General features: G+C 69.9%; 48 protein-coding genes (2 of these 48 cut by a window edge). 30 read left to right on the top strand and 18 right to left on the bottom strand.

The window, feature by feature from the left end:
- The 3 genes in view from ACQEU1_RS09655 to ACQEU1_RS09645 are tightly spaced (at most 5 nt apart) and all read left to right on the top strand, a layout consistent with a single transcriptional unit that may run on beyond the window.
- Positions 1-901, top strand: partial view of a DUF6493 family protein gene (locus ACQEU1_RS09655; protein WP_433198477.1) — the final stretch only. The gene continues 1,556 nt to the left of window position 1, outside the view; only the last 901 of its 2,457 coding nucleotides appear in the window; its start codon lies off the left edge, out of view; the stop codon is at positions 899-901.
- Positions 898-3,342, top strand: a complete 2,445-nt coding sequence (locus tag ACQEU1_RS09650) for a hypothetical protein (protein ID WP_433198475.1) — start codon at positions 898-900, stop codon at positions 3,340-3,342. The genes ACQEU1_RS09655 and ACQEU1_RS09650 overlap by 4 nt, the downstream gene beginning before the upstream one ends.
- A gap of 5 nt (positions 3,343-3,347) precedes the next feature.
- Entirely contained in the window at positions 3,348-3,650 is a 303-nt protein-coding gene (locus ACQEU1_RS09645) for a DUF6968 family protein (protein WP_433198473.1), read from the top strand.
- Here the strand turns inward: ACQEU1_RS09645 and sph are convergent.
- Entirely contained in the window at positions 3,643-4,563 is a 921-nt protein-coding gene (sph, locus tag ACQEU1_RS09640) for a sphingomyelin phosphodiesterase (protein WP_433198471.1), read from the bottom strand. The two genes, ACQEU1_RS09645 and sph, sit on opposite strands and share 8 nt — an antisense overlap.
- A 77-nt stretch (positions 4,564-4,640) precedes the next feature.
- On the bottom strand, positions 4,641-5,327 hold the full coding sequence (locus ACQEU1_RS09635; RefSeq protein ID WP_433198469.1) for a FadR/GntR family transcriptional regulator: 687 nt from the start codon (positions 5,325-5,327) through the stop codon (positions 4,641-4,643).
- A 76-nt stretch (positions 5,328-5,403) separates the two neighbouring features.
- Between ACQEU1_RS09635 and ACQEU1_RS09630 the strand changes: the two genes are divergently transcribed.
- Genes ACQEU1_RS09630 through ACQEU1_RS09615 form a run of 4 tightly spaced genes read left to right on the top strand, consistent with a single transcriptional unit; the run spans position 5,404 to position 10,285 of the window.
- The gene (locus ACQEU1_RS09630) at positions 5,404-6,666 is read left to right on the top strand and encodes an ABC transporter substrate-binding protein (RefSeq protein WP_382444841.1); all 1,263 of its coding nucleotides are present in this window, start codon (positions 5,404-5,406) and stop codon (positions 6,664-6,666) included.
- Between the two features lies 1 nt (position 6,667).
- Positions 6,668-7,504: a carbohydrate ABC transporter permease gene (locus tag ACQEU1_RS09625; RefSeq protein ID WP_433198466.1), complete on the top strand. Its 837-nt coding sequence runs from the start codon at positions 6,668-6,670 to the stop codon at positions 7,502-7,504.
- A gap of 1 nt (position 7,505) precedes the next feature.
- Positions 7,506-8,327, top strand: coding sequence for a carbohydrate ABC transporter permease (locus ACQEU1_RS09620; RefSeq protein WP_433198464.1), 822 nt, complete (start codon positions 7,506-7,508; stop codon positions 8,325-8,327).
- On the top strand, positions 8,324-10,285 hold the full coding sequence (locus ACQEU1_RS09615; RefSeq protein ID WP_433198462.1) for an alpha-galactosidase: 1,962 nt from the start codon (positions 8,324-8,326) through the stop codon (positions 10,283-10,285). Before ACQEU1_RS09620 ends, ACQEU1_RS09615 begins: the two co-directional genes overlap by 4 nt.
- On the opposite strand, the gene ACQEU1_RS09610 is transcribed toward ACQEU1_RS09615, so the two are convergent.
- Positions 10,272-10,865, bottom strand: a complete 594-nt coding sequence (locus ACQEU1_RS09610; RefSeq protein WP_433198460.1) for a bifunctional 4-hydroxy-2-oxoglutarate aldolase/2-dehydro-3-deoxy-phosphogluconate aldolase — start codon at positions 10,863-10,865, stop codon at positions 10,272-10,274. The genes ACQEU1_RS09615 and ACQEU1_RS09610 overlap by 14 nt on opposite strands.
- A 73-nt stretch (positions 10,866-10,938) precedes the next feature.
- On the opposite strand from ACQEU1_RS09610, the gene ACQEU1_RS09605 reads away from it, so the two are divergent.
- The 6 genes from ACQEU1_RS09605 (at position 10,939) to ACQEU1_RS09580 (ending at position 17,470) form a co-directional block, all read left to right on the top strand.
- Positions 10,939-12,951: a hypothetical protein gene (locus ACQEU1_RS09605; RefSeq protein WP_433198458.1), complete on the top strand. Its 2,013-nt coding sequence runs from the start codon at positions 10,939-10,941 to the stop codon at positions 12,949-12,951.
- 10 nt (positions 12,952-12,961) lie between these two features.
- A complete protein-coding gene (locus tag ACQEU1_RS09600; protein WP_433198456.1) occupies positions 12,962-13,642 on the top strand; it encodes an SDR family NAD(P)-dependent oxidoreductase in 681 nt (226 codons plus the stop codon).
- Positions 13,639-14,781, top strand: coding sequence for a galactonate dehydratase (dgoD, locus tag ACQEU1_RS09595; RefSeq protein ID WP_433198454.1), 1,143 nt, complete (start codon positions 13,639-13,641; stop codon positions 14,779-14,781). Before ACQEU1_RS09600 ends, dgoD begins: the two co-directional genes overlap by 4 nt.
- Before the next feature lie 105 nt (positions 14,782-14,886).
- Positions 14,887-15,942, top strand: coding sequence for an FAD-dependent oxidoreductase (locus ACQEU1_RS09590; protein ID WP_433198452.1), 1,056 nt, complete (start codon positions 14,887-14,889; stop codon positions 15,940-15,942).
- A gap of 70 nt (positions 15,943-16,012) precedes the next feature.
- Positions 16,013-16,594 (top strand): helix-turn-helix domain-containing protein, encoded by a 582-nt coding sequence (locus tag ACQEU1_RS09585; RefSeq protein WP_433198450.1) that lies wholly within the window; start codon positions 16,013-16,015, stop codon positions 16,592-16,594.
- 90 nt (positions 16,595-16,684) lie between these two features.
- The gene (locus ACQEU1_RS09580) at positions 16,685-17,470 is read left to right on the top strand and encodes a class I SAM-dependent methyltransferase (RefSeq protein ID WP_433198448.1); all 786 of its coding nucleotides are present in this window, start codon (positions 16,685-16,687) and stop codon (positions 17,468-17,470) included.
- Here the strand turns inward: ACQEU1_RS09580 and ACQEU1_RS09575 are convergent, their stop codons facing one another.
- Positions 17,471-18,532 (bottom strand): ROK family transcriptional regulator, encoded by a 1,062-nt coding sequence (locus ACQEU1_RS09575; RefSeq protein ID WP_433198446.1) that lies wholly within the window; start codon positions 18,530-18,532, stop codon positions 17,471-17,473.
- Between the two features lie 88 nt (positions 18,533-18,620).
- Here ACQEU1_RS09575 and ACQEU1_RS09570 point away from each other — a divergent pair, with 88 nt between their 5' ends.
- Positions 18,621-19,835 (top strand): YbiU family protein, encoded by a 1,215-nt coding sequence (locus ACQEU1_RS09570; protein WP_433198444.1) that lies wholly within the window; start codon positions 18,621-18,623, stop codon positions 19,833-19,835.
- Here ACQEU1_RS09570 and ACQEU1_RS09565 read toward each other — a convergent pair.
- The 6 genes from ACQEU1_RS09565 to ACQEU1_RS09540 are packed head-to-tail and all read right to left on the bottom strand — an operon-like array spanning position 19,791 to position 25,786.
- Entirely contained in the window at positions 19,791-21,596 is a 1,806-nt protein-coding gene (locus tag ACQEU1_RS09565) for an ATP-binding protein (RefSeq protein WP_433198442.1), read from the bottom strand. The two genes, ACQEU1_RS09570 and ACQEU1_RS09565, sit on opposite strands and share 45 nt — an antisense overlap.
- Positions 21,593-22,282 carry a response regulator transcription factor gene (locus ACQEU1_RS09560; RefSeq protein WP_433198440.1) on the bottom strand — a complete coding sequence of 230 codons (690 nt, stop codon included), beginning with the start codon at positions 22,280-22,282 and terminating at the stop codon, positions 21,593-21,595. Before ACQEU1_RS09560 ends, ACQEU1_RS09565 begins: the two co-directional genes overlap by 4 nt.
- Positions 22,282-22,767 (bottom strand): hypothetical protein, encoded by a 486-nt coding sequence (locus tag ACQEU1_RS09555; RefSeq protein WP_433198438.1) that lies wholly within the window; start codon positions 22,765-22,767, stop codon positions 22,282-22,284. Before ACQEU1_RS09555 ends, ACQEU1_RS09560 begins: the two co-directional genes overlap by 1 nt.
- 12 nt (positions 22,768-22,779) lie before the next feature.
- Positions 22,780-23,970 carry an ABC transporter permease gene (locus tag ACQEU1_RS09550; protein ID WP_433198436.1) on the bottom strand — a complete coding sequence of 397 codons (1,191 nt, stop codon included), beginning with the start codon at positions 23,968-23,970 and terminating at the stop codon, positions 22,780-22,782.
- Positions 23,967-24,647, bottom strand: a complete 681-nt coding sequence (locus ACQEU1_RS09545; protein WP_433198434.1) for an ABC transporter ATP-binding protein — start codon at positions 24,645-24,647, stop codon at positions 23,967-23,969. The genes ACQEU1_RS09550 and ACQEU1_RS09545 overlap by 4 nt, the downstream gene beginning before the upstream one ends.
- Positions 24,644-25,786 (bottom strand): efflux RND transporter periplasmic adaptor subunit, encoded by a 1,143-nt coding sequence (locus tag ACQEU1_RS09540; protein WP_433198432.1) that lies wholly within the window; start codon positions 25,784-25,786, stop codon positions 24,644-24,646. Before ACQEU1_RS09540 ends, ACQEU1_RS09545 begins: the two co-directional genes overlap by 4 nt.
- Positions 25,787-25,916: 130 nt before the next feature.
- Here ACQEU1_RS09540 and ACQEU1_RS09535 point away from each other — a divergent pair, with 130 nt between their 5' ends.
- From ACQEU1_RS09535 to ACQEU1_RS09525, 3 genes are read left to right on the top strand one after another with little or no spacing between them, the layout of a single operon-like run.
- On the top strand, positions 25,917-26,765 hold the full coding sequence (locus ACQEU1_RS09535) for a helix-turn-helix domain-containing protein (protein ID WP_433198430.1): 849 nt from the start codon (positions 25,917-25,919) through the stop codon (positions 26,763-26,765).
- Complete coding sequence (locus ACQEU1_RS09530) at positions 26,680-26,913, top strand: DUF397 domain-containing protein (RefSeq protein WP_433198428.1); 234 nt, start codon at positions 26,680-26,682, stop codon at positions 26,911-26,913. The genes ACQEU1_RS09535 and ACQEU1_RS09530 overlap by 86 nt, the downstream gene beginning before the upstream one ends.
- A gap of 59 nt (positions 26,914-26,972) precedes the next feature.
- A complete protein-coding gene (locus tag ACQEU1_RS09525) occupies positions 26,973-28,550 on the top strand; it encodes a hypothetical protein (protein ID WP_433198426.1) in 1,578 nt (525 codons plus the stop codon).
- On the opposite strand, the gene ACQEU1_RS09520 is transcribed toward ACQEU1_RS09525, so the two are convergent.
- From ACQEU1_RS09520 to ACQEU1_RS09495, 6 genes are all read right to left on the bottom strand, one after another.
- A complete protein-coding gene (locus ACQEU1_RS09520) occupies positions 28,543-29,109 on the bottom strand; it encodes a dihydrofolate reductase family protein (RefSeq protein WP_433198424.1) in 567 nt (188 codons plus the stop codon). The two genes, ACQEU1_RS09525 and ACQEU1_RS09520, sit on opposite strands and share 8 nt — an antisense overlap.
- 68 nt (positions 29,110-29,177) lie before the next feature.
- Entirely contained in the window at positions 29,178-30,761 is a 1,584-nt protein-coding gene (locus ACQEU1_RS09515; protein WP_433198422.1) for a Na+/H+ antiporter, read from the bottom strand.
- A gap of 19 nt (positions 30,762-30,780) precedes the next feature.
- Positions 30,781-31,089, bottom strand: coding sequence for a thioredoxin (trxA, locus tag ACQEU1_RS09510; protein ID WP_433198420.1), 309 nt, complete (start codon positions 31,087-31,089; stop codon positions 30,781-30,783).
- Positions 31,080-31,460 carry a MerR family transcriptional regulator gene (locus ACQEU1_RS09505; RefSeq protein WP_433198418.1) on the bottom strand — a complete coding sequence of 127 codons (381 nt, stop codon included), beginning with the start codon at positions 31,458-31,460 and terminating at the stop codon, positions 31,080-31,082. Before ACQEU1_RS09505 ends, trxA begins: the two co-directional genes overlap by 10 nt.
- A 41-nt stretch (positions 31,461-31,501) precedes the next feature.
- Entirely contained in the window at positions 31,502-31,894 is a 393-nt protein-coding gene (locus ACQEU1_RS09500) for a hypothetical protein (RefSeq protein WP_433198416.1), read from the bottom strand.
- Between the two features lie 5 nt (positions 31,895-31,899).
- On the bottom strand, positions 31,900-32,901 hold the full coding sequence (locus tag ACQEU1_RS09495) for a DUF6745 domain-containing protein (RefSeq protein WP_433198414.1): 1,002 nt from the start codon (positions 32,899-32,901) through the stop codon (positions 31,900-31,902).
- Positions 32,902-33,078: 177 nt separating this feature from the next.
- Between ACQEU1_RS09495 and ACQEU1_RS09490 the strand changes: the two genes are divergently transcribed.
- The 11 genes from ACQEU1_RS09490 (at position 33,079) to ACQEU1_RS09440 (ending at position 45,005) form a co-directional block, all read left to right on the top strand.
- A complete protein-coding gene (locus ACQEU1_RS09490; protein ID WP_433198412.1) occupies positions 33,079-33,930 on the top strand; it encodes an LLM class flavin-dependent oxidoreductase in 852 nt (283 codons plus the stop codon).
- 12 nt (positions 33,931-33,942) lie between these two features.
- Positions 33,943-35,214 carry an LLM class flavin-dependent oxidoreductase gene (locus tag ACQEU1_RS09485; RefSeq protein ID WP_433198410.1) on the top strand — a complete coding sequence of 424 codons (1,272 nt, stop codon included), beginning with the start codon at positions 33,943-33,945 and terminating at the stop codon, positions 35,212-35,214.
- Positions 35,215-35,272: 58 nt separating this feature from the next.
- Positions 35,273-36,145 (top strand): amino acid ABC transporter permease, encoded by an 873-nt coding sequence (locus tag ACQEU1_RS09480; RefSeq protein ID WP_433198408.1) that lies wholly within the window; start codon positions 35,273-35,275, stop codon positions 36,143-36,145.
- Positions 36,142-36,864 carry an amino acid ABC transporter ATP-binding protein gene (locus ACQEU1_RS09475; RefSeq protein ID WP_433198406.1) on the top strand — a complete coding sequence of 241 codons (723 nt, stop codon included), beginning with the start codon at positions 36,142-36,144 and terminating at the stop codon, positions 36,862-36,864. Before ACQEU1_RS09480 ends, ACQEU1_RS09475 begins: the two co-directional genes overlap by 4 nt.
- A gap of 15 nt (positions 36,865-36,879) precedes the next feature.
- Positions 36,880-37,812 carry an ABC transporter substrate-binding protein gene (locus tag ACQEU1_RS09470; RefSeq protein WP_433198404.1) on the top strand — a complete coding sequence of 311 codons (933 nt, stop codon included), beginning with the start codon at positions 36,880-36,882 and terminating at the stop codon, positions 37,810-37,812.
- An 11-nt stretch (positions 37,813-37,823) separates the two neighbouring features.
- A complete protein-coding gene (locus ACQEU1_RS09465; protein WP_433198402.1) occupies positions 37,824-38,276 on the top strand; it encodes a winged helix-turn-helix domain-containing protein in 453 nt (150 codons plus the stop codon).
- A gap of 189 nt (positions 38,277-38,465) precedes the next feature.
- Positions 38,466-40,649, top strand: a complete 2,184-nt coding sequence (locus ACQEU1_RS09460) for an MMPL family transporter (protein WP_433198400.1) — start codon at positions 38,466-38,468, stop codon at positions 40,647-40,649.
- Between the two features lie 239 nt (positions 40,650-40,888).
- Positions 40,889-41,800, top strand: coding sequence for an ABC transporter ATP-binding protein (locus ACQEU1_RS09455; RefSeq protein WP_433198398.1), 912 nt, complete (start codon positions 40,889-40,891; stop codon positions 41,798-41,800).
- 73 nt (positions 41,801-41,873) lie between these two features.
- Complete coding sequence (locus ACQEU1_RS09450) at positions 41,874-42,917, top strand: ABC transporter permease (protein ID WP_433198396.1); 1,044 nt, start codon at positions 41,874-41,876, stop codon at positions 42,915-42,917.
- Positions 42,914-43,561 carry a UbiX family flavin prenyltransferase gene (locus ACQEU1_RS09445; protein WP_433198394.1) on the top strand — a complete coding sequence of 216 codons (648 nt, stop codon included), beginning with the start codon at positions 42,914-42,916 and terminating at the stop codon, positions 43,559-43,561. The genes ACQEU1_RS09450 and ACQEU1_RS09445 overlap by 4 nt, the downstream gene beginning before the upstream one ends.
- Positions 43,545-45,005, top strand: a complete 1,461-nt coding sequence (locus ACQEU1_RS09440) for a UbiD family decarboxylase (RefSeq protein ID WP_433198392.1) — start codon at positions 43,545-43,547, stop codon at positions 45,003-45,005. Before ACQEU1_RS09445 ends, ACQEU1_RS09440 begins: the two co-directional genes overlap by 17 nt.
- A 251-nt stretch (positions 45,006-45,256) precedes the next feature.
- On the opposite strand, the gene ACQEU1_RS09435 is transcribed toward ACQEU1_RS09440, so the two are convergent.
- Complete coding sequence (locus tag ACQEU1_RS09435) at positions 45,257-46,945, bottom strand: flavin monoamine oxidase family protein (protein ID WP_433198390.1); 1,689 nt, start codon at positions 46,943-46,945, stop codon at positions 45,257-45,259.
- Positions 46,946-46,978: 33 nt separating this feature from the next.
- Positions 46,979-47,719, bottom strand: a complete 741-nt coding sequence (locus tag ACQEU1_RS09430) for a carbon-nitrogen hydrolase family protein (protein ID WP_433198388.1) — start codon at positions 47,717-47,719, stop codon at positions 46,979-46,981.
- Positions 47,720-48,460: 741 nt separating this feature from the next.
- On the opposite strand from ACQEU1_RS09430, the gene ACQEU1_RS09425 reads away from it, so the two are divergent.
- Both ACQEU1_RS09425 and ACQEU1_RS09420 read left to right on the top strand, forming a co-directional pair.
- Positions 48,461-51,196 (top strand): AAA family ATPase, encoded by a 2,736-nt coding sequence (locus ACQEU1_RS09425; protein ID WP_433198386.1) that lies wholly within the window; start codon positions 48,461-48,463, stop codon positions 51,194-51,196.
- A gap of 226 nt (positions 51,197-51,422) precedes the next feature.
- Positions 51,423-57,671: the start of a type I polyketide synthase gene (locus tag ACQEU1_RS09420; protein WP_433198384.1), read on the top strand. Its footprint extends 20,703 nt past the window's final position; the window shows 6,249 of its 26,952 coding nt (coding positions 1-6,249); it begins with the start codon at positions 51,423-51,425; its stop codon lies beyond the right edge, outside the window.

The following is a 57,671-nucleotide window of genomic DNA, read 5'->3' as shown; positions in this document are numbered from 1 at the left end:
GCAGCTCGACCCGGCGACCCTGCTGGAACGTCTCGCGAAGGCCGAGGCGGAGGGCTGGGAACCGTGGCCGGGCGACCTCCAGCAGGCCTGCCGCCGCCTGCCCCGCGACACCGCTCCCGAGTACTTCGCGTCGCTGGGCGGCGCCACGGGTGCCTGGCTGCGCGACTGGCTCACCGACCTCGCCGACCCGGTGGCCGAGCTGGTCGTCCGCACCCGTGCCACGCGGTACGGCTACATCGGTCAGTCGCGCGAGAGCACGCGGCTGCTGGCGACGCTGCCGGACCTCACCGAGCCGGAGCAGTTCTGGTACGGCTACAGCGACTGGGAGGTCATGGCCGCGTGCTGGCCCGCCGTCCTGCCACGGCAACGCGAGGTCGTCGCCGCCCACCTCGTTCCCCAGCTCGCGCACCGCTGCGAGTCGAAGGGCGACGACGGCCCGCTGCTGCCGTTGCTCGTGCAGGCGCACGGCCCGATCGGCCCCGCCACGTACCTCGCGCTCAGCTACGGCCTGGGCGCCGAGGCGACGGTCGCCCGCGCCCACGCGGTGGACGCCCTGCTGATCCTCGCCGCCCGCGACGAGCTCGACGGCAGGGCACTGGGCGAGGTCCTCCGCCGGTCGCTCGACGAGGGCGGTGTGTCGCTGAGCCGCGTCGTGCCCGGTCTGCGGGACGTGGCGCGGTCCGGTGCCGCGGCCCAGATCTGGGCCCTGCTCGTGGCCGTGCTGCCGGAGGTGTGGGCGCACAACCGGGTCGCGGACGTCGTCGAACTGGCCGTCGAACTGGCCCAGCAGCTCCAGCCGGGTGGCAGGATCGAGGGACTCGCGGAGGTGGCCGCGCGCAAGGGTTCGAGCAAGACCGTCGTGCAGGCGAGGCGCCTGGCGGGGGCGCTGGGGGAGTCGTGAAGATCGCCAGGCTCGACGAGCTGATCGAGGCGAAGAGGTACGCCGCGTTCGGGGAGGAGCTGAACGCCCTCACGCCGGTCGAACGCAGGGCGCTCGCACCCGAACTGCTGGCTTTCGGGAAGCGGCACCGAGCGAGCGACCGGCCGCGGTGGCAGCAGGAAGGCCTCGCGATCGCCGGTGCGGCGGTGTTGCCGAGCGCCGCGACGCTGGCGCCGTGGCTGACGCGGTACCCGATCTGGTCCCACCACTGGACGCCCAACGGCACGCCGGAGGACGCGAGCCCGGTGCTGTTCGACGTGCTGCGGCGGCGCGACCTGCCGTGGCTGCCGGACCTGGTCGCGCGGCTCGCCGTCAGGATGCCGACCGGCAGGCTCTCCCGGCCGGATCTGATGCGCCTGGTGCTGGAGTTCTGCGGCGACACCCCGCCCGACTCCGACGGGTTCCTGCTGCACCTGCTCGCCCACAACGGTGTGCGGGACTGGCGGCCGGGACTCGACGTGCTGCTGCCGCGTCTGCTGGAGGTGCCCGGCGCGGGTGCGTACTTCGGTGACGCCAGGCCGGTGCAGGCGTTGCTGTGCGCGCGCACGGACCGCGGCCGGCTCCTCGACGGCTGCCTGGCGGGCCTGCGGCAGGGCGGGCAGGGCGAGGTGCTCGGGTTCCTCGACCTGCACCGGGCCATAGGGGTCACTGTTGAAGAGGCCGCCGCGCACGTCCGCGACTACGTGGCGCTGTTGCCCGACTCGCGCTCGACCGTCGCCACCGCCGCGCAGGACCAGCTCAAACGGGTGGACGACGCGGGCAGGCTCGACTTCGGGCTGCTGACCGAGGCGAGCCGGTGGGTGTTCGCCCGCACCGAGAAGAAGCTCGTCCGGGCCCAGTTGGCGTGGCTCGCGAACCACGCCAGGGCACGACCGGACGAGGTCGTGCTGACCGCCGCGGCGCTCTTCTCGCACGAGTCGGACGACCTGCGCGGCCAGGCGGTCGACCTGGTGGCCAGGACGCCGGTCAGCGACGCGACCAGGGCCGAGCTCACGGCGCCGGCCGCGCGGTTGCCCGCCGATCTGGCCGCGCGGCTAGGCGTCGAGGCGGTCGCGGAGGAGACGGCGGCGCTCGTGCCGTACGCGCCGGCGCCGTGGCCCGGCCCGATCGCCACCCTCGACGAGCTGACGGGCGAGGTGCGGTCGGCGTTCGGCCGCAACACCGGCGACATCGGCCCCGTCGCGACCGAACGGATCATCGAGGCCGTCGTCCGGTTCGCCTGGCAGAACAGGGACGCGGTCGCGCGGGCGTTCGCGCCGCTCTACGAGCAGCACCCGTGGATCCTGAGGTCGCACGCCGCCCTCGGCCGGGCCTCCTGCTGGACGGTGTTCGCCGCGATCATCGCCGCACCGGCCCTGCCCCTCGTGCCGGCCGAGGTGCCCGCCGCGCACTTCGCGGACGAACCACCGGTGACGATGCTGGGCAAGCGGTTGCTGGAGATCGCTCAGGGACTCGTCCGCTCACCCCGGCCCGCCCTCGTGTCCACCCCGGAGTGGACGTCCGGCCTGCTCGACCCCGCGACGTTGCTCGACCGGCTCGGCAAGGCCGAGGCGGAGGGCTGGGAACCGTGGCCGCGCGACCTCTTCCAGGCCTGCCGGCGGCTGCCGCGCGGCACCCGGCCCGACGACTTCACCGCGGTGCGCGGCGGGTCCGGCGAACTGTTGCGCGGCTGGCTCGCGAACGTCCGCGAACCGGTCGCCGAGCTGGTCGAACGGGCCCAGGAGCACCGCGCGACCTCCCACTCCGAGCCGGTCACGACGAGCCGGTTGCTCGTGACGCTCACCCCGGGCCTGCCTGCCCCCGAGCGCGTGTGGCACCACTACAACACCTCGGGTTCCCTGTTCAGCTGCTGGCCCGCGGTCCTGCCGTCGCAGCGGGAGACCGTGGCCGCGCACACCGTGCCGATCTTCGCGATCAGGAGGGACGGCGGCGACGACGCGGGCCCTGCCCTGTCCGCACTGGCCGAGGCGGACGGTCCGGTGGGCGTCGCCACGCACCTCGCCCTCGCCTACGGCCTGGGTGCCGCGCAGACCGTGAGCAGGGCCTGCGCCGTCGACGCCCTGCTGATCCTCGCCGCTCGCGACCAGTTCGACGGGAAGGCGTTCGGCGACGTGGTCGGCACGCTGCTGGCCCGCGGTGATCTCTCGCTGAACCGCCTGGTGCCGTGCCTGCGCGACGCCGCCCGTTCCGGTGCGGCAGGGCAGATCTGGGACGTGCTCGCCGCCGCGTTGCCGAAGTCGTGGTCCCACACCAGGATCGCGGACCTGATCGAGCTCGCCGTCGAGCTCGCCCAGCTGGTCGAGCCGACCGCGAGCATCGACGGACTGACCGGGGTCGCCGCGCGCAAGGGCTCCAGCAAGGCGGTCGTCCAGGCGAAGAGGCTGGTGGCCGCACTAGGCTGAGTCGCATGGACCTGGGCACCGTGATCGCGGAACGCACGATCGAGGGCAAGGCTGCCGACGGATCACCGCTGGAGGTGGTGATCCGCTTCGGCACCCCGCGCCCCGATCCGTTGAGCGGCAACGGGGACTGGGAGTGTCCACATCAGATCGGCGCCGAGCCCGTGGACGCCGCGTACGGCGTGGACTCGGTCCAGGCGTTGCTGCTGAGCATCTACGCCGTCCGGATCAAGCTCTCCGAGAGCGGCGCCGGCACGGACTGGATGGGCATGCGCGACTTCGGCCTGACCGTCGCCCCGGTGATCAGCTAGCGAACACGGGGTAGTGGTCGGAGAAATCGGTGAAGGTGTACTTGCGCCCCCACGACCAGATCGACCACTCGGGACTCTTCACCCGCCGGGTCTCGTTGCGCAGCAACGGCCCCTGGACCGTCAGCACGTAGTCGAGGTGCTCTGAGGCGTACTCCGGCCCGTACTGGTCGCGGCAGACGCTGTTGTCCGCGCAGTCCCAGGAGAACGGGTGCCCGCCCACCTCGGGCGTCCGCGCCCCGAGCTCCGACACCATCCGCGGGAACTCGGCACCGGCCTTGATCACGTTCATGTCCCCGGCCACGTACACCGGCTCGGAGGCGGGGATGTTCCGCGCGGTCAGGAAAGCCCTGATCTCGGCCCGCTGCTTGACCCGGTAGCCCTCGGGCGCGCTGGTGCACGTCGAGTCCTCGGCCTGCATGTGGGTCCCGATGACGTGCACGGGCCCACCGGGAGACTCGATCCGCACGTACGCGAACCCCTTGTTGGAGAACCAGTCCGCGCCACAGGCGTCGCGGTACACGTGCTGCACGCGCGTGGTGATCGGCCACCGGCTGAGCACCGCCACCCCGCCGTCCTCCGGCGTCGAGTCGCTGTACGCGCCGGACGTCACGTCCCAGCCGGCCTTGGAGCGGCCCAGCACCGGCGTCTGGTGCGGGTAGGTGTCGCGCAGGTTCGCGAGCAGCCGGTCGGAGGCGGCGTTGTCGAATGCCTCCTGCACCACGACGACGTCCTGCCCGTTCAGCACCCCGGTGCTGTCGATCAGGTCGGCGCGGGCGACCTGGCCCCAGTTCGGGTACAGGTTCCGCGACAGCATGAACACGTTGTAGGTGGCGATCTTCAGTCCGGGTGCCGCGACCGCGGGTGCGGCCGAGATCGCGAGCACGACGGCGACGGCGAGCGTGATCAGGCGCATGAGGCCCGATGCTGACGGACGTGAATGTCTTTCACAACCGTCGAAACGGTACCCGATGGTGTCGTATCGATTAAGACTCAGCGCAGGCGGTCGAGGTCCGCGCCCGACTTGTCGACCAACGCGCGCATCGCCTCGTAGGCCGCTTCCGGTTCGCGTTGCCTGATCGCGTCCAGCACTTCGCGGTGCGACGGCACCGGGTCGTCCTCGACCGTGCCGTGCACGAGCTTGTCCCGTTCGGCCAGGCCGATCGCGATGATCCGCTCGACCTGGGTCAGGAACGTGTTGTGCGTGGCCGCCATGAGCAGCCGGTGGAACTCGAGGTCCGCCCGGACGGTCGCGGCGAGGTCGCGGGCCGACGCCATCCGGTCCAGCGCGCCGGCCAGTGCCTCGATGTCGGCGTCCGAGGCTCGTTCGGCGGCCAGGCGGGCGGCGGCGGGTTCGACGATCACGCGCATCTCGGTGAGTTCGCCGAAGAGGTTCTGGTCGGGGCCCGCCTGGGTCTGCCAGCGCATCACGTCGGTGTCGAGGAGGTTCCAGGACGAGCGCGGCTGCACGAACGTGCCGCGCTTCTGCCTGGCGTCGATCATGCCCTTGGCGGACAGGACCTTCAGGGCCTCGCGCAGCGCGGTCAGCGACACGTCCAGCTCCTCGCGCAGCGCCGGGAGGTCGAGGGTGTCGCCCTCGCCGATCTCGCCGGCGAGGATCCGGCCCGCCAGCGCCTCGACGGTCTGGCCGTGCACGCCACGAAGCCGCTTCTCGCTCATGCCCGCGATCATACGGCACATCATAAATTATGAATTATTCTTGACATGATCATGACCTGCGCGCAATCTGTCCGCCATGGACAGGCGTCACTTCCTCCGCGTCACCGCCGCCGCGGGAGCCGGGTTGCTGGTCAGCGGCACGGCTTCCTGCGCCACCTCGGCGTCCTCCGGCCCGGTCACCCAGGCCGCGGGCACGGCCACGATCCAGTCGAACCTCTCGGCGCCTGCTGCCAAAGCGGCGATCGACGCACTGGTGAAGGCGTTCAACGACAAGAAAGGCGCGCAGGCCTCGGTCAACACCGTCGCCTCCGAGACCTTCCGGACCCAGCTGCCGAGCTACCTCACCTCGGCCAACCCGCCCGACCTCTACACCTGGTACCCCGGAGCGCTGCTCAAGGGCTACGAGGAGAAGGGGCTGCTGCTCGACGTCAGCGACGTCTGGCAGACCATGGGCGACTACCCCCAGTCGTTCAAGACGTTGAGCGGCAAGGTGTTCGTGCCGACGACGTACTACTGGTGGGGCTTCTTCTACCGCAAGTCCAACTTCGCCAAGTGGGGCGTCACCCCGCCGAAGACGTGGACCGAGTTCGTCGACCTCTGCAAGGTGCTCCAGGGCAAGGGCGTGATCCCGCTCGGCATGGGCGCGGGCTCCGACTCGCCGTGGACGGCGTCGAGCTGGTTCGACTACTTCAACATCCGCATCAACGGCGCGCCGTTCCACCGGGAACTGCTGGCGGGCAAGCAGAAGTTCGACGACCCCAAGGTCAAGGCGATCTTCACGCCGTGGCGCGAGGTGCTGCCCTACACCGACCCCAACGGCACCGCGATCGGCTTCCAGGACGCCACCACGGCGATGTTGCAGGGCCGCACGGGCATGCTGCTCACCGGCGCGTTCTTCGCCGACGCGGCACCGAAGGACGCGATCGACGACATCGACTTCTTCCGGTTCCCGATCATCGACCCGAACGTGCCGCTGGCCGAGGAGGGCCCGACCGACGGGTTCTTCGCGAGCGCCAAGTCCCCGCACGTCAAGGAGCTCAAGGAGTTCCTGACGTACGCGGCGACGGCCGAGGGGCAGGAGGTCTACATCAAGGCCTCGTCCGGCACCGTGCTGCCGACGCACCCGAACGCCAAGGACTCCGGCACGCCCCTGGTCACGAAGGGCCGCCAGCACCTCAAGGAGGCCGCGGAGATCACCCAGTTCTTCAACCGCGACTCCAGCGACGCGCTGCAGCCCACCGCGGACGCGGCGCTGGTCAAGTTCCTCCAGCAGCCCGACCAGCTGGACTCCATCCTGACGACGTGGCAGAAGGCCGCCGAGCAGGTGTGGTCGAGCTGACATGACCAGGAGCTCCACCAGGGTCCCTCCGATCCTGCTGCTGTTCGTGCTCATCCCGTTGGTGGTGGAGGGGTTCTGGGTCTTCTGGCCCGCGATCCAGGGCTTCTGGCTCGCGCTGACGAACTGGGACGGCGTCTCGCCGCCCCAGTTCGTCGGGCTCGACAACTACGCCAGGATGATCGACGACCCGGTCTTCCACACCGCCGTCACGAACACCGCGATCTGGCTCGTGCTCTTCGGCGGCCTGTCCGCGGTCGGCGGCCTCGGGATGGCCGTGCTGCTGCAGAAGGAACGCCGCGGCGTCGGGATCTACCGCGCCGCGCTGTTCATCCCCGTCGTCTTCTCGCTCGTCGCGACGTCGTTGATCTGGCAGGTGCTCTACCAGCCGGGCGGGATCTTCGACAGCAGCCCCCTCGCCGACCCGGACACGGCGATCTACGCGGTCCTCGTGCCGGCGCTGTGGCGGCAGGTCGGGTACGTCATGGTGCTGTACTTGGCCGGTTTGAAGGGGATCGACCCCGGGCTGTACGAAGCGGCCACTTTGGACGGTGCCACGGCGTGGCAGAAGTTCCGGCACATCACCTGGCCGCAGCTGTCGAGCGTCAACTCGGTGGTGCTGTCGGTGATCGTGATCGACTCGCTGCGGTCGTTCGACGTGGTGTGGTCGATGACGCGCGGCGGCCCCTACCACTCGTCCGAGCTGCTCAGCACGTACATGTACTCGACCGCGTTCCAGTCGCTCAAGCTCGGCTACGCCTCCGCGCTCGCCGTGGTCATCTTCGTGCTGGCGTTCGGCGTGATCGTGACCTACCTCGTCCGCGCGTTCCGGGAGAACTGACATGTCCAGTCGCACTTCTGGCCGCGTCTTCCACGCCGTGGCGGGCACGATCTCCGTGCTCTGGTTGCTGCCGATCGTCGCCGTGCTCGTCACGGCGGTCCGCAGTTTCGACGACATCGCCGCCAACGGCCTGGCGTCCGTTCCCCAGTCGTTCACGCTCGCCGGGTTCGCCGACGCGTGGACGAACGGCGGCGCGGGCGCGATGTGGAACAGCGTCATCGTCACGATCCCGACGGTGTTCCTGTCGCTCGCGCTCGCCTCGGCGGCGGCGTACGCGCTCAGCCGCTTCGCGATCCCCGGCCGGCGCACGATCATCCTGCTGATGCTCGCGGGCAACCTGCTGCCGCCGCAGATCCTGCTGGTGCCGGTGTCGAAGCTGACCGAGGTGCTCGGCATCTACGACACGCTGTTCGCGTTGATCGTGGTGCAGGTCGGCTTCGGGCTCGGGTTCTACACGTTCGTGCTGCAGGGCTTCATGCGCGCGATGCCGAACGAGGTGCAGGAGGCCGCCACCATCGACGGCGCCGGTCCCGTGCAGATCTTCTGGCGGATCGTGCTGCCGATGACCAGGCCCGCGCTGGCGGCCCTCGCGGCGCTGGCGTTCACCTGGATCTTCAACGACCTGCTGTGGGCGATCACCGTGCTGCGGTCCTCGGCCGTGATGCCGGTGACCCCGGCGCTGCTCGCGTTGCAGGGTCAATATGTGTCCAACTGGAACGTGATCGCGGCCGGGTCGGTGATCGCGGCGGTCCCGACCGTGGCGGTGTTCCTGCGGTTCCAGCGGCACTTCATCTCCGGACTCGCGGTGGGAGCGGTGAAATGACCCGGTGGACCCAGGACCAATGGACACTGCGGATGGCCACCACGTCCTACACGGTGGCGATCGAACCTGGTGGACGCTGGGCCGAGCTGGTGGCGTGGGGGCCGCACGGGGTGGAGGTCGGTCCTTCGCCGTTGCAGAACCGCGGCGACATCCACTTCATCACCGAGGCCGACGCGGCGCCGATCGAGTACGCGCCGCGCGGCGAGCGGCCGTTCACCGGCGCCGACCTGGAGATCGACGGCGACTCGTGGCTGACGTTCGAGAGTGGGGCTGAAGCAGACGGCGTGCTGCGGCTTTCGTTCGTCGACGAGGTCGCCGGTCTGCGCGTTGTGCTCTGCTACCGGCCAGAAGCGGCGGTGGACGTGCTGTCGCGGTGGGTCGAGGTCACCAACCTGCGGGACGAGCCGCTTCGTCTCGCCAGGATCGGCTCGGCGGGTGTGTGCCTGCCCGTGCGGGAACCGCGGCTGTCGTTCCTGCACGGCGAGTGGGCTCGCGAGTTCCAGCTGGATCACGTGTCCCTGCCCGCGGGCGGGTTCCGAATCAGCAGCTCCTACGGCGTTCCCGGGCACAATCACGCGCCCTGGCTGTCCGTGGACGACACGTGGGGTGTCTCGCTGGCGTGGTCCGGTTCCTGGGAGATCACGGCCGAGGTCGAGCCTTCCGGGCTCACGCGCGTGCGTGCCGGGATGCTCGGCCCGGTCGTGGTCGGGCCGGGGGAGACGTTCGTGACGCCCGAACTGGCGTTGGCGTACTCGACCGATGATCTGTCGCGGGTCTGGCACGCCTACGACCGGCTGCGGTCCCGTCCGGCCCGCAAGCCCGTCCTCTACAACTCGTGGGAGGCCACGGGGTTCGAGGTCGACCTGCCCAAGCAGCTGGAGCTGGCGCGGATCGCCGCCGACCTGGGCGTCGAGCTGTTCGTGGTGGACGACGGCTGGTTCGTCGGCCGGCACGACGACACCGGCGGCCTTGGCGACTGGTACCCGGAGTCGCCGGACTTCGGCGCGTTCGTCGAGGAGGTCCGTTCTTCCGGCCTGGAGTTCGGGCTGTGGGTCGAACCGGAGTCGGTCAGCCCGAAGTCGCGGCTCTACGCCGAACACCCGGACTGGGTGTACAAGATGGACGGTCGCGAGCCCACGCTGATCCGCAACCAGATGCTGCTGAACCTGGGGCTGCCCGAGGTCTACGAGTTCGTGACCTCCACTTTGGACAGGCTGCTGACCGAGCACCGGATCAGCTACCTCAAGTGGGACATGAACCGCCCGGCCACGGAACGGTCCGGCGAGCTCGACGACGCGCACGTCCGCAACTACTGGCGGGTGCTGGAGCACCTGCGGTCACAGCACCCGCACGTGCTGGTCGAGGGCTGTGCGGGCGGTGGAGGCAGGACAGACCTCGCCACGACGGGCATGGTCGACGTGGTCTGGCCCAGCGACAACACCGCACCGCTCGACCGGTTGAAGATCCAGCAGGGGTTCCTGCACATGCACGCGCCGCACCTGATGTCGTCGTGGGTGACGGACGCGCCGGGCTTCTTCGACGCGCGCCCGCGTTCGCTGAAGTTCCGGTTCGTGCTCGCGATGGCCGGGGTGCTCGGCATCGGCGCGGACGTGCGGCACTGGTCGGCCGAGGAACGTTCGGAGGCCGCCGCGTTGATCGCCCGGTACAAGGACATCCGGGACGTGGTGCACGGCGGCGAGGTGCGGTTGCTCAACGACGCTGTGCAGTACAGCGCTCAGGACCAGGTCGTCGTGCTGGCGTGGAACACGGGATCGCTGACCGGGGTGCCGATGGTGCCCGGCCAGTCGTCACGGGTGCGGTTGCGCGACCTGACCGCCGAGTCCTACGTGGACGAGGACGGCCAGGTCTACTCGGCGGCGCACCTGACCCACGTCGGCGTCCCGTTCGACTGGACCGCCTCGAACGACGCCGACGTGGTGGTGCTCAGGCCTGCCTGATGAGGGCCTTGATCTCCTCGATGGGCGTGCGGGCGAGGGCCGACCCGACCCCGCACGCCACGGCTCCGGCGGCGAGCCAGTCCGGCACGTCTGCCGGGGCGACGCCGCCGGTGGGCACGAGCGGCGCGTGCGGCAGCACGGCCAGCACGTCCCTGACCCACTGCGGGGTGGGCGCGGGGAAGACCTTCACCGCGTCCGCACCGGCTTCGAGCGCCTGCACGACCTCGGAGACGGAGCCCGCACCCGGCAGCACCGCGGCGCCGTACCGGTGCCCGGCCCGGATCACGGCGGCGTCGAGGTTGGGCGCCACCAGGAACTGGGCCCCGGCGCGGACGGCGGCGACGGCGGAGGCCTCGTCGAGCACGGACCCGGCGCCGATGGTGGCGTCCGGGTAGTCGCTGCGGAGCTGCCGGATCGCCTCCAGCGCGCCGGGGTTCGTCAGCGGCAGCTCGAGCGACGTGATGCCCGCGTCCAGCAACGGAACGGCGGCCTGAACAGCGGAGGAGGTGTCGGCGGTGCGAATGATCGCGATGATGCCCTGCCGCACGACTGCCTGGGTGATCTCGTAGCGGTAGCTCACGGGCGTCAGCCTACTACACATAAATTACGAATTATTCTTGACCTGAGGGCGAGCAGGAGGGAGGCTCACGACCATGTCGGTTCGCAGAGTCGCGTTGGCAGTCGCCCTGATGTCCCTGGTGGCGACACCCGCATACGCAGGTGACGACCAGGGAGCGCCCACCTACTACGACAGCGGTGCGGCCAAGACGCCGTACATGGGTTGGAACACCTATTACGGCCTCGGCGCGCCCAGCGAGAAGGAGATCCGCGGCATCGCGGACTTCCTCGTGGGCAGCGGCATGCGCGACGCCGGCTACAAGATCGTGTGGATCGACGGCGGCTGGACCGCGCCGACCCCGCGCGACGCGCGCGGCAACCTCCAGGAGGACCCCGCGAAGTTCCCGAGCGGGCTGTCCACGCTGGTCCGCGACCTGCACGCCAAGGGGCTCAAGGCGGGCATCTACACCGACGCCGGGCCGTCTGACGGCAAGAACTGCGCGGCGGGCAGTGGCGGCTTCTACGAGAAGGACACCAAGCGGTTCGCCGACTGGAAGTTCGACGCCGTCAAGGTCGACTACCTGTGCGGCATCGCGGCGAACCTCAAGCCCGCCCAGGCGTACGCGGACTTCAGCAAGGCGTTGCGCAAAGCCGGGCGGCCGATGATCCTCAACATCTGCAACCCGGTCACCGACGAGTGGGGCGTCCCGCACACCCCCGACCAGACCGCGGACTTCTCCTACACGTTCGGGCCTTTGACCGGCGACTCCTGGCGCTCCAGCACCGACATCGCGTTCGGCACGCCGTACGAGGGCATCTGGCGCGACGTGCTGCGCAACATGGACCGCAACGCCGCGCACCCCGAGTCGAACGGCCCCGGCCGCTACAACGACCCGGACTACCTGATCCCGATGCGCAAGACGCAGCAGGGCACCTACGAGCTCAACGAGGAGGAGTCGACCTCGCAGTTCGTCATGTGGGCGCAGATGTCCTCGCCGTTGATCATCGGCTCGGACCCGCGCACGCTGCCCGCGTCGATGATCGCGACGTTGAAGAACCCGGAGATCCTCGCGGTCAACCAGGATCCTCTGGCCGTCCAGGGCGTCCGCGTCGCGTCGACCGGTGACACCGACGTGTACAGCAAGGTGTTGTCCCGCAAGGGCGAACGCTCCGTCGTGCTGCTGAACCGGCGTGACGTGCCCGCGGAGATGACCGTGCACCTCGCCGACGCGGGGCTGAAGGGTTCGGTGTCGGTGCGCGACCTGCGTGCCCGTGCCGACCGGGGCACCGTGACCGACTCCTACACCGTCACGGTCCCTGCGCACGGCACCGCGATGCTCAAGCTGCGCGGCACCGATCTCGTCCCCGGCGAGGCCGTCGGCTCCTCCGACGCCACCGCGTCGCCCGCCATCGCGCGGGTCGGTGACTCGGCGCTGGTCTTCGTTCGCGGGACCGGTGGTGAGCTGCGGATGCAGCGCGACGGCAGGTGGTCCTCGCTCGGCAAGGCGATCCAGGGCCAGCCCGCCGTCCGCACGGTCGGCACCGACGTCGAGGTCTCCGTTCGAGGTGTGGACGACCGGCTGTGGCAGCGCACGCTCCACAACGGACGGTGGGGTTCGTGGAAGTCGCTGGGCGGCAAGCTCACCGACGCGCCTTCCGTTGCCGCTGACGGCACGATCGTCGTTCGTGGCGAGGACGGCAAGGTGTGGAAGTACGCCGGTTCGTGGTCCTCGCTGGGTGCTCCTGGTGACACCCCGATCTACGGCAGGCCCAGCGTCGCCGGCGGTCAGGTCGCCGTCCGCACCGCCGCCGACAACGTCTGGGTGCGCCCGGTCGCGGGCGGCGAGTGGACGTCACTCGGAGGCGTGATCTCCGGCAGCCCCACGCTCGTCGAGTACGCCGACCGCGTCTACCTGTTCGCGCGGGCCAGCGACTACACCCTCTGGCAGATCAACTCCTCCGCGGGCGTGTGGGGCGGCTGGTTCAAGCGTTCGGAGTTCCCCAGCAACTCGCTCGTCGGCGCGGTCGGTGCTACTGCTGGTCCGGACGGCTCCGCGTGGACGGTCGTGCGCGGCCCGGACAACAAGGTCTACCGGCAGAAGCTCTAGGAGAACCTGCATGAAGCGCGCGGTGGTGTCAGGCGCGGCGGCCGGAATCGGCGCCGCCACGGCCCAGCACCTGACGGACAACGGCTACCAGGTCGTCGGCATCGACCTGCACGGCGACGTGGCCGTGCGGGGAGACGTCAGCGACCCTGCTGTGTGGCAGCGGGCCGTGGAGCTGTGCGAGGGCGAGGTGGACGCGTTGGTTTCCAACGCCTACACCGTCGTGGTGAAGCCGTTGGATCTCGCGACCCCTTCCGAGTGGGAACGGCAGCTCGCCGTGAACCTCGGCGGCGCCTTTTTGGGGTTGCGGGCGTGCCTGCCGTCGTTGCGGCGGCGCAAGGGGTCCGTCGTCCTGGTCTCGTCCGTGCACGCGCATTTCGGCATCCCCGGACACGGCGCCTACGCGGCCTCGAAGGGCGGGCTGGTCGCGCTGACCCGCCAGCTCGCCGTCGAGTACGCCCCGGACGTGCGCGTCAACGCGGTGCTGCCCGGTCCCGTGCTGACAGCGGCGTGGGACCGGGTCTCCGCCGAGGACCGGGAACGCAGTGCCCGAGCCACCCCGGCAGGCCGCCTCGGCGACCCGGCCGAGGTGGCCTCGGTGATCGGATTCCTCCTGTCTCCTGCGGCGTCGTTCGTGACGGGCGCGGAGCTTCTGGTCGACGGCGGCTGGTCCGCGGCAAAGGACTCTTCATGAAGGTGACGGCGGTCGAGACGTTCCTGGTCGAGCCCCGCTGGTTGTTCCTCAAGGTGAGCACGGACGAGGGGGTGACCGGCTGGGGCGAGCCGGTGGTGGAGGGCAGGGCGGAGACTGTCCGCGCCGCCGTCCACGAGCTGTCGGAGCTGGTCATCGGGCAGGACCCGTTGCGTGTCGAGGACATGTGGCAGGTGCTGCGCAAGGGTGGCTTCTACCGCGGTGGCCCGGTGCTGTCGTCCGCTCTCTCGGGCTACGACCACGCGTTCTGGGACATCGCGGGCAAAGCGCGCGGGTTACCGGTGCACGAGCTGCTCGGTGGGCCGGTGCGGGATCGGGTGCGGGCGTACTCGTGGGTCGGCGGTGACCGGCCGGACGGTGTGTTCGAGGCGGTGGCGCGGCAGGTCGCGGCGGGGTTCTCCGCGGTGAAGATGAATGCCACGGCCGAGATGCGGCCGATCGCCTCGCCCGCCGATGCCGAGGCCGTGTTGCTGCGGGCTCGCGAGGCGCGGGAGGCGTTGGGGCCGCAGGGAGATCTCGCCATCGACTTCCACGGGCGGGTGTCGCCCGCGATGGCGCGCCGGCTCGTGCGGATGCTCGAGGAAGTGCAGCCGATGTTCGTCGAGGAGCCGGTGCTGCCTGAGCTTCCGGCCGAGGTGCTGGCCTCGGTGGTCGCCGCTTCGACGGTGCCGATCGCCACGGGGGAGCGGTTGTTCTCGCGGTGGGAGTTCAAGCCCGTGCTGGAGGCCGGGGTCGCGGTCGTGCAGCCGGACCCGTCGCACGCGGGCGGTATCTCGGAGTTGCGGCGGATCGGGTCGCTCGCGGAGGTGTACGGGGCGTCGATCGCGCCGCACTGCCCGCTCGGGCCGATCTCGCTGGCGGCGTCGTTGCAGGTCGCGTTCACCACGCCGAACTTCCTGATCCAGGAGCAGAGCGCGGGCATGCACTACAACGGGACCGACCCGAACTACCTGGTGGACATGGCGCCGGTGCGGGTCGTGGACGGCTGGATGAGCCGCCCGACCGGGCCCGGGCTCGGGGTCGAGGTGGACGAGGCGGCGGTGCGGCGCGCGGCCGAGGTCGGGCACTCGTGGCGGTCGCCGGTCTGGCGGCACGACGACGGCTCGTTCGCCGAGTGGTGACAGCGGCTGCCAGCCCGTGCCAGTGAGGTGAGCGGAGGCTGTCAGGGCGGGGGGTGAACCTGGACGTGCCGTCAGGGAGGCGGCACGGACCAGGGGAGAAGCTTCATGCGCGTCACGATCATCGGTGCCGGACTCGGGGGCCTCACGCTCGCCCGCGTGCTGCACGTCCACGGCATCCCGTCCGTCGTCCACGAGGCGGAGGAGTCGCCGACGGCGCGGTCGCAGGGCGGCATGCTGGACATCCACGACTACAACGGGCAGATCGCCGTCGAGGCCGCCGGGCTGGTGGAGGAGTTCCACCGCCTGGTGCTGCCCGGCCGGCAGGCGATGCGGGTGCTGGAGAACGACGGCACGGTCCTGTTCGAGAAGGCCGACGACGGCAGCGGCGGACGTCCCGAGGTGCAGCGCGCCGACCTGCGGCAGATGCTGCTCGACTCGTTGCCCGCCGGCACCGTGCGGTGGGGGAGCAAGATCACGGATCCGTCCGTTGTGGACACCGACGTGCTCGTCGGCGCCGATGGTGCGTGGTCGCGGGTCAGGCCGTTGGTGTCGGATGCACGACCGGTGTACGCGGGGTCGGCGTTCATCGAGACCTTCATCCGCGACGCCGACACCAGGTTCCCGGCCACGGCCCGCGCGGTCGGTGGCGGGTCGCTCTTCGCGCCCGGCAAGGACTGCGGCATCTTCGCGCACCGCGAGGCGGGCGGCCTGCTGCACACCTACGTCGAGTTCAACCGGCCGCTGGAGTGGTTCGACACGTTCGACACCACCGACCCCGTCCAGGTCGCGGCGAACTTCGAGGGGTGGGCGCCGGAGCTGCGGTCGTTGATCCTCGACACCGACACCACGCCCGTCCTGCGCGCCCACCACGCCCTGCCGAACGACCACCGCTGGGAGCGCGTGCCAGGCGTGACGCTCGTCGGTGACGCCGCGCACCTGTTGCCGCCCAACGGTGAGGGCGCCAACCTCGCCATGCTCGACGGCGCCGAACTGGCGTTGGCACTGGCCTCCTCCTCCGACGTCGAGGCCGCGCTGGCGGTGTACGAGGAAGCGATGTTCGAGCGCGCGGCCAAGACCGCCGCCGACACCGAGGTGACGGTGCAGAGCCTGTTCGGCGACGACGCCCCGCAGAAGCTGCTGGACCTGCTCATCGACGCCTAGCCACAGCGAACAGGACCGACATGGCGGTCCTGTTCGGCGTTCCTTGCCTGACAGACATACGATCGTGCGCATGACGCAAGAAGACGGTGACCTGGACGGCCTCGTGCGCAAGCGGATCCGCGCTCTCCGCGTCGCCCAGGGCTGGTCCCTGGACGAGCTCGCCACCCGCGCGAAGCTCAGCCCGTCGTCGCTGAGCCGCATCGAGAACGGCCAGCGCCGCCTCGCCCTGGACCAGTTGGTCACGCTTGCCCGTGCGCTGGACACCTCGCTGGACCAACTCGTGGAGACCGACACCGACGACGTGATCGTCAGCCCGATGCTCGACGGCGCGCACGGCACCATGCGCTGGCCGATCAAGGCGGAGCCGGGCATGACCGTCATGCGCCAGCGGATGACCACCCCGCCGCCCGACAACCCGGCCTCGCTGCGCGCCCACTCCGGCCGCGAGTGGCTGGTCGTGCTGTCGGGCACGGCGGTGTTGCTGCTGGGCAACCGCCGGTTCCGGGTGGAGACCAACCAGGCGGCGGAGTTCCCGACGATGCTGCCGCACGCGATCGGCACGGCCGGGGGTCCGTGCGAGATCCTCGGCATCTTCGACCGGGAGGCGCGCCGGGGGCATCACGCCGACAAGCAGGCCGGGGCGAAGGCCTGATCTTGCGCGGGTGGCACCGGGCAAGCTGAGCTTCTTGCCGAATGCGCAAGGAGCCGTGCACGAGGCGCACGGCCGACCTACGTTGGTGGCATGAGCGAACACGGACACGGCCACGGCGGCGGGCATGGGCACGGCCACGGGCATGGGCATGGGCACGGGCATGGGCACGGGCACGGGCACGCTGACAGCGTTGATCAGGCGGAGGTCCTCGACCTCGACGCCGAGCTGCTGGCCACCCACACCGCGGACGTCATCGACCGCCTCCCGGTGACCACCCCGGCCCAGATCGTGGACCTCGGCGCGGGCACGGGCGCCGGCACGTTCGCCCTCCTGGCCCGCTACCCGGAGTCGCACCTGACCGCCGTCGACTCCTCCGTGGAGCACCTCCAACGCCTCCGTGCCAAGGCGGGCGAACGAGGCGTGTCCGACCGGGTCCACACCGTGCTGGCCGACCTCGACGCCGACTGGCCCGATCTCGGCACCCCGGACCTGATCTGGGCGTCGGCGTCGCTGCACCACATGGCGAACCCTGATCACACCCTCTCGCAACTGCACGAGGTTCTAGCACCGAACGGCGTCCTGGCCGTCGTCGAACTGGCGGGCATGCCCCAGTTCTTCCCGGACCAGGCCCCGGACGGCCACGACGAACGCCTCCCGCACCGCGGCGCCGACTGGGGCCCGAAGCTCGCCGAGGCGGGCTTCACCGTCGAGGACGAACGCACCATCACCGTCCACATCGAACGGTCGGCGGCCGTGGAACGCTACGCCCGCATCGTTCTGGGCAGGCAGCTCGCCCCGGAAGCGCTGGAAGCCGCCCTGAACCGCGACGACCTCGCCCTGCGCACCGAACGCACCGTCTGGACGGCCCGGAAGTGATCACCGACGGCTGACCAGGGCCGTCCGCAACGACTCCAGCGCGGCGGCCCGAGCCCCCACCAGCGAAGGCGATGCCACCGAAGCCTCTCTGAGCTCGACCTGACGCGGCGACCGCGCGTACTCGGCCCGGACGGCGGGCAGCAACGCAGGCCCCCACGACCCGCCGACCACGACCACCTCGGGATCGGTCAGCGTCACCAGTGCCGTCACGACACCGGCGATCGCGCGCGCCAGCACGTCGAAATCCGAGTCGAGCAGCCGCTGGACGTCGATCGCGGTCGACCCCGGCCGGCGCAGCCCGAGTTCGCCGAACACCTCGATGAACGGCGTCGCCCCGGACGGCCCGGCCGTGATCAGGTGCGAGATCTCGCCGGCCAGCCCGGAGCGTCCGCGCCGCACCTCGCCGTCCAGCACGACCGCGCATCCGAGGCCCTCGCCCAGGAACAGGTAGGCGAAGTCGTTCACCCCCAACGCGGCGTGCTCGGCCTGGGCCGCCCAGTTCACGTCGTTGTCGACCAGCACAGGCCCGTGCAACAACGGCGACAGCACCGCGACGGGGTCCAGTTCGCCCACCAGGAACGGCGAGTCGGGCAGCTGCACGAGGCGTCCGGTGGCCCGGTCGACGGGGTCGGCGGCGCTCACCGTGCAGAGCCGGACGTTGTGCGCCGCAACGGTTTCCGCCACCACCGAGGGCAACGCGGAGGCGACGTCGGCCGCGGCGGCGGGCTGGTGGGTGCGGCCGACGACGTCTCCGTGGGCGTCGACGCACTCGGCCGTCACGCCGTCCGGGGCGATCGTGACGACCAGGGCCACGCCGATGTCCTCGGCCAGGCCGTAGAACGAGCCGACCCTGCCCTTGCCGCGGCCGCCGCGGGTGCGTTCGCCGGTGTCGGCGACCAGACCGCTCTCGACCAGCCGCCGGACGCTCTCGCTCACGGTCGGCTTCGACAGACCGGTCTCGACCGCGAGTTCGGCGCGCGTCAGCTTGCGGGCGGACATCAACGTCCGCAGCACGTGCTCGTCGGAGATCGAGCGCAGCAGCTCCTGCGACGGCTTGGTCACGACGCCGGATTCTAGTTAGGGGTCTTGCCTACAACCTCGCGACACGCTTATCGTTCCAAGTTAGGAGGGTTTACTGGAAGGAGTTGCGATGCTGCCGAGCTGGGACACGACCCCCGCTGACCTGCCTGCCGCGATCAAGGAGATCAAGAAGGCCATCCGCGCCACCATCGAAGCGTCCGGCCGCACGGTCGAAGAGGTGTTCGCGGTCGTCGAGGAGCAGATCCGGCGCGAGGTCGACGACGTGAAGTCGGGCCAGGGCTGGCCGGTGCTCGACTACGCCGACATCGAGTCCGGCGCCGCCGACCCCGGCCTGGTCAAACGCCGAGGCTGCGTGGTCGTCCGCAACCACTTCGACCGCTCGCAGGCCCTCGCTTGGGACGCCTCCATCGTCGACTACGTCGAGTCCAACGACTTCTTCGCCCACTACCGCGGCCCCGGCGACGACTTCTTCGGCAGCGTCGGCTCGAAGCCAGAGATCTACCCGATCTACTGGTCACCGGCCCAGGCCGAGGCCCGCGCCCACCCGCGCATGGAGACGGTCCAACGCTTCCTCAACGGCCTCTGGCACCACGAGGGCTGGTTCGACCCGGCCACCGACGTCGGCTACCCGGACCGCATCCGCCGCCGCCCACCCGGCACGAACTCGAACGGCCTCGGCACCCACCTCGACCCCGGCACCCTCGACCTGTGGATGACCGCCGAGTACCAGCAGGCGTTCCGGCACCTCTTCAACGGCACGCCAGAGCAGTACGACCCCTGGGACGCCGCCCACCGCACCGCCGGCCCGCAGTACCCCGGCACCACCATGTGCTCGGTCTTCCGCACGTTCCAGGGCTGGACCGCGCTCTCCGACATGGCCCACGACCAGGGCGTGCTGCACACCGTCCCGATCCCCGGCGCGATGGCGTACCTGATGCTGCGCCCGCTGCTCGACGACGTCCCCGACGACGAGATGTGCGGCGTCACCGTCAACCAGGTCTTCCCGGTCAGCCGCAAGTACCACTCACTCCTGCTAGAGGCTCTAACGGGAATTCCAACCGTTAACGCCGGTGACAGCGTCTGGTGGCACTGCGACATGATCCACGGCGTCGCGCCTGTTCAGGGGCAGCAGGGCTGGGGCAACGTCATGTACATCCCCGCTGCACCCTCTTGCGAACGCAACACCCTCTATCAAAAGCAAATTCATCTAGCGCACGTGACAGGGTCTAGCCCCAGCGACTTCCCCGAAGAGCACTACGAACGCACCTGGCCCAACCGGTCACGGCCCGAAGAGCACGCGGAACACGGCGCCGTCGCCGGGTGAGGTGACGAGGTCGATGCGCCAGCCGTGGGCGGCGACGAGGGCGTCGACGATCGCGAGGCCCAGCCCGGTGCCGCCGGGGCCGCGGGCGGGGTCGGCGCGGTAGAAGCGTTCGAACGCTCGGGCGGCCTGGTCGGTGGTCATGCCGGGGCCTTGGTCGGCTACTTCGAGCGAGGTGGAGGTGAGGCGGACGTCGATCGGGGTGCCGGGTGGGGTGTGGATGAGGGCGTTGTGGAGGAGGTTGGTCAGGATCTGGCGGACTCGGGCCTCGTCCGCCTCGACGCGCACGGGGGCCGCGGGCAACGCCAACGAGACGAAACGGATCGTCTCGTTGGGGGGTGGCGGGGTGAGGTGGGCTGGGGCGGAGGAGGGCGGCGAGACGAGACGGATCGTCTCGTTGGACTTGGGTGGGGTGCGGGGGCTTGGGTCGGAGGCCTCGGGCGAGGTAAGGCGGCTTGCGTCGGAGGCCTCGGGTGGGGTGGCGCGGCTTGGGCCGGAGGCCTCGGGTGGGGTGGCGCGGCTTGGGTCGGCAGGTTTGGGCGGGGCGGGCCGGCTCGAGTCGGAGGGCTTGGGCGGGGTGGCGCGGCTTGGGCCGGAGGGCTCGGGTGGGGTAATGCAGCTTGGGTCGGCAAGTTCGGGCGGGGCGGGCCAGCCCGTCTCGGAGGGCTCGGGTGGGGTAGTGCGGCTTGGGCCAGAGGGCTCGGGTGGAGTGGCGCGGCTTGCCTCGGAGGGCTTGGGCGGGGTGGCGCGGCTTGGGTCGTGTGGCTTGGGCTGGGTGAGTTGGCTGGTGCCGGGAGGCGTTGGCGAGACGAGACGGATCGTCTCGTTGGGCCGTGCCTCCGCCACCGCGTCGGCCACCGCGTTGGGCCGTGTCTCCGCCACCGCGTCGGTCACCGCGTTGGTCACCGTGTCGGTCACCACTACGACCAGGTCGACCTCCGACAGGGTCAGCGGCTGGTCCGAGTCGAGGCGGGCGAGTTGCAGCAGGTCGTCCACCAGGACGCCCATGCGGGTGGCGTGGTCCTCGATTCGGCGTAGTACCTCCGCGGCGGAGGAGGCCGCGCCCTGGCGGTACAGCTCTGCGTAGCCGCGGATCGAGGTCAGCGGGGTGCGCAGTTCGTGTGAGGCGTCGGCGACGAACTCGCGCATCCGCTTCTCCGAGGAGACTCGGGCGGCGAAGGCCGACTCGATTTGGCCGAGCATCGTGTTCAGCGCCGCGGCCAGCCTGCCCACCTCCGAGCCTGGGCGGCGGACCGGGACTCGGCGCGAGAGGTCGCCTGCCGCTATCTCGCCGGCTACCTGCTCCACCTCCTCCAGGGCTCTGGTCGAGGCTCTGACCAGCGCGTAGCCGGCCATGCCCACCAGGATCAGGGCGCCGAGCGAGATCAGCAGGAACGCCAGGCGCAGGTCGTCCACGGCTCGGTCCACTTCGGACTGGTCGGCGAACGCGATCAGTTCGGTGCCGTCCAGGTCGCGCATCACCACCCGGTGGGTTCCCGCGGTCACGTGTTCGCCGGCGACGAGGGCGCCGAACTCCGGCAGGCCCGCGAACGGGGTGCCGGAGATGACGCCGGACGCGTCGCGGACGATCACGTTCTCTCGCAGGGGGAACGCGCGGGGTGCCGAGACCACGCGGTCCAGGCGGGCGTCCACCTGGCCCAGGAGGTAGCGCTCCATCACCGTGGAACCGATCAGCCACGTGCCGAACAGGCCCGCGGCTGCCAGGGCTACGAGCACGACCACCAGGCGCACGCGCAACGTCATGGGCGGATCATGTACCCCAGGCCGCGGACCGTGTGGATCAGGCGTGGACCCGAGGAGTCGACCTTGCGGCGCAGGTACGAGATGTACGACTCGACGACGCCCACGTCGCCGTCGAAGTCGTGCGACCACACCTGGTCCAGGATCTGGGCCTTGGACAGGACGCGGCCGCTGTTGCGCATCAGGTAGTGGAGCAGGCGGAACTCGGTTGGCGACAGCTCCACCACCCGCACCCCTCGGCGGACGACGTGGCTGTCGACGTCCAACGAGAGGTCGCCGCACGTCAGCAGTTCGGGGGCGCCGGGGCGGGTGCGGCGGAGCACCGCCGTTACGCGGGCGATCACCTCTTCCAGGCTGAACGGCTTGGTGATGTAGCCGTCGCCGCCGATCGTCAGGCCGGTGACGCGGTCGTCCGGGCTGTCTCGGGCGGTCAGGTAGAGCACCGGCACGCGGACACCGTCCGAACGCAGGCGGCGGACCACCTCGAAGCCGTCCCGGTCGGGGAGCATCACGTCCAGCAGGACCAGGTCCGGGAGGTCGGACCTGGCTGCTGTCAGGGCTTCGGAGCCGGTCGCCGCGCTCGCCACGGTGAACCCCGCGAACCGCAGGCTGGCGCACAGCAGTTCGCGGATGCTGGGTTCGTCCTCGACGACGAGCAACCGGCCCCGTTCCACCCGGGAATCCTGCATCAGCCGGTGGCCGGCCGCTGGGTGATCGTCTGGCCGTTCACCGTGCCGTCGGAGCCCGCCTGGCCCTGCACGACCACCTGCTGACCGGCCTTCAGGTCGGTGAGCTTGCCCTCGGAGGAGATCTCCACCTTCGTGGAGTCCGAAGTGGACACCTTGACGACCTGGCCGTTCTGCGTCTTCACGTAGACCGTGGTGCCGTCGACGTGGTCGATGGTGCCGATCGTGCCGCGCCCGAACTGCCCACCTTGTCGGTTGGTACCGGACGGGGGAGTGCCGCCGCCGGGGAACTGGCGTCCGGCCGCGTTCTGGCGGGTCGGGGTTTCGCTGGCGCCGAACGACTTCTGCACGAACACGCCGCCTACGAACGCCACGATCGCGAGGACGGCCACGCCGAGGATCATCGTGGTCTTGCCGACGCCCGCTTTGCGTTCCTTCAGTTCGGCGGAGAGGTCGTTCTCCAGCGGCTGGTCTAGTGGATTGGACACGTCAAGAACTCCTCATTCGTGCCGGAGAGCTTCGATGGGACGGAGCTTCGCCGCTCGGGACGCGGGGTAGCTGCCGAAGAACAGGCCGATCAACGCCGACACGGCGAACGCCAAGAGCACGGACGACGGCACGATCACGGGCTGGATGCCGGCGATGGTGAACTGGCTGCCGACCACCCCGGCCGCCACCCCCAGGAAGCCGCCGAACAGGCTCAGCAGCGTCGCCTCGATCAGGAACTGGCCGAGGATCGAGGAACGGGGTGCGCCCACGGCCTTGCGGATGCCGATCTCGCGGATCCGCTCGGTGACGGTGACCAGCATGATGTTCGTGATGCCGATCCCGCCCACCAGCAACGAGATCGCCGCCACGGACGCCAGCAGCACGGTGAACGTCTCGGTCGTGGCGGTGCGGGCGGTCAGGAGCTGGTCCTGGCTGAGGATCCGGTAGTCCGCCGTGTCGGTGACCTTGTGCCGGCCGTTCAGCACGGTCGTCACCTGGGCCTGGGCGTTCGGCAACGCGTCCGCGGACTGCGCCTGCACCACGATCTGGGTCAGGCTGCCGTAACCGGTCAGCGCGTTCTGCGTGGTGGACAGGGGTGCGACCGCGATGTCGTCGGCGTCCTGCAGGCCGCTGGAACCCTTGGCCGCCAGCACACCCACCACGGTGAACGGGATGTTGTTGACCAGCACGGACTTGCCGACCGGGTCGGTGCCGGGGAAGAGCTGCGTCGCGACGGTCGAGCCGATCACCACGACCTTGCGCGCCTGCTGGACATCGTTGGCGGAGAACAGGTTCCCGGAGGCGACGGCGCTGTTGGTGGTGGCGAAGTACTGAGGGTCGGAGCCGATGAACTGGCCCACGTCGTGGGTCGTGTCGCCGTACGCGGCCGTGGCCTGCGCGGAGACGACCGGCGAGGCGTACTTGACGTCGGGGGAGTCCGGGCCGACCAGGGCGGCCGCGTCGGCCGTGGTCAGCGGCTTCGCGGTGCCGCCGGGCTGGGCGCGTTGCGGGCTGATCGTCAGGATGTTCGTGCCGAGTCCCGAAATGCTCTGCTCCACCGCGCTCGACGCGCCGTTGCCGACCGCGATCAGCATGATCACCGACGCGACGCCGATCAGGATGCCGAGAGTGGTGAGGCCGGACCGCATCTTGTTGGCGGTCAGGCCGCGCACGGCGAACGCGGCGATCTCGAAGATCCTCACACCAGCACCCCCGCGACCCTGCCGTCGACGACGCGGACCGTGCGCATGGCGTGCGCGGCGACCTCGTCCTCGTGCGTGATCAGCACGACCGTCCGACCGCTCGCGTTGAGGCGGTCGAGGATGCCGAGGACCTCGCGACTCGACTCGGTGTCCAGGTTGCCGGTCGGCTCGTCCGCCAGCACGATCGCCGGTGAGGTGACGAGAGCCCGCGCGATCGCCACACGTTGTTGCTGGCCACCGGAAAGCTCGTTCGGCCGGTGGTGCACGCGGTCCTTCAAGCCCACGAGATCGAGCGCCGCCAGCGCCCGCTCGCGACGTTGGGCACGCCGAACTCCCGCGTACACCAGCGGGAGCTCGACGTTCGCGAGTGCCGTAGTGCGCGGCACCAAGTTGAACGACTGGAAGACGAACCCGATCTTCCTGTTGCGCAGCAACGAGAGCTGCTCCTCGTCGAACTCGCCCGTGTCGATCCCGTCCAGCAGGTACTGGCCGGAGGACGCGATGTCGAGGCACCCGAGGATGTTCAGCAACGTCGACTTGCCCGACCCCGACGCGCCCATGATCGCGAGGTACTCGCCCTTCTCGACGGTCAGGTCGAGACCCCGCAACGCGTGCACGGCCGTGTCACCCGCGCCGTAGGTCTTGCGGAGGTTCCGGACCTCGATGACCGGGCTCATCGACCGGTCCCGGTGAACCCGCCGCCGTTGCGGTTGCCGCCACCGGTGCCGGGGAACTGACCGGTGCCCTGCTGTTGGCGGTTCGTGCTGTTGTTAGAGGTACTAACTTGCGGGAGAACCACTTCCTCACCCGCCGTCAGCCCCGACTTGATCTCCACGTACTGGTCGCCGCGCACCCCGATCTCGACGGTCTTGCGCGTCTCGGCACCGTTCTCCAGCACCGCCACCGAGCTCGCGCCGTTCACCGTCTGCACGGCCGCGGCGGGGACGGCCAGCACACCGGTCGCGGACGCGACGGTCACCTCGACGCTCGCCGACTGCCCCGGCTTCAGCTCGGCGGGCGGTTGCGTCAGAGCGAGGCTCACGCCGTACTGCACGACGTTGTTCGCGGTGGTGGGGGTCAGGTCGACGGTCGTGACCTTGGCCTGGATCGGCGTGCCCGCCATCGCGTTCACCGTGACGGTCGCGGTCTGGTCGGCCTTGAGCTTGCTGACGTCGGACTCGGAGACGTTCGCCTTCACCACGAGGTTCTTCAGGTCCGTGACGACCACGAACCCGGACGCGCTGGTGGTGGCGCTGGACGTCGAACCCGTGGAGGTGGAGCCGGTGCTGCTGCTGCCCGAGGAACTGCCGACCTTCTGCCCGATCGCTCCCGTGACGGACGTGATCGTGCCGTCACCGGGCGCCGTGAGCACGGTCGCGGCGAGGTTGTCCTTGGCCTGCTGCAAAGCGAGCTGCGTCTGCCGGTAGGCCGTCAGCAACGCGTTGGTGCCCGTGCCCTTCTCCAGGGCCGCGTTCAGGTTGCCCTGCGCGATGTCGACCTGCCACTGCGCCTGCGTCGGGTCGAGCTTCGCGAGCTGCTGGCCCTTGGTCACCACGTCGCCGACCTTGACGTTGATCTCGGTGACCGTGCCGCTCGCACCGAACGAGGCCGCGGCGCTGTAGGAGCTCTGGACGGTTCCGGACGCCGTCACCACCTCGCTGACGTCGCGGTTCGCGGCAGCGGCCGTGCGGGTGGAGGTGGCGGACTGGGCACTGCCGGAGGAACCGAAGAACACCAGGTAACCGGCCACACCGGCACCGAGGAGCACCACCACCAGCAGTCCGTTGATCACCAAGGATCTGCGACGTCGAGTCATGGCTCGGGATCGTCGTCCGCCAAGCTGTGTCGGGGCTGCGAGTTTCCTGGCAACGAGCTGAAGATCAGCCTGACCGTTTTCACCCGAATGAGCCCCTTGTTGCTTTTCGAGCAACCCCTACGGTCGAGGAATGGCCACCAGCACACCATCCACCGCGTACAGCCGGGACCTGGGCGAAGAGCTCCGCAAAGTGCGCGAGAAGTCCACCGATCTCACCGGCGCCGCCTTCGCGGTCAAGCTGGGGTGGGACCCGAGCAAGGTCTCCACCCTGGAGAACGGCAAGTACCGCCCCAGCGAGATCGACCTCGTCCAGTACCTGTCCATGCTGGGCAAGGACATCGACTTCTTCGAAGACTTCAAGCGCAGGTTCAGGAACGCCTTTGAGGAGTACATCGTCCAGGTCTCGGACAACCTCAAGACGCTGGCGATGGCCGAGGCGACCGCGCTGACGGTCACGAGCTACGACACGCAGGCGATTCCTGGCTTGTCGCAGACGCCGGAGTACGCCGACAGCCTGTACCGAATGGGCGGGTACATCGTCGAGGAGCGCATCCCGGCGGTGGTGAAGTGCCGGATCGACCGCCAGGCGATCCTGAACCGGCACGACCGGCCGGAGTGCCTGTTCTACGTGCACGAGCACGCGTTGCACACGCAGGTCGGCGACGCGCAGGTCATGCAGGACCAGTACGCCAAGCTGCTGTTCGGCGCGCCCAGGATCCGGATCGTGCCGGCGTCGGCAAGGCTGGTGGCCACCAGTTGTGTGTTGTGGGAGTTCGACAAGGCGATGCCGGTGGCGTTCACCTCGACCGATCTGGCGAAGGTGTTCGTGCAGGACCCGGCGGCCATCGCGCGCACCCGACTGCTGTTCGATCGCTTGGCCGAGGTGGCTCTCGATGAGGAAGAATCGCGGAAGGTGCTGGCGGACTACGTCGGCCGACCGCGAGAGGAACTCAATGAGCGAGGCCCGCGTCTGGCGTAAGAGCAGCTACAGCGGTGCGACCGAGGACGACAACTGCGTCGAGGTGTCGTTGTCGTCGGTGGCTCTGGTGCGTGACTCCAAGAACCCCGCCGGAGGTGTCCTGACCTTCGGTTCAACCGCCTGGGAAAGTTTCCTCAAAACTCGTTGAACCGTTGCCCGATCCACCACGTGTACCCGCTGTCGAACGGGAACGAGGGGACAAGGGCCATGGCTGACGAGAAGACGGTGTTGATCGGCCAGTGCGGCCCGACTCTGCTGCTGCCGAAGCAGGGCAGCCGAGTGACGCCGATGCGTCGGAACGCCCCGCTGCGGGTGGACGTCGCCGGTGGCGGGCCGGTCGGTCTCGCCTTCGCCTGCACCCTCAAGGCGCAGCTGGGCGACGGCGTCCAGATCCGGGTGCACGACCGTCGCTGGAAGCGCGCGGGCAGCCGGATCGTGTGGAAGGGCCTGTCGGACGGCAACAACCGGCGCGAGCAGGTCGTGACGCTGCAGAGCAACGTGTGGGCGGCGCTTCCCCTCGCCGTGCAGAACCGGTTGTTCGCGCCCGGCAAGTTCTCCGAGATGTGGCCGCTCGGCCCGGACTCCCCAGCTTCCAAGGGCCGGCCGCGCAACATCAAGATCCGCTGGATCGAGGACGCGCTGCTGGACATGGCGCAGGACGTCTACGGCATCGAGCTCGTCGCCGACGCCTACACCCCTCCGGCGAAGTTCGACGGTCAGCACGTCCTCGCGATCGCGGATGGCGCCCGTTCCGCCACCCGCGAGGCGTTCAAGGACCAGTTCGGCACGCCGAGCCGGGAACTGTTCTCAGTGGACGGTTCGCCGCTGGACGAGCGCGTGCTGGGCATCCGCGTCACCGCCAAGTCGCCGGACGAGCACACCGTGCCGTTGACGGTGGCGCAGAACAGGTTCCTGTTCAACTCGATGGGCGGCGGCTTCATCAACATGCGCCTGACCGCCGAGGAGGCGTCGGAGATCGTCGCGCTCGGGGAGAGCGGTCCCGTGTCGTGCATCGGCAAGTTCGGGTGCACCATGCGGCCTTCCACCAACGGCCGGTTCGTGTGCGACAAGCACCGCGCGGTGTTCAAGCCGTCCGTCGACAAGCTCTCCTACCTGTGGCCGCGGATCCTCGACGGCCTGCGGTTCTTCGGCGTGGGTGTCGCGGACGTCGTCGGCATCAACTCGTTCACGCTCGGCATGCAGCAGATGTCGAAGTTCACCGCGCAGCTGGCGCCGTCGACGTTCGGCTTCCTGCTCGGCGACGCCGCGAACTCGCTGCACTTCTGGCCGGGCCGCGGCCTCAACACGGGCCTCAAGAGCGCGCTCTCACTGGCCGTGAACCTGCAGAAGCGCTGGAACGGCAAGCCCTTCCGCGCCGCCGACTTCGCCCAGCACGAGGGCATCATGCAGCAGCTGCAGTACCGCGAGAAGTCGCGCGCCTGGACCACCATGCTCATGCCCGACGCCGAGGGCACCCCGCGCGGCATCGAGGACCGCATCCGCGACGGCCTGCACGGCCCGTGCGACCGAGCCGCCCTCGTGCAGACGCTGTTCGAGCGCGTGATCGAGATCAAGAAGCGGATGGGCGACCGGATGGGCCCGCTCGCCACCGATGAGTGGTACTACGGCCGCGTCAACGCCCTCGACACCCGCACCCTGAAGGTCATGGTCGAGTCGGGGGCGTGGATCACCCGCGAGATCGGCGGCGAGGAGGTCGAGATCCCCTCGGCCACGCCCGCCGCCGAGCCCCAGCCGGTGCGCAGGGGCCTGTCGCTGGTCAGCTAGCGACCGAGTACCTGGTCAGGACGACGCCACCGGCGAACGTCCGCGTCTCGACCAGCTCCAGCTGGACCCGGTCGTCGAGCGCGCTGTAGAACGGCGCGCCGGCGCCCAGCAGCACCGGATGCGTGACGACCTCGTACTCGTCGACCAGCCCGGCGCGCATCGCCGCGCCGGCCAGCGTCGCACCGCCGACCCGCATCGGCCCGCCGTCCTCGGCCTTGAGACGGGTGATCTCCTCGATCGCGTCGCCGGTGACCACGCGGGTGTTCCACCGCGGGTCGTCGATCGGCTTGGAGGAGAACACGACCTTCGGCGTGTCCCGCCAGTTCCGCGCGAACGCGACGTGCGCCGGGGTCGCGCCGGGCTGCTCGTCACCGGTCGGCCAGTAGGAGCTCATCGTCTCCCACAGGCCGCGCCCGTAGAGGAAGGTCTCGATCCCCTGCTCCTGTTCGAGCCAGAACTCGAACAGCTCGGCGTTGCCGCCGCCCCAGTTGGTGTCGCCATCGGGCGTGGCGACGTAGCCGTCGAGGCTCAGGTTCATGCCGTAGATCAGTTTCCGCATGCGCGGCATCCTTCCGTCCGGTCGTCTGCGACGGGTAGACCGGCGCGCCGCGCAGAACTCATCGGTCCTCAGTCCTCTTCGACCTCGCGGCGCGCGAGCCGCACCTCCTCGACGTCCAGCTTGCGCTGGATGGTCCGCAGCACGATGTCGTCGATGGCGGCCTCGTCGCGCAGCCGCACGACGGTCGCCCGCTTGTGCGCGATCAGCTCCAGCCGCAACGCCGCGTACTGGGTCTCGGACGCGGCCACCTCCTCGTCGCCTGCCTCCTTGGCCCGCACGACTTCCAGGTGGTGTTCGTACTCGGCCAGCACCCGCTTGTAGACGACGTCGGACACGCCCACCTTGTCGGCCAGGCGTGGCAGCGCCTCGTAGGCCTCCTCGGACGCGGTCGTCTGGGCGAGCCGCAGTTCCTCGTCCAGCGCGGTGTCCTCGGGCAGCTGGGAGAACCGGATGATCGCCGGGAGCAGCATCGACTGCACGATCAGCGTCAGCACCACGACACCGGACGTGATGAGGATGATCTCCTCGCGGAACGGGAACGGCCCGCCGCCGACCACCGTCTCCGGCACGGCCAGGGCGGCGGCCAGCGACACGGCCCCGCGGAAACCGGCGGCCGACGAAGCCAGCCGTTGCCGAGCGCCTACGCGGCGCAACCGTTGCTGTGGACGGCGGTCCAGAGCGCGGATCACGTACGGGGTCGTGTAGCTCCACAACAACCGCGTCCCGGCCACGGTCAGCGACACCAGGCCGATCGCGCCGAACGTCGCGAGCGTCTGCGAGCCGTCCAGCGACCGAAGCGCACTGTGCGCCTGGAGTCCGATCAGGACGAACAGGGCACCGTTCAGCACGAACGTCGCGATGCCCCAGAACGCGTAGCTGACCTGGCGTGTGTCGGCGCGCACGATCCGGGGACCGACTCGTGCCAGCGTCAGGCCGCACGTCACCACGGCGATCACACCGGACCCGTGCACCGTCTCTGCCAGCAGGAACGCCGCGAACGGGGTCAGGATGCTGACCACGCTCTCGTGCAACGGGCTGTCGAGCCGTTTGCGGACCTGCACCGCGAGCCAGGCGACGATCAACCCGGCCACCGCGCCACCGGCGTACGACAGCAGCAGCTGAAGACCTACGCGGCCGGTGCTGAACTCCTGCTCGCCGACGGTGATGGCGACCGCGATCGCGTAGATCACCAGGGCGGTGCCGTCGTTGATCAGCGACTCGGCGCGCAGGATGGTCGTGGTCCGGCGGGGCATGCCACGGGCGATGGCCGACACGGCGGTCGCGTCGGTCGGGGCGAGCGCCGCGCCGAGCACCCACGCCGGACCCCAGTCGAGGCCCAGGGCGTGGGCGACCGACGCCACCGCCGCGGCCGTCGCGAGCACGAGCAACGTGCTGAGCAGCACGATCGGGCGCAGGTTGCTGCGGATCTCCCGCAGCGAGGTGTTGAGGCTCTCCCAGTAGAGCAACGCCGGCAGGAAGATCAGCAGCATCGCCTCCGGCGGCAGGCTGACCTCTTCGAGGGCGGGCACGAAGCCGAGCACCGCGCCGCACACCACCAGCAGGACGGGTGCGGCGACGCGCAGCCGTCCGGACACGACGCTGCTCGCGAGGATGCACACGCCCAGCACCACTACGAGTTCGAGACCGAGCATGCGCTAAAAGATAGGCCGGTCAGGCGCGGAGTGCGTCATCCAGCTCGGCCAGCAGGCGGGACTTGGGGCGCGCTCCCACGATCTGGCGGATCGGCACGCCGTCGCGGAACAGCAGCATCGTCGGCAGCGACATGACCTGGAAGTCGCGTGCGGTGGCGGTGTTCTCGTCGGCGTTGATCTTCAGGACGGTGAGGTCGTCGCGTTCGCGGTCGATCTCGTCCAGCACGGGGGACAGCATGTGGCACGGCCCGCACCACTGCGCCCAGAACTCCACGAGCACGGTGCCGGTCCTGGTCTGGTCTGCGAACGTGGCGTCGGTCAGGTGCATCGGGTCTCCTCGGGTACTGCGCACGGGTCCTGGAAGGCGAGCCTGGCCAGCAGGAACTCCCTGACGACGCCGAGGCGTTCCAGGCAGGCGTCCACCTCGGCGAGCTTGCGCCGGTAGACCTCCCGCGAGTCGGGGCAGGAGTCACCGGACTCGTGCCCCGCGCGCAGGCAGGCGACGAACGGCCGGGTGTCCTCCAGGGACAGTCCGACCGCCTGCAGCGACTGGATCTCGCGCACCAGTCGCAGGTCGTGGTCGCCGTACTCGCGGTAGCCGTTCGACGTGCGCTGCGCCTCCAGGAGCCCTTGGGACTCGTAGAAGCGCAGCGCACGCGTGGTGGTGCCGGCTCGCTTGGCCAGTTCGCCGATCCTCATGGACCCGACGCTAGACCTTGACGTTCACGTCAAGGCAAACGTCAGTCCGCGACGAGCCCGATCGCCGACCACTGCCGCCGGATGAGCCAGCGGCCGGGCGCGATGCCGGTGCCGCCGTGCTCGGGGTGCAACAGGTAGGCCGGTGAGGTGTTCTGGATGACGGTCGCGTCGCGTTCCGCGGCCCACCGGCAGGTACCGGGGTCGGCGACGAGGACGTGCGGGTTGGCACCGTTGAGCGCGGCCACCAGGTGCACGCCCTCGGGCGGCACCAGGGTTCTGGCCTCGGTGAACGGTGGTGGGTCGAGCAGGTCGAAGGGGATGACGATCAGGTCGCCCTGGGCCTGGAGGCCGTCGACGACGGGGACGGTGGCCTGGCGCTCGAGGTGGTCGAGCGTGTCGACGTTCGTGCGGTCGACGAGTTCTGCGAGGTTCATGTGTTTTAGGTACGGCGTAGTAGTTGTGCGTACTGGTCCGGCCGCAGGCCGTAGGTCGCCGCGGCGGCTTCGAGCGGGTCGCGCATCCAGGTCCGCAGGCCGTAGCGGCGGCGGGTGCCGTCGCGTTCGACCGAGCCGTTCACGACGAGCAGCAGGTTGATCTGGTCCCACAGGTCGTAGAGGCGCAGGTCGAAGCCCGGGTTGCCGGGGTCGGGCACGGAGCCGATGAGCGGTGGCTGGGCCTGCTCGACGTAGTTCTCCCAGCCGAGGCGTTCCGCGGCGCAGAACCGGACCTCGATGCTGGGTTCGGTCAGGATCCGCACGACGTCCGGTTCCTCGATCACCCAGCGCGGCACGGTCTGTCCGTGCCACGCGTGGACGCCGGTGCCGTCGGCGAACGTGATCGCGGGGCCGTTGTCGTTGTGCGGCAACGAGTTCACGTCGGTGTGGATGGTCGTCGGACGGTCGGACATCACGCAGCGGCCCTCGCGCGGCCACCACCACCCGGTCGTGCGGGTGAGCGACTGCCACGCAGCGAGCAGCGCGAGGTCGAAGCGGTTGCCGGGTGCGGCGAGTTCGGCCAGCCAGTCGGCCTCGTGCTGGCCTGCCCAGCCCACACCGAGTGAGCCCGGCAGGGTGGAGTTGATGGCGCGGACCAGGCCTTCTCTGACGACCCGGCGCAGTGCGCTGACGGCGCCCTGCCACTCGGACCGCCTGCCCAGCCGGAAGCGCAGGTCCGAGACCTGGGCCGCGATCTGCGCCTCGACCGTCTGCCAGTCGTCGTTGCGGACGATCTTGCCGACGGGCAACAGCGTCGCCGCTTCAGCGGGGGAGCGCACCCAGACGAACTCCGGCGGCGGCCTGCCGACGGACGCGTACAGCGACGCCACGGCCTCTTCGGCCGCCGGGCGATCAGCGGGTGCGGTGCTCAGCGCGTGGGCGAGCCAGTCAACGCCTCGCTGGGGAACTTCGATGGAGCGGGCCTCGAGCCCGCCCGGTGCGCTCACAGCGCGAGGGCGTTACCGCCCTTTCGGATCGTCATGCGGAAGATCGTGACACCAACGGGCCGTGATTGGCAACCACGAAAAAATTCCCGTCCTGGCAAGGTGTCCCACCCTGTGGCCGTCCCAGCGCGGGCGTTCTCGTCGTGCCCAGAATGCGAACAAACGACGAGAGGGGAACCGGTGGGCACCCGACTGCATCTGGCCGCCGCACTCCACGCGACCGGCGAGGAAGCTTTCACCGCAACGCATTGGGCCGATCTCGTGCGCGAGGCCGAGCACGGCACGCTCGACTTCGTCACGTTCGGCGACTCGCTCGGCGGAGCACCCGGACTCGACGCCGTGCTCACGGCCGCGCGCGTCGCACCGCTGACCACGCACGTCGGCCTGGTGCCGACGGCGGTCGTGACGCACACCGAGCCGTTCCACCTGTCGAAGGCGATCGCGACGCTCGACTACGTGAGTCGCGGCCGGGCCGGCGTGGAACTGGTCGTGGCACCGGATCCGGCCGATGCGCGGCATTTCGGGCGTCGTGGCGTCGGTCCTGAACCCGAGCTGTGGGAGGAGGCGCGCGACTACGCCGAGGTGCTGCGCCGGCTGTGGGACAGCTGGGAGGACGACGCGGAGATCCGCGACGAGGCCACCGGGCGGTTCGTCGACCGGGAGAAGCTGCACTACATCGACTTCGAGGGCCGGTGGTTCTCCGTGCGCGGGCCGTCGATCACGCCACACCCGCCGCAGGGGCACCCGCTGATCGCCGCCTCCGAACCGTTGGGGGACATCGTGTTCGGTGACGATCCCTCGGTGCCCGACAGGCTCGTGTTCCGAGACGCCGACGCTTCCGCGTCCGCCGGCCAGTTCGCCGCCTGGCACGCGGAGGGGTTCGCGGGCTTCCGGCTGCACGGCGACCTGCGCCGGATCACCCGCGAGCTGGTGCCTGAGCTGCGCGAGCGCGGGCTGTTCCGCACGTCGTACGAGGAAACCACGTTGCGCGGCCGGCTCGGTCTCGCGCGGCCCGCCAACCAGTTCGCCTAGAGGAGCGCCGAGATGACCAAGCAGATCCACCTCGCCGCGCACTTCCCCGGCGTGAACAACACGACGGTGTGGAGCGATCCCCAGGCGGGCAGCCACATCGAGTTCGACTCGTTCGTCCACTTGGCACGGACGGCCGAACGGGCGAAGTTCGACTTCTTCTTCCTGGCCGAGGGGCTGCGACTGCGCGAGCAGGGCGGACAGATCTACGACCTCGACGTCGTCGGTCGGCCGGACACGTTCACCGTGCTCGCCGCGCTGGCCGCCGTGACGTCACGGCTGGGGCTCGCCGGCACGATCAACTCGACGTTCAACGAGCCCTACGAGGTGGCTCGGCAGTTCGCCTCGCTGGACCACCTGTCGGACGGTCGGGCGGCCTGGAACGTCGTGACGTCGTGGGACGCGTTCACCGGCGAGAACTTCCGGCGCGGCGGATTTTTGAAGCAGGAAGACCGGTACAGCCGGGCGGAGTCGTTCCTGCGCACGGCCTGGAAGCTCTTCGACACCGGCGTGGGGCCGTTCTCGCACACCGACGAGCACTTCGACATCAGCGGCACGTTCGGGGTGCCGCGCTCGCCTCAGGGCCGTCCGGTGATCTTGCAGGCCGGGGACTCGGAGGAGGGGCGGGAGTTCGCCGCGGCCACCGCCGACGCGATCTTCTCCCGGCACGGCACGCTGGAGGCCGGGCAGAAGTTCTACCGCGACGTGAAAGGCAGGCTGGCGAAGTACGGGCGCACGTACGACCAGCTGGTGGTGCTGCCCGCGGCCACGTTCGTGCTCGGCGACACGGACGCCGACGCGCAGGAGAAGGCCGCTGTCGTGCGGCGGCAGCAGGTCAGCGGGGCGACCGCGATCCGGTTCCTGGAGCAGGTTTGGAACCGCGACCTCAGCGCGTACGACCCGGACGGGCCGCTGCCCGAGGTCGAGCCGTTGGCGGGGGAGAACACCATCGCTCGCGGACGGGCGAGCGTGCGGATGTTCAAGGACCCGGCTCGGACCGTGCGGGAGTGGCGGGAGAAGGCCGCGGCGAAGAACCTGTCGATCAGGGACCTCGTGATCGACGTGAGCGCGCGGCAGACGTTCGTCGGGTCGGCGGACAGCGTCGCCACGCAGATCGACGACCTGGTGCAGCAGGACGCGGCGGACGGGTTCATCTTGGTGCCGCACGTGACGCCGGGCGGGCTCGACGAGTTCGCGGACACCGTCGTGCCGTTGCTGCAGGAGCGCGGTGTCTTCCGGTCCGAGTACTCAGGTCCGACGCTGAGGGAGCATCTCGGTATCCGATAGTTGTTCAGCCTGTGGACGCCCTTGTTCACCAGGTTCGTTGGTACATAACGTCACCGGCATGAGCTCTGGCACGCTGACGAAGCCGTCCACAAAGGACGATGATCTCTCCTCCTCACCGGTCGTGCCGGCCCGCCACCCGTGGCGGTGGGTCGGCGTGGCGTTCGTGCTGGTGCTCGCCGCGCAGTTCGTGCACGGCCTGGTCACGAACCCCGCGTGGGACTGGCCGACGTTCGCGCGGTACTTCACCGCCCAGTCGATCCTGACGGCGGTCGGCACGACCATCGTGCTGACCGTCGCCGGTACCGCGCTGGGGTTCGCCCTGGGCATCGTGGTCGCGGTGCTGCGGATGTCGAAGAGCCCGTTCTTGAGTGCGGTCGGCTGGACGTACATCTGGGCGTTCCGGTCGATCCCGTTGATCGTGCAGCTGCTGTTCTGGTTCAACATCTCCTATCTGTACCAACGGCTTTCGCTCGGCATCCCGTTCGGGCCGGAGTTCGTGAGCTTCGAGACGATCTCGCTGATCAGCCCGATGGGCGCGGCGATCCTCGGGCTCGCGCTGCACCAGGCGGCCTACGCGGCGGAGATCGTGCGGTCCGGCGTGATCTCGGTGGAGCGCGGGCAGCTGGAGGCGGCGGCCGCGCTGGGCATCCCGCGGTCGCGGCAGTTCCGCAGGATCGTGCTGCCCCAGGCGATGCGGTCGATCCTGCCCAACGCGGCCAACGAGGTGATCAGCCTCTTCAAGGGCACGTCCGTGGTGTCCGTGATGGCGATCGGCGAGCTCTTCTACCAGGTGCAGGTGATCTACGGCCGCAACGCGCGGGTCGTCGCGCTGCTGATGGTCGCGACCGTTTGGTACATCATCCTGACCACTCTGCTCTCGATCGGCCAGCACTACGTCGAGCGCTACTTCGCGCGAGGAGACCGCCGGTGATCGAGGTTCTGGGCGTGCACAAGAGCTTCGGGCCGCTCGAGGTCCTGCGCGGGGTGTCGCTGGAGGTCGCGGCGGGGGAGGTCGTGGTGGTGCTCGGGCCGTCCGGCTCCGGCAAGTCGACGTTGCTGCGCACGATCAACCACCTGGAGAAGGTCGACCGCGGGTACATCACGATCGACGGCGACCTGATCGGCTACCGGCGGCGGGGCGGCAAGCTGCACGAGCTGAAGGAACGCGAGATCCTCAAGCAGCGCAAGGACATCGGGTTCGTGTTCCAGAACTTCAACCTCTTCCCGCACCTGACGGCGCTGGAGAACGTCGCCGAGGTCGCGGCGTTGCTCGACGCCCGCCACTTCCTCGAACGGGTCGGGCTCGCCGACAAGGCCGACGCCTACCCCCGGCAGCTCTCCGGCGGCCAGCAGCAACGCGTCGCGATCGCTCGCGCGCTGGCCACCCGCCCGAAGGTCGTGCTGTTCGACGAACCGACCTCTGCTCTGGACCCCGAACTGGTCGGAGAGGTGCTGGACGTGCTGCGCGACCTTGCCCGGTCCGGCACCACGATGGTCGTCGTCACGCACGAGGTCGGCTTCGCCCGCGAGGTGGCCGACCGGATCGTGTTCATGGACGAGGGCGTGATCGTCGAAGAGGGACCACCCGCCGAGCTGCTCGACCACCCCGTCCACGAGCGCACCCGCGCTTTCCTGTCCAAGGTTCTTTGATCAAAGGAGTTCGTTGTGCGCAAAGTACTTCTCGCCGTGCTGGCGTTCGGTCTGGCCGCGTGTGGCACGGCCGGTGGTGAAGAGCCCGTCGAGGTCGCCGGCCTGAGCGTGAACCTCGGCCCGGACCAGAAGCGGGTCACGGCCGCCAAGGACGACAAGATCGCCGCCAAGGTGCCGGAGAAGTTCAGAACCAAGGGTGAGCTGACCATCGGCGGGTCCGCCGGCACAGCGCCACCACTGCGGTTCTACGCCACCGACGACAAGACGGTGATCGGCGTCGAGACCGACATCGCGTCCCTGGTGGCCGACACGCTCGGGCTGAAGGCTCGGCTGGAGGTGTCGTCGTGGGAGAACCTGTTCGTGGGCCTCGACAGCGGCGCCTACGACCTCGGGCTCTCCAACATCACCGTGACCGAGGCGCGCAAGGAGAAGTACGACTTCGCCACCTACCGCCTCGACACCCTGGCGTTCGAGGCGAAGAAGGGCGGCACCTGGAAGGTCGAGGAGCCCAAGGACGTGGCGGGCAAGGTCATCGCCGTGACCTCCGGGACCAACCAGGAGAAGATCCTCGTCGACTGGAGCACGGCGAACGTCGCCGCGGGGCTGAAGGCCACCGACATCAAGTACTTCCAGAACTCGTCGGACTACTACCTGGCGCTGCAGTCCGGCCGCATCGACGCCTACCTCGGCCCGAACCCGACCTCGGCGTACCACGCGGCGACCTCCGGTGAGACCGAGGTGATCGGCAACTTCTCCGGCGGCGCCGCCGTCCAGGGCAAGATCGCCGCCACCACGAAGAAGGACAGCGGTCTGGTGGGCCCGGTGCAGGAGGCGCTGAACCAGCTGATCGCCAACGGCAAGTACGCCGAGGTGCTGAAGCGCTGGGGCCTGTCCGACGAGGCCGTGCCGACGTCGGAGATCAATCCGCAGGGCCTGCCGAAATCCTGAGGGGGATCGTCATGAGGGTCAGCATCACCATCGACACCGAGGACGAGGACACCGCGCTGAGGCTGCTCGGCGCGTTGCGGGACTCCGGTCTGGCGCCCGCGGTCGAGGCCACCGTCGAGGAGGCGGACGTCCTGATCCTGCCGGACACCCGCCAGGTCCTCGTGCACGCGGAACCGGTCGAGCTGACGCGGCTGGAGTTCGAGCTCCTGCTGCACCTGTGCTCGCACACCGACCGCGTGCACCGGCGGCGCGAGTTGTTGTCCACCGTTTGGGGGGTGAACGACGACTACAGCGGTGCGCGCACGGTCGACGTGCACGTCCGCCGGGTGAGGCAGAAGCTTGGCGACGCGGCGGACGTGATTCAGACTGTGCGCGGGGTCGGGTACCTGGTCGCGTCGAGTGCGCGGTTCCGGGTGGAGGGCGCGCCGAACGTGGTGCGGCTGGCGGACAGGCGCGCCGGATGAGTCAACCCCCGAACCACTATGCGGTACCCCTATCTTTCCGCTAGGGACCACAGTCTTTCCGGCGATTGCTCCAAACGGTGCTAACTTGGGAAAACCGGGAATTGGGCAAGTGCGTCACGAAAACTTCGTGAACCGCATTCAGAACATAGAGCCTGGTCGGTCAAGAAGCACCACAGTAGGAGGAATACCTTGTTCGCTAAGTGGGGAACACTTGCGTACAAGCGCCGTTGGGTGGTGATGGTCGCCACTTTGGCGCTGACCGTGATGGGCGGCGTTTGGGGCCTCGGCGTTTTCGAGCGACTCAACGAAGGTGGCTTCGGCGATCCCACAAGTGAGTCGATCAGAGCCAACAAGCTCGTCGAGGAGACATTCGGCCGCCAGGGCGGCGACATCGTCATCATCTACACCGCGCCGACCGGCTCGACGATCGATTCGCCCGAGGTGCGGGACAAGGCGGAACGGCAGCTCGCCGGCCTGCCGACGGACAAGGTCAAGACGGTGGCGTCCTACTGGAACCTGCCGCAGCCCAATCCGTTCGGCACGGCGGACAAGTCGAAGGCGCTGGTGGCGATCACGCTGCAGGCGGCCGACTCGAACACCCAGCTGAAGGACTACGCCGCGATCTCCGACCAGCTCCAGGTCGACGGCGTGTCCGCGTTGTTCGCGGGTCAGATCCCCGTCCAGAAGGCGATCGCCGAGATGTCCGGCAGCGACCTCGTGCGCGCCGAGACCGTGTCGATGCCTCTCGTCCTGCTCCTGCTGGTGATCGTGTTCGGCGGCCTGATCGCGGCGTCGCTGCCGGTCATCGTCGGCATGTTGTCGATCATGGGCGCGCTCGGGCTGCTGCACGCGATCTCGCTGGGCACCGACGTGAACTCGTTCGCCATCAACGTGGCGACGCTGCTCGGGCTCGGCATGGCGATCGACTACGGCCTGTTCATCGTCGGCCGGTTCCGGGAGGAACTCGCCGCGGGCCGCACACCGGAGCAGGCCGTGCAGCGCACGGTCGGCTCAGCCGGTCGCACCGTCATCTTCTCCGCGACGCTGCTGGTCACCGCGCTGGCGGGCCTGCTGCTGTTCCCGCAGGCCTTCCTCAAGTCGCTCGGCTACGGCGGCATGTCCGCCGTGATCGTCGCCGCGGTCGTCTCGCTGACGCTGCTGCCGGCGCTGCTCGGCATCCTGGGGCACCGCGTCGACAAGTTCTCGATGCCGTGGCGCAAGCGGATGGCGCGTGGCGAGCACGGGTCCGGCTGGGCCCGGCTCGGCACCAAGGTCATGAAGCGGCCGGGGTTGTTCGCGATCCCGATCGTGGTGGTCCTGCTCGCGCTCGGCCTGCCGTTCCTGCACGCCAAGTTCGCCGAGGCCACCGAGAAGGTGCTCCCGGTCGGCAACGAGTCGCGGGTCGCCGTCGAGACGTTGAACAAGGAGTTCCCGGCGATCGCCAAGACCGGCATCGACATCACCCTCACCGGGGATCCCGGGCAGGACGCCGTGCAGAGCTACGTCCAGCGGGTCGCCGACGTCCCCGGCGTCGACACCGCCGAAGTGGCGCTCGGCCCCAAGGACGGTCGCTGGCAGGTGACCGCGACGCTCATCGGCGAACCGCTCAGCGACGAGTCCAAGCAGGCGGTGGCGGACGTGCGGAAGCTCGCCGGCCCGCAGGGCGCCGACCAGGTGCTGGTCGGTGGGCCGACCGCGGTGAACGTCGACAGCCTCGACGCGATCAGCAGCAAGCTGCCGTGGATGGCACTGCTGTTCTTCGTGGCGACGTTCGTCCTGATGTTCCTCGCCTTCGGTTCGGTGCTGCTGCCGATCAAGGCGATCGTGATGAGCGCGCTGTCGCTGTCCGCCACGTTCGGCGTGCTGGTCTGGATCTTCCAGGACGGGCACCTCGCGTCGCTGTTCGGCGTGACGCCGTCGCCGCTCGACTCGGGCATCGTCGTGCTGATGGTGGCGGTGATCCTCGGTCTGTCGACGGACTACGAGGTGTTCCTGCTCTCCCGGATGGTCGAGGCCAAGAGCAAGGGCGCGACCAACGAGGAGGCGGTCGGCATCGGCCTGGCCAAGACCGGCCGGGTGATCACGGCGGCGGCGATCCTGCTGATCGTGGTCACGGGCGCGTTCGCGTTCTCGCAGGTGGCCATGATGCGGTTCGTCGGGGTCGGCATGATCCTGGCGCTCGCGCTGGACGCCACGATCGTCCGGATGCTGCTGGTGCCCGCGGTGCTCAAGCTCATGGGTGACGCGGCGTGGTGGGCCCCCGGTCCGTTGCGGCGCATCCAGGAGAAGCTGGCGATCCACGAGGGTGGTGACGTCGAGGACGACGACGACCACGCGGCGCCTCGCAAGCCCGTGCCGCAGCCTGTCGGCTGAGGTATTCCGGTTGCACCCCGGGAGGTCCTGACGGACGTCAGGGCCTCCTTGGCGTGCTTCGGGGAGAAAGTGCTTTCGTGCATTCGGGGACGTGCGAAATCGCGCGGAGTTTAGGTGAATCACCTTTGTTCGTGCGGTACGGGCTTGAGGGGGTCGACCCCCTGAATCCGCCTTAGGGGTCCCCTATTTCCGGCGCGGACCAGTGTGATCACAGGGCCCCTGGCTTTAGCGTTTCCGCTATGAAAGCAGTCGGCCCTGCGGTCGTAGCGAGCGACATTCGCAAGTCGTACGGCTCCCTGAGGGCCGTCGACGGCGTGTCGTTCAGCGTCGAACAAGGAGAGTTCTTCGGTCTTCTCGGCCCCAACGGCGCCGGGAAGAGCACCACCCTGGAGATCGTCGAGGGCTTGCGGAAGCCGGACTCCGGCTCCGTGAGGCTGCTCGGCGAGAGCCCGTGGCCCCGCAACCCCGCACTGCTGCGCAAGATCGGCGTGCAGCTGCAGGCGTCCTCGTTCTTCGAGCGCCTCACGTCCAAGGAACAGCTCGAGACCTTCGGCGCGCTGTACGGCATCAGCAAGTCGAAGGCCGTGGACATGCTCGAGCTCGTCGGCCTGACGGACAAGGCCGACGTGCAGGACACGAAGCTGTCCGGCGGGCAGCGGCAACGCCTGTCGATCGCCTGCGCGCTGGTGCACGACCCGGAGATCGTCTTCCTCGACGAACCCACGGCGGCGCTCGACCCCCAGGCCCGGCGCAACCTCTGGGACGTGCTGCGGGCCATCCAGCAGCGCGGCAAGACGATCGTCTACACCACCCACCACCTCGACGAGGCCGAGATCCTCTGCGACCGGGTGGCGATCATCGACTCCGGCCGGATCATGACCATGGGCCCGCCCGCGCAGCTCGTCCGCGCGCTCGACACGCAGACCCAGGTCATCATCGAACACGGTGTGGTGCCGGCGAAGCTCGCGAGCACGCTGCCGGGCGCCGAGTCCGTTGTGGACGACGGCGTGTCGGTCACCATCTCCACCTCCGACGCGGGCGTGACCATCAAGGCCCTGGGGGAGCTGGACGCCCTCAGCAACGCCCAGGTCCGCACGGCGACGCTCGAAGACGTCTTCCTGCACCTCACCGGTCGCGCTTACCGCGAATGACCGTCCACCCAACCGGCGTCGCGACGGTGCCCGAGCCCACGACGTCGTCAGTCCTCCGAGCGGAGACCGCGACATGACCGCGTTTACCAGCCTGTCGCTAGCCATGTTCAAGGCGTCGATCAGGGACAAGGCAGCGCTGGCCCTCACCTTCTTCTTCCCCCTGATGTTCCTCGTCGTGTTCGCGGTGCTGTTCGGCGGGGGGATGGGCTCGTCGGTCAAGATCGCCGTGGTCGGCGACGGCCAGGTCGTGAGCGCCCTGTCCAAGGCCGAGGGCGTCGACCTGGTGAGGTTCGACGAGTCCGGCAAGGCGCTCGCCCAGCTGCGCGACGGCGACCTGGCCGCGGTCGTCGTGGCGCAGGGCGACGGCGTCGACGTCCGCTACGCCAACGGTGACCGCCCGGAGACCGCTCCGGCGCTCGCCAAGGTCTCCGAGGCGGTCGCGAGCGCCAACGCCGGCGCCAGCAACACGCCGCCCAGGTACGCGATGCGGCAGGAACCCATCGAGGCGGCCTACGCGCCGATCCAGTACCTCACGCCCGGCATCCTGTCCTGGGGCGTGGCGTCCGCCGCCGTGTTCAGCTCCGCGCTGACCCTGGTGGCGTGGCGGCGCAAGCAGGTGCTGCGGCGCCTGCAGCTCGCGCCCGTCGGCCGCGTCTCGGTGCTCACGGCCCGGCTGGCGATCGCGACCGGTATCTCCCTGATGCAGGCCGTGCTGTTCGTGGCCGTGGCGTCGCTGCCGGTGTTCGGTCTGCAGCTGTCCAACGACTGGTGGCTCGCGATTCCGTTGCTGGTGCTGGGAACCTTCGCCTTCTTCTCCGTCGGGATGCTCACGGGTGCCGTCTGCCAGACCGAGGACTCGGTGTCCGGCGCGGCGAACCTCGTGGTGCTGCCGATGGCGTTGCTGGGAGGCAGCTTCTTCCCGGTGGACAAGGCACCGGAGTGGGTCAAGGTCTTCACGAACCTGCTTCCGCTCAAGCACATGAACGAGGGCATGCTCGACGTCCTGGTGCGCGGCAAGGGCATCGACGCGCTGCTCGTGCCCGGCGCGGTGCTGCTCGGGTTCACGGTCGTCATCAGCGTGTTCGCCGCGGTGTTCTTCCGCTGGGAGGACGCGTGAGCGACCGCGGGCGGATCTTCGGTGGGAACCGGATGCCGTCCAGGGTGGTCGTGGGCATGACCGGCGCCACCGGGGCCGCGATCGGCATCCGGCTCCTGGAGGCGCTGGGCGCGGTCGGGGTGGAGACGCACCTGGTGCTCAGCAAGTGGGCCCGCGCGACCATCGAGATGGAGACCGACTTCTCGGTCCGCCAGGTGCAGTCCCTCGCAGATCACGTCTACTCGTCGCACGACCAGGCGGCGGCCATCTCCAGCGGCTCGTTCCGCACGGACGGCATGATCGTGGCGCCGTGCAGCATGAAGACGCTGGCCGCCATCAGGATGGGCTACGGCGAGGGGCTGATCCCGCGTGCCGCGGACGTCACCCTGAAGGAACGCCGCCGGCTCGTGCTCATCCCCAGGGAGACCCCGCTCAACGAGATCCACCTCGAGAACATGCTGGCGCTGACCAGGATGGGCGCGGTGATGGTCCCGCCGATGCCCGCCTTCTACAACGGCCCGACCGGGATGAAGGACGTGGTCGACCACGTGACCAGCCGGGTGCTCGACCTGTTCGACGTGGACAACGACCTGACGACGCGCTGGGACGGCGGTAGAGAGGCGCGCCGGGAGCGGAAGGAGCACAGCGATGAAGCACTTCACTGATCTGCGCAGCTACCTGAACGCGTTGGAGGACCTCGGCGACCTCGTGACGATCTCCCGCGAGGTCGACGGCGACATGGAGCCCGCGGCGATCACCAGACGCAGCTACGAGGTCCGTGCGCGCGCACCGCTGTTCGTCAACATCAAGGGCGCCCGCCAGGGTCAGCGGATCCTCGGCGCGCCCGCGGCGATGTCGTCCCGCAAGGACCTGCCGTACGCCAGGATCGCGCTGTCGCTCGGCCTTCCCGCCGACAGCACGGGCTACCAGATCGTCGACGCGCTGGCCGACGCGGCCGTGCGCGAGCCGATCGCGCCGGTGGTCGTGTCCAAGGGGCCCTGTCAGGACAACGTCCTGATGGGGCCGGCGGCCACTCTGGACAGCTTCCCGATCCCGATCGTGCACGAGAAGGACGGCGGCCGGTACGCGAACACGTGGGGCGTGCTGATCGTCCGCACCCCGGACGGGTCGTGGACGAACTGGTCCATCGCGCGCGTGATGAAGATCGACGGCAAGCGGATGACGGCGCTCGTGCCGAACGGCCAGCACATCGGCCAGATCTGGAACCAGTGGGCGGCCATCGGCAAGCCGATGCCGTACGCGCTGGTGCAGGGCGCCGAGCCCGGAATCCCCTACGTGGCGGGAATGCCGCTGCCCGACTCGGCCCACGAGGCCCACTTCCTCGGTGCCCTCGTCGGCGAGCCCATCGAGCTCGTGCAGGCGCTGACCGTCGACCTGGAGGTCCCCGCCACGGCGGAGGTCGTGATCGAGGGCCACGTGTCCACCGAGCGCGACGCGCTGGAGGGACCGTTCGGCGAGGCGGCCGGCTACCAGCCGGTCGGGTCCTCGCCGCAGCCGACGTTCCACGTCTACACGATCACCCACCGCGACGACCCGATCTGGCCGCTGGTGGCGGAAGGCCGCCCGCCGGACGAGTACCACACGGTCACCTGCGTCGGTGCCGCCAGCCAGTGCCTCGTGAGGCTGCGCGCGGCGGGCCTGCCGGTCAGCCGCGCGTGGGCACCGATGGAGGCCGCGGGCATGTGGCTCGTGGTGACCGTGCCGCCGAACTGGCGCGACCTGGTGGAGCCGGGCACGACCAGCGAGCAGCTGGCGACGTGGGTCGGGCAGACGTTGTTCTACGACAAGGCGGGGCTGTACTTCCCGCAGATCTACCTGCTGGACGACGACATCGACGCGACCAACATCGCCGAGCTCACCTGGGCGATCGCGACCCGCGTGCACCCGGTGGACGGGCGGGTGCACCTGGACAGCGCCGTGCTGCCGCTCTTCGTCAGCCACACCGAGGAGGAGCACGAGCGCGGGTGGGGGCCTCGGACCGTGCTGGACGGGTTGTTGCCGCCGATCGGGGAACGGTTGGGGCACACGTCGTTCGCGGCGTCTTATCCGCGTGAGCTTCAGCAGCGCGTGGTGGAGAACTGGATCTGAGAACTGTTGTGCCGACGAAGAGGCGTGTCCTACGTGGACACGCCTCTTCGTCGTTGGTGGGTGGGTTCGTGCTGCCGGGGTGCGGGTCTTGACGGCGGGGCGGGCACGGTGTGCCGGGGACTGAGTTCGGCTTGCCAAGCGAGCCTCTTCTTCCTTCTACCGCAACACGTCTGAGCCCCCGCGATCAGCTGGTCGCGGGGGCTCAGACGGTAGAGGGAGGAAGTCGGTCGGGGAGTTCCGGCCGGTTCGGCCTAGTGGTCGGGGAGTTCCAGCGGGGCCAGCTCGGCGAAGAGGTCACCCGGGCCCGGGTTGCCCCGGTGGGTGCGGCCGCCCAGGTGGTGCAGCACGCCCCAGACCGCGTTCAGCGCCGTGGTGACCGCGCCCTCGGCGAAGCCGCCGCACCACGAGATGTCGTCGCCCGCCAGGAAGAGGCCGCGCTGCGCGTCCGTCAGGTTGTCCTGCATGAAGTGCGTGTACAGCCGGCGCTGGTAGCGGTAGTGGCCCGGCAGGTTCGCCTTGAAGGCGCCCATGAAGTGCGGTTCGGTCTCCCAGGTGATGGTCACCGGGTCGCCGATGATGTGCTTGCGCACTTCCACGCCGGGGTAGATCTCGGCCAGCGAGCCGAGGACGACCTCGAGGCGTTCCTCCAGGGTGAGGGTGGCGAGTTTGAGCGAGTCGTCGTTCCAGGTGTAGGACAGGCACATCACGCCGGGCTTGTCGGGCCCCTCGTCGAAGAGGTAGACGCCGCGCGGCATGCGGTCGGTGAGCGTCATGCTCATGACGTGCCTGCCGGTGCTCGGGTCGATGTCGAGCCAGAACGGCCGGTCCGTCACGACGAAGAGCTTCGAGCTGCCCATGTAGTGGGTGCGTTCCACCGCGGTCCACAACGGTTGGGGCAGCAGGGATTCGTCGGTCTTGACCTTCGACAGGAGTGCCCAGCTCTGCGCGGTGAACACGGCTGCGGGGAACGTCCTGATGCCGTGTTCCGCGTCCTCGACGGTGATGCCGTGCGCGGTGCGGCGCATCCACTTGGCCGCCGGCTTCGGCACGCCACCGCGGTGCAGCGAGGCGAGCGTCGTGCCTTCCGGCCAGTGGTCGAGCCGTTCTGGTGCGTGCGACCACAGCCTTGTCGGAAGCTGCTGGCTGCCACCGATGATGCGGTGCTGGTCGACGTCGGCGCCGTTGTAGACGACGCGCAGGATCTCCAGCATCGAGTTGGGGAAGTCGGTGTCCCAGCCGCCGGTGCCGAAGCCGACCTGGCCGAAGATCTCGCGGTGCTCGAACGAGGCGAACGCCGGTGATCCTGCCAGGAAGCCGTAGAACGAGACGTCGTCGAGGCGGGGCACCAGGCGGTTCCAGATCGCCTTGATGGCCGCCACGTCCCGGCTGCGGACGGCGTCCGTCATCGCGGAGAGCTCCGCGGTCTCGTGCAGTGCCTTTTCCCACGCGTCCGCGACCTGCTGGTAGATCACCGGCAGGTCGGTCATGGTGTGGGCGAAGTGGCTGACCCCCTTGAGGTCCACCACCGTGCTGGGGGTCTGGTCCGACAGCGGGTTGGGGAACGGCGAGGTGCGCAGGCCGACCTCGTCGATGTAGTGGAACAGGGTCGTGGCCGCCAGCGGGAACCGCATGGCGCCCATCTCGGCGACCGACTCCGGGTGCTCCCGGAACGGCACCGAGCGCATCCGGCCGCCGAGCTGCTCGGCCTCGTAGAGAACGGGACGCAGGCCGAGCTTCATCAGCTCGTACGCGGCCACCAGGCCCGCGATGCCCCCGCCGATCACCGCGACCTCGGTGCCGTGGGCCGAGGCCGGCACGGCACCGAGGCCCGCGGGATGGTTGAGCCAGTCGTCGTAGGCGAACGGGAAGTCCGGGCCGAACATCGTGACCGGCGACCGCAGGCCATGTGGAACGGCGTCGGAAGGGAAGCCTTCGTCCATGTGCGCTACCCCCGTGTGACGGTGGTGACCTGTTCAGGCAGGTTCGGTGGAAAGGGAGCCGTAGAGGTCCGGCCGTCGGTCGGCGACGTAGTCGTTGACCTGCTTGGCCTTCCAGATCCGCATGGGGTCGAGGTCGGCCAGCACCAGCTGTTCGCCGTGCACGTCGTCGTGCAGCGCGAAGCCGGACGGCCCGACCACGCGGGTCAGGCCGCAGTAGTCGAGCTCGCGTTCGGAGCCCGACCAGTTCACGTAGGCGATGTAGATCTGGTTCTCCAGCGCGCGGGCGTGCACGAGCGTCTGCGCGACGATCTCCCACGGCTTCATCAACGCGGTCGGCACGACCAGCAGTTCGGTGCCGGCGAGCGCGTGCGCCCGCACGGTCTCGGGGAACTCGACGTCGTAGCAGATCAGCATGCCGACGGTCAGCCCGTCGAGCTTGGCCTGCACGACCGGGGTCTGACCGGGTTCGAAGATCGCCCGGTCGATGTCGCCGAACAGGTGGGTCTTGCGGTAGCTCGCGAGTGTCGTACCTGTGGAGTCGACCATGCGGACGGTGTTGTACACGTTGCCGTCCGCCAGTTCCGGCCAGCCGAAGACGATGGCGATGCCCGCCTCGGCGGCGATCTCGGCCACCTCGGTGCACATCGGGCCGTCTCCGGGCTCCGCGAGCTGGCGGAGCCTGCGCGGACCGAGGTGGTACCCGGTCAGCGAGACCTCCGCGGTCACCAGTAATCGGGCACCCGCCTCGGCGGCGTTGTGCGCTGCGGCCCTCAAGCGTGTCCTCGGGGACTCACCACCCGCGACGGTCTGCCAGCAAGCGATCCTCATGTGCTTCGGCCCCTAGTTGCCAGTCGGTGGGCAATGACGGTCGTGAAGTGGCCCGGTGGTGAACGGCATCCACGACGTGAACATGGAACGGCGGTGCGGTTTCCTGGTCGGATGAGACATCCAACGCGACAACGCTAGGCAGCGCCGTTGTCGGCCGACAACCCGGCGAGGACCCCTGCCGGACCCCTGTCCGCCCTGGGGTGACCCCTGCCGCGCCGGCGATGGCGATGTGGTCGATCGTTGCAAGATCGCCAGATGAACTTCGTGGCTTCGTTTGTGAAATCCTTATTAACGACGAGTCGGGTGGTGCGCGTGCGCGCATCCGTGTTAAATCGACGTCAGTCATCACCGCTGGCTATTGTTCGCATTTAGTTCGCGGTGGCCTGCGCCGGATGCCACGCCTGGCCCGCCCTGCCGGTTCCCGCACCTCGGAACGCTGCGAAAAGCCGAGTTATCGCCAAGTTGCGCCGTTCTATCGCAATGCTATCAAGGCTCTACTGTCCGGCCTCTGGCATCTCATTTGATTGCTGACTAGGGGATGCCCTAAGGGCTCTCGGGGTTTGCTTTTCGCAGTGCCGGAATGCCCTGGTGTCACACCCCCTCGGTCTGAGCTTGTCGCTGATCGTTCGGAGCGCGCTCGTCTGCGGGGCCGGGGGGAACAACACCGCGAGAGGAACGTGGTCCTAGATGTTGGTCGAACGAACGCGTGAACTGGCCACCCTCCTGCACGTGCTGGAGGACTGCCGGCAGGGCCGGTCCGCGGTGGCCATGATCACCGGCGCCAGGGCGACCGGGAAGACCGCGCTGCTGCACGCGTTCGGCGAGGAGGTCCAGCGCTCGGACGCGCTCCTGCTCAGCGCTTCCTGCACGCCGGGTGAACGCTCCTTACCGCTGGGGGTGTTCAGCCAGCTCCAGCGCAACGTGCCGGAGGAGTTCCGCGCGGCCCGGTCCGCCGGCGACCTGACCCCGCTGCTGGACGAGGACACGCGGCAGGGACACCTGCTGCGCCAGGCGAGCACGGCGCTGCTCGCCATCGCGGAGACCCGGCCCGTCGTGATCGTCGTGGACGACGTGCAGTACGTGGACGAGCTGTCCAAGGAGGCCCTGCTGCACGTGCTGGGCAGGCTGCGGTCGACGCGCGTCGCCGTCGTCTTCACCCAGGGCGTCGGAGCACGCGAGCCCCGTTCGCTGTTCCACACCGAGTTCCTCCGCCACCCGCACCGCCACAGCGTCTGGGTGAGTCTGTTGTCCCCCAACGGTGTGGCCGAGGTCGTGGCCGCCGAGCTGGGCCAGCGGACCGCGGCCGAGTTCGGTGCGCGCTACCACGAGATGACCGGCGGCAACCCGTTGCTGCTGCGCGCTTTGCTGGAGGACCAGCACCGCACGCCGTTCGACGGCGCCCCGGTGGCGGGCGAGGGCTTCGCCGAGGCCGTGATGAGCTGCCTGCACCGCGGTGACCCGGCGATCCGCGAGGTCGCCCACGCCCTCGCCGTGCTGGACACGCACTCCGACCACACCCGGCTGCTGGCCCGCGTGGTGGAGGCCGGCCAGAAGGCCGTGACCAAGGACGTCGAGACCCTCGCGGACATGGGTTTGTTGCAGGGCACCAACTACCGCGACGCGGCGATCCGCGAAGCCGTGCTCGAAGACGCGTCGCTCCACGCCGATCTCCCCGACCTGCACCAGCGGGCCGCGTGCCTGCTCTCGCAGGACGGCGCGGACCGGCGGGTCGTCGCCGCGCACCTCGTCTCGTCCGGCACGTCCTGCCCGGAGTGGGCGCTGTCCCTGCTGCGCGAGGCCGCGGACGTGGCGATCCTCGAGGACCAGGTCGAGGAAGCCGTCGAGTACCTGGAGTTCGCGCTGCACGAGCAGGCCGGCGAGGCACCGATCGAGCTCGTGATGATGCTGGTGCGCCTGAAGGAACGCCTGGCGCCCGCGTCCGTTCTGCAGCACGTGCCCGAGCTGGGACAGGCCATGCGCGAGGGCAGGCTGCTGGGCCACGGGCTGTCCTGGTTCGTGCGCCTGCTGGTGCTGCACGGCCGGGGGGACGACGTGGCGGAGGGCCTCGCGAAGCTGGTGTCCCGCTCGGGCGAACTGGACGACCACGACAGGGCCGAGGTGGCCATCGCCCGCATGTGGGCCGCCGGCGCGTACCCGGACCTCGTCGCGGACCTGCCGCAGATCTCCCTGGAGCCCGTCGGGGTCGACGTGCGGACGGGGATGCGGGTGGACGCCGCGGCGGCGCTCGCGCAGGTCGTCGACGGGCGTCTCGACGAGAACCTGATCATGACCGCGGAACGCGTGCTGCAGAGCGCGAACCTCGCGGAGGAGCCGTCCGACGAGATCAGCTCCGCGCTGCACGTGCTGCTGTACCTGGAGAAGCTGGACAGCGTGAAGACGTGGTGCGACCGGCTGGTCGCGCGCGGGCGGCACTCGTCACCCGGCTGGCACGGCGTGCCGGCGATGATCCGCGCCGAGGTGGCGTTCCGCAGGGGAGACCTGGCTGTCGCGCGGGACTACGCGCAGGAGGCGCTGGACAGGGCCGACCCGCGGATCTGGGGTGCGAGCATCGGCATGGCGCTCGGCACGCTGATCCTCGCCACCACGGCGATGGGCCGGCACGACGAGGCCGCCGCCGCGATGCGCCAGCGCGTGCCCCAGCACGCCTACCGGGGCCGCTACGGCCTGCACTACCTCTACGCGCGAGGGCACTACCACCTGGCGACCGAGCAGCTGCACGCCGCGCTGGGCGACTTCCTGACGTGCGGCGAGCTGATGGTGAAGTGGAAGATCGACTCGCCGGGCATCGTGCCGTGGCGGGCCGGCGCCGCCGAGGTCTACACCCGGCTCGGGAACCTCGCCAAGGCGCGGGAGCTGGCCGACCAGCAGCTGGCCCTGCCCGTCCTGGACCGGTCGCTGTCGCGCGGCATGGCCATGCGGGTCAAGGCCGCCACCACGGACCTCCGGCAGCGTTCCCAGCTGCTGTACGGCGCACTGGAGGAGGTGCAGGCCGCCGGAGCCCAGCTGGAGGTCGCACGGGTGCTGGCCGACCTCTCGCAGATGTACCACGAGCTCGGGCAGCCCGACCGCGCCCGGATCACGGCCCGCCGCGCGTGGCGCCTCGCCAAGGACTGCCAGGCGGAGACGTTGTGCGCGCAGCTCCTCCCCGACAACGAGTCCCGCGCCGAGGCGTCGCCGGGCGAGGCGCGGGCGGAGGCCCGGTGGGGCGCGCTCTCCGACGCGGAACGCCGCGTGGCGGGGCTCGCGGCGCTCGGGCACACCAACCGGGAGATCGCCACCAAGCTGTACGTGACCGTGTCCACGGTGGAGCAGCACCTCACCAAGGTCTACCGCAAGCTGAACATCACGCAGCGCAGGGACCTGCCGGCCGATCTCTGGAACGTCGTGGCCTTCAGCGCCTGATCCCGGATCGCGCGGGAACCCCACCCGCGCGATCCGGGCAGGCGCCCGAGCCGGTCCCAGAGCTTCCTCCCCGCGAGGGAGCTCTTGCTTCGTCTGCACGACGTCATCGGGAATGCCGTGAACGCAAGGGTTTCTTAGGGGCCGGGTAGGGGTGTTTGCGCCCTGGCGACCGGGAAACGATGCGTACGGTCGCGCATTCTCTGCCTTCGGATTGTGGAGCGTCACGTTGAACGAGCCAGAGCACAACACGTCCGCCTCCTCCAACGCTGCGGGGTCGTGGGAACGACTCGTGCACGCTCCGGCAGCCGAGCAGCAGCAACTGCTGGTCGACCTCGTGGCGCAGGCTTCGGCCGCCGTGCTCCGCAGGACGCAGGAAATCCCGCCCGACCGGCCGTTCCTCGAGCTCGGCTTCGACTCCATCGCGGCGGTGGACCTGCACGCCAAGCTGACCGCCGCGACCGGGCTGCACCTGCCGATCACGCTGGCGTTCGACTACCCGACCCCGGCGGCGGTGGCGGCGTTCCTGCGAGCCGAAGCGCTGGGACTGTCCGCGGCCCCGATCCTGCCGCCCACCGCCAACACGGCGTCCGACGAGCCGATCGCGATCGTGTCCATGGCCTGCCGCTTCCCCGGCGGCCTCAACAGCCCGGAGGACCTGTGGTCGTTCGTCGCCGACGGCGGCGACGCGATCAGCGAGTTCCCCGACAACCGCGGCTGGGACCTCGCGAACCTCTACGACCCCGACCCCGAGCGGCAGGGCACGACCTACACCCGTGAAGGCGGGTTCCTGCACGACGCCGACCTGTTCGACGCCGGCTTCTTCGGCATCGCGCCCCGCGAGGCGATCGCGATGGACCCGCAGCAGAGGTTGCTGCTGGAGACGTCGTGGGAGGTGCTGGAGCGCGCCGGCATCGACCCCGGCACCCTGCGCGGCAGCGCGGCCGCCGTCTACGTCGGTGCCGAGCAGCAGGACTACGGCCCCCGCCTGCACGAGGCGCAGCAGCACGAAGGCACGCTGCTGACCGGCAACACCGCCAGTGTCGCGTCCGGCCGCATCGCCTACACCCTCGGGCTCGAAGGCCCCGCGGTCACCGTCGACACGGCGTGCTCGGCCTCGCTGGTGGCGCTGCACCTCGCCGTGCAGACGCTGCGCCGCGGCGAGGCCACGCTGGCGTTCGCCGGTGGTGCGGCGATCATGGCGAGCCCCGGTTCGCTGGTCGCGTTCAGCCGCCAGCGCGGGCTCTCGCCGGACGGCCGCTGCAAGGCGTTCTCCTCCGACGCGGACGGCACCGGCTGGTCCGAGGGCGTCGGCATGCTGTTGCTGGAGCGGCTTTCCGACGCCCAGCGCAACGGCCACCCCGTGCTCGCCATCGTCAAGGGCACGGCGATCAACCAGGACGGCGCCTCGAACGGCCTCACCGCGCCGAACGGGCTGTCCCAGCAGCGCGTGATCCACCAGGCGCTCGTCGACGCCGGTCTGTCCACTTCGGACGTCGACGTGGTCGAGGCGCACGGCACGGGCACCAAGCTGGGCGACCCGATCGAGGCGCAGGCCATCCTGGCCACCTACGGGCAGAACCGCGAGAAGCCGCTGCTGCTCGGCTCGCTGAAGTCGAACCTCGGCCACACGCAGGCCGCCGCGGGCGTCGCCGGTGTGATCAAGATGGTCATGGCGCTGCAGAACGAGCGTCTGCCGCAGACCCTGCACGTCGACCGGCCGTCCCCGCACGTCGACTGGTCCGCGGGATCGGTCGAGCTGCTCACCGAGTCCGCGCCGTGGCCGGTGGGCGACCGCACGAGGCGCGCCGGCGTGTCCGCGTTCGGCATCAGCGGCACCAACGCGCACACCATCATCGAGGAGTACGTCCCCGAGCCCGTCGCGCGGCCGGACGCGGAACGCCCGGTCGGCGTGCTGCCGTGGGTGCTGTCGGCCAAGACCGTGGAGGCGCTCGGCGACCAGGCCCGGCACCTGCTGACGCACCTGGACGCGCGGCCCGATCTGTCCGAAGTGGACGTCGGCTGCTCGCTCGCCACGACCCGCGTCCCGTTCGAACACCGCGCCGTCGTGCACGGTGAGGACCCCTTGGACTTCCGGCAGGCACTGCGCGCGCTCGCGGAGGGCACGTCCGCGCCCGGCCTGCTGACCGGCAGCGGTACCGGGGGCAAGCTCGCGTTCCTGTTCACCGGCCAGGGCAGCCAGCGGCTTTCGATGGGCCGGGAGCTGCACGACGAGCTCCCGGTGTTCGCGCAGGCGTTCGACGACGCGTGCCGCCACCTGGACGCGCACCTGGACGTGCCGCTGCGCGACGTCGTCTTCGGTGACGACGCGGACCTGCTGGACCGCACCGAGTACACCCAGCCCGCGCTGTTCGCGATCGAGGTCGCGCTGTTCCGCACGCTCGAGTCGTGGGGCGTGCGGCAGGACTTCGTGGCGGGCCACTCGATCGGTGAGATCGCCGCCGCGCACGTCGCCGGGGTGCTGTCGCTCGACGACGCCTGCGCGCTCGTCGCCGCCCGCGGCCGGATGATGCAGGCGCTGCCCGAGCTGGGCGCGATGGTCGCTCTGCGCGCCTCCGAAGAAGAAGTGCTGCCCCACCTGCACGACCTCGTGTCGATCGCCGCGATCAACGGGCCGGGGTCCGTGGTCATCGCCGGTGACGAGAACGCGGTGGCCGAGGTCGTGGCGGCGTTCCCCGACCGGCAGTCCAAGCGGCTCAGCGTGTCGCACGCGTTCCACTCGCCGTTGATGGAGCCGATGCTCGACGAGTTCCGGTGGGTCGCCGAGGTCCTCGACTACTCGGCGCCGCGCGTGCCGGTCGTGTCGACGGTGACCGGCAGGGTCGTGACGGCGGAGGAGCTGTGCTCGCCGGAGTACTGGGTGCGGCACGTGCGCGAGCCCGTCCGGTTCGCTGACGCCGTGGAGACGTTGAAGGCCAAGGGCGTCTCGACGTTCCTCGAGCTCGGGCCCGACGCCGTGCTCACCGCCATGGCCGCGGAGAGCGCGCCGGACAGCGAGCTCATCCCGGTGATGCGCAAGGACCGGCCCGAGGTCCGGTCGCTCGTCACGGCGCTCGCCCGCCTGCACGTGCGTGGCCTGCGCGTCGACTGGGCCGGTTTCTACGAGGGCACCGGCGCGGTGCGCGTCGACCTGCCGACCTATCCCTTCCAGCGCGAGAGCTTCTGGCTGATCGGCCAGTCCGCGCCGAGTTCCGTCGACCGGCACGAGACCGAGTTCTGGTCCGCCGTCGACCGCGAGGACCTGGACTCGCTCGCCGCGTCCCTGTCGCTGGACGACCCCGGCGCACTCGCCGACCTGCTTCCGGTGCTGGCGAAGTGGCGCCGCGGCTGGGCCTCTTCGTCCATCGTGGACTCCTGGCGGTACCGCGCCGAGTGGCGCAGGCTGGCCGAGGGCGGCGTCCGGGCGACCGGCCGCTGGCTGCTCGTCTCCCGCACGGACCTCGACCTCGACCTCGACCTCGTGCGGGTCGACCCGTCGACTGACCGGGCGGAGTTGGCGGAGGCGCTGGCCGCGGCCGGTCCCGTCGACGGCGTGCTCGCGTTGTGCGACGACGTCGTCGAAACCGTTGTGCTGATCCAGGCTCTGGGCGACGCTGGCATCGGCGCGAAGCTGTGGTGCGCCACGCAGGGCGCGGTGTCCGCGGCCCGTGCTGACGAGGTGAACCCGGAGCTCACCCAGATCTGGGGCGTCGGCAGGGTGGCCGCGCTGGAGCACCCCGACCGCTGGGGCGGTCTGGTCGACCTGCCCGCCGTCGTGGACGGCCGGGCGCTGGACCGGCTCGCGTGCGTGCTCACGGGCGACGAGGACCAGGTGGCCATCCGCGGCCACCGCGTGCTCGGCCGCCGGCTCGTGCAGGCGTCCGCGTCCGGCGGCGCGGAGTGGACTCCTCGCGGCACGGTGCTCATCACCGGTGGTACCGGAGCGCTGGGCACGCAGGTGGCCCGCTGGCTCGCGGAAGCGGGCGCCGAGCACCTGGTGCTGACCTCTCGCCGGGGCGTGGACGCTCCCGGTGCGGCCGAACTGGCGGCGGAGCTGGCTGTTCCCGTCACGGTGGTGGCTTGCGATGTGGCGGATCGGGACGCGTTGGCGGCGGTGCTGGCGGAGTACCCGCCGGACGCCGTCGTGCACGCCGCCGGTGTCGACTCGCTGGTGTCGCTCGACGCCGAGGACCCGGACTCCTTCCGCGCGGTCGTCGCGGCCAAGGCGGCGGGTGCCGCGAACCTCGACGCGCTCGTCGGTGACGTGGACGCGTTCGTGCTGTTCTCGTCCATCGCCAGCACGTGGGGCAGTGGCGGCCAGGCCGCCTACGGCGCGGCCAACGCGTTCCTGGACGGCCTCGCGGAGTCGCGCCGGGCACGTGGCCTGACCGCGCTGGCGGTGGCCTGGGGCGCCTGGGCCGGCGCGGGCATGGCGACGGTCGAGGACACCGAGGAACACCTGCGGCTGCGCGGAGTCCGCGCGATGGACCCGGCGCTGGCGCTCAGCGCGCTGCGCAAGGCCCTCGCGCTGGACGAGACCGTCGTGACCGTCGCGGACGTGGACTGGGCGCGGTTCGCGCCGGTCTTCGCCTCCGAGCGGCACAGCCCGCTGTTCCAGGACCTGCCGCAGGCCGCGGAGGCGCTCGCGGCGGGCGGGGGCAAGGACGCGGGGGCAGGCCTGACGGCCCAGCTGACCGGCCTGGGCGAGCAGGAGCAGCGCCACGTCGTGCTGGACCTGGTGCGCAGGCACGCCGCGGCGGTGCTCGGGCACTCGTCCGGTGAGGCCATCGAGCCCAACAAGGCGTTCAAGGAGATCGGGTTCGACTCGCTGGCCGCGGTGGAGTTCCGCGGTGTGCTCGCGGCGGACACCGGTCTCGCGCTGCCGGCTACGGTCGTGTTCGACTACCCGACCCCGGTCGCGCTGGCCGACCACCTGCGGTCCGAGCTCGTCGGTGGCCAGGTGGAGCTGGTGGACGCGACGGCCGTGCGGACGGACGAGCCGATCGCGATCGTGGCGATGGCGTGCCGGTTCCCCGGTGGCGTCACGTCTCCTGAGCAGTTGTGGGACCTCGTGTTCGACGGTGTCGACACGGTGACCGGGTTCCCGACCGACCGAGGCTGGGACCTGGCGGACCTCTTCGATCCCGATCCGGACGCCGCGGGCAAGACCTATGCCCGCGAGGGCGCGTTCCTGCACGAGGCGGGGGAGTTCGACCCGGCGTTCTTCGGGATCTCCCGGCGTGAGGCGCTGGCGATGGACCCGCAGCAGCGCCTGCTGTTGGAGACGTCGTGGGAAGCCTTCGAACGGGCCGGGATCGACCCGACCTCGTTGCGCGGTGGTCAGGTCGGTGTCTTCGCGGGTACGAACGGCCAGGACTACGCGTCGCAGCTCACGTCGTTGCCGGCCGAGCTGGAGGGCTACTTCGGCACCGGCAACGCGGCGAGTGTGTTCTCCGGCCGCATTTCTTACACCTTCGGGTTCGAGGGTCCGGCGGTCACCGTCGACACGGCGTGTTCTTCTTCGTTGGTGGCGTTGCACTTGGCGGTGCAGGCGCTGCGCAACGGCGAGTGTTCGTTGGCGCTGGCCGGTGGTGTGACGATCATGTCGTCGCCCGCCGCGTTCATCGACTTCTCCCGTCAGCGCGGGCTCGCGGTCGACGGGCGTTGCAAGGCGTTCGCGAACGGGGCCGATGGCACGGCGTGGGGTGAGGGTGTCGGCATGCTGCTCGTCGAGCGGTTGTCGGACGCCCAGCGCAACGGCCACGAGGTGCTGGCCGTCGTGCGTGGCACCGCGATCAACCAGGACGGTGCCTCCAACGGCTTGACCGCGCCGAACGGTCCGTCGCAGCAGCGGGTGATCCGCAAGGCGCTGGCCAACGCCGGTCTGTCCACTTCGGACGTGGACGTGGTGGAGGCGCACGGCACGGGTACCGCGCTGGGCGACCCGATCGAAGCGCAGGCGTTGCTGGCGACCTACGGCCAAGACCGTGAGGTTCCGCTGCTGCTCGGCTCGGTGAAGTCGAACATCGGGCACACGCAGGCCGCCGCCGGTGTCGCCGCGGTGATCAAGATGGTGCAGGCGATGCGGCACGGGGTCGTGCCGAAGACGCTGCACGTGGACGAGCCCTCGCACGAGGTCGACTGGTCGGCCGGGGCGATCGACCTGGCCACGTCGGCCACCGAGTGGCCGGCGGCCGACCGGCCGCGCCGGGCCGGTGTGTCGTCGTTCGGGTTCAGCGGCACGAACGCGCACGCGATCCTGGAGCAGGCGCCTGTCGCCGAGCCGGCCGCCGCGCCGCGGCGGACGCCGGCCGTGGTGCCGGTGGTGTTGTCCGGCAAGACCGCCGAGGGACTGCGGGCGCAGGCCTCCGCGCTGCTCGACCACACCGGCGACCTGGCGGACCTCGGGTTCTCTCTCGCCACCGGCCGGGCTCGCCTGGAGCACCGGGCGGTGCTCGCGGTCACCGACGACCTGCGC

The organism is Lentzea sp. CA-135723, from assembly GCF_050936595.1.
Lineage (GTDB): Bacteria > Actinomycetota > Actinomycetes > Mycobacteriales > Pseudonocardiaceae > Lentzea.
The sequence above is the reverse complement of the archived record's forward strand: the minus strand, read 5'-3'. Positions and strand labels throughout refer to the sequence as shown.

Excerpts from the sequence above, each read along its gene's own strand:
- ACQEU1_RS09515 (WP_433198422.1), bottom strand. The coding sequence starts at position 30,761 with ATGCTCGGTCTCGAACTCGTAGTGGTGCTGGGCGTGTGCATCCTCGCG.
- dgoD (WP_433198454.1), top strand. The coding sequence starts at position 13,639 with ATGAAGGTGACGGCGGTCGAGACGTTCCTGGTCGAGCCCCGCTGGTTG.
- ACQEU1_RS09455 (WP_433198398.1), top strand. The coding sequence starts at position 40,889 with ATGAAAGCAGTCGGCCCTGCGGTCGTAGCGAGCGACATTCGCAAGTCG.
- ACQEU1_RS09565 (WP_433198442.1), bottom strand. The coding sequence starts at position 21,596 with ATGACGTTGCGCGTGCGCCTGGTGGTCGTGCTCGTAGCCCTGGCAGCC.
- ACQEU1_RS09465 (WP_433198402.1), top strand. The coding sequence starts at position 37,824 with ATGAGGGTCAGCATCACCATCGACACCGAGGACGAGGACACCGCGCTG.
- ACQEU1_RS09630 (WP_382444841.1), top strand. The coding sequence starts at position 5,404 with ATGGACAGGCGTCACTTCCTCCGCGTCACCGCCGCCGCGGGAGCCGGG.
- ACQEU1_RS09600 (WP_433198456.1), top strand. The coding sequence starts at position 12,962 with ATGAAGCGCGCGGTGGTGTCAGGCGCGGCGGCCGGAATCGGCGCCGCC.
- ACQEU1_RS09450 (WP_433198396.1), top strand. The coding sequence starts at position 41,874 with ATGACCGCGTTTACCAGCCTGTCGCTAGCCATGTTCAAGGCGTCGATC.
- ACQEU1_RS09500 (WP_433198416.1), bottom strand. The coding sequence starts at position 31,894 with ATGAACCTCGCAGAACTCGTCGACCGCACGAACGTCGACACGCTCGAC.
- ACQEU1_RS09525 (WP_433198426.1), top strand. The coding sequence starts at position 26,973 with ATGGCTGACGAGAAGACGGTGTTGATCGGCCAGTGCGGCCCGACTCTG.
- ACQEU1_RS09585 (WP_433198450.1), top strand. The coding sequence starts at position 16,013 with ATGACGCAAGAAGACGGTGACCTGGACGGCCTCGTGCGCAAGCGGATC.
- ACQEU1_RS09530 (WP_433198428.1), top strand. The coding sequence starts at position 26,680 with ATGAGGAAGAATCGCGGAAGGTGCTGGCGGACTACGTCGGCCGACCGC.
- ACQEU1_RS09570 (WP_433198444.1), top strand. The coding sequence starts at position 18,621 with ATGCTGCCGAGCTGGGACACGACCCCCGCTGACCTGCCTGCCGCGATC.
- ACQEU1_RS09485 (WP_433198410.1), top strand. The coding sequence starts at position 33,943 with ATGACCAAGCAGATCCACCTCGCCGCGCACTTCCCCGGCGTGAACAAC.
- ACQEU1_RS09605 (WP_433198458.1), top strand. The coding sequence starts at position 10,939 with ATGTCGGTTCGCAGAGTCGCGTTGGCAGTCGCCCTGATGTCCCTGGTG.
- ACQEU1_RS09505 (WP_433198418.1), bottom strand. The coding sequence starts at position 31,460 with ATGAGGATCGGCGAACTGGCCAAGCGAGCCGGCACCACCACGCGTGCG.
- ACQEU1_RS09435 (WP_433198390.1), bottom strand. The coding sequence starts at position 46,945 with ATGGACGAAGGCTTCCCTTCCGACGCCGTTCCACATGGCCTGCGGTCG.
- ACQEU1_RS09520 (WP_433198424.1), bottom strand. The coding sequence starts at position 29,109 with ATGCGGAAACTGATCTACGGCATGAACCTGAGCCTCGACGGCTACGTC.
- ACQEU1_RS09535 (WP_433198430.1), top strand. The coding sequence starts at position 25,917 with ATGGCCACCAGCACACCATCCACCGCGTACAGCCGGGACCTGGGCGAA.
- ACQEU1_RS09645 (WP_433198473.1), top strand. The coding sequence starts at position 3,348 with ATGGACCTGGGCACCGTGATCGCGGAACGCACGATCGAGGGCAAGGCT.
- ACQEU1_RS09620 (WP_433198464.1), top strand. The coding sequence starts at position 7,506 with ATGTCCAGTCGCACTTCTGGCCGCGTCTTCCACGCCGTGGCGGGCACG.
- ACQEU1_RS09625 (WP_433198466.1), top strand. The coding sequence starts at position 6,668 with ATGACCAGGAGCTCCACCAGGGTCCCTCCGATCCTGCTGCTGTTCGTG.
- ACQEU1_RS09590 (WP_433198452.1), top strand. The coding sequence starts at position 14,887 with ATGCGCGTCACGATCATCGGTGCCGGACTCGGGGGCCTCACGCTCGCC.
- ACQEU1_RS09440 (WP_433198392.1), top strand. The coding sequence starts at position 43,545 with ATGAAGCACTTCACTGATCTGCGCAGCTACCTGAACGCGTTGGAGGAC.
- ACQEU1_RS09425 (WP_433198386.1), top strand. The coding sequence starts at position 48,461 with ATGTTGGTCGAACGAACGCGTGAACTGGCCACCCTCCTGCACGTGCTG.
- ACQEU1_RS09635 (WP_433198469.1), bottom strand. The coding sequence starts at position 5,327 with ATGAGCGAGAAGCGGCTTCGTGGCGTGCACGGCCAGACCGTCGAGGCG.
- ACQEU1_RS09580 (WP_433198448.1), top strand. The coding sequence starts at position 16,685 with ATGAGCGAACACGGACACGGCCACGGCGGCGGGCATGGGCACGGCCAC.
- trxA (WP_433198420.1), bottom strand. The coding sequence starts at position 31,089 with ATGCACCTGACCGACGCCACGTTCGCAGACCAGACCAGGACCGGCACC.
- ACQEU1_RS09560 (WP_433198440.1), bottom strand. The coding sequence starts at position 22,282 with ATGCAGGATTCCCGGGTGGAACGGGGCCGGTTGCTCGTCGTCGAGGAC.
- sph (WP_433198471.1), bottom strand. The coding sequence starts at position 4,563 with ATGCGCCTGATCACGCTCGCCGTCGCCGTCGTGCTCGCGATCTCGGCC.
- ACQEU1_RS09545 (WP_433198434.1), bottom strand. The coding sequence starts at position 24,647 with ATGAGCCCGGTCATCGAGGTCCGGAACCTCCGCAAGACCTACGGCGCG.
- ACQEU1_RS09540 (WP_433198432.1), bottom strand. The coding sequence starts at position 25,786 with ATGACTCGACGTCGCAGATCCTTGGTGATCAACGGACTGCTGGTGGTG.
- ACQEU1_RS09480 (WP_433198408.1), top strand. The coding sequence starts at position 35,273 with ATGAGCTCTGGCACGCTGACGAAGCCGTCCACAAAGGACGATGATCTC.
- ACQEU1_RS09615 (WP_433198462.1), top strand. The coding sequence starts at position 8,324 with ATGACCCGGTGGACCCAGGACCAATGGACACTGCGGATGGCCACCACG.